The organism is Variovorax sp. 01N429 (assembly GCF_056399425.1).
The window spans coordinates 171,071-227,662 of sequence record NZ_JBFTRG010000004.1 but is presented as its reverse complement, the minus strand read 5'-3'; the positions used below and the strand labels follow the sequence as shown (position 1 = coordinate 227,662).

At 64.6% G+C, this 56,592-nt stretch carries 51 protein-coding genes (2 of these 51 only partly in view); 21 read left to right on the top strand and 30 right to left on the bottom strand.

Annotated features, from left to right (window positions below):
* The 7 genes from AC1DSF_RS09340 to AC1DSF_RS09310 form a co-directional block, all read right to left on the bottom strand.
* A protein-coding gene (locus AC1DSF_RS09340) for an FAD binding domain-containing protein (protein WP_478124465.1) crosses the window boundary here: on the bottom strand, window positions 1-295 show its 5' end (the start). The gene continues 683 nt to the left of window position 1, outside the view; only the first 295 of its 978 coding nucleotides appear in the window; it begins with the start codon at window positions 293-295; the stop codon falls past the left edge of the window.
* Window positions 292-942, bottom strand: coding sequence for a 2Fe-2S iron-sulfur cluster-binding protein (locus AC1DSF_RS09335; RefSeq protein ID WP_478124464.1), 651 nt, complete (start codon window positions 940-942; stop codon window positions 292-294). The genes AC1DSF_RS09340 and AC1DSF_RS09335 overlap by 4 nt, the downstream gene beginning before the upstream one ends.
* A 100-nt stretch (window positions 943-1,042) precedes the next feature.
* Window positions 1,043-5,173 (bottom strand): CheR family methyltransferase, encoded by a 4,131-nt coding sequence (locus AC1DSF_RS09330; protein WP_478182725.1) that lies wholly within the window; start codon window positions 5,171-5,173, stop codon window positions 1,043-1,045.
* Between the two features lie 378 nt (window positions 5,174-5,551).
* Window positions 5,552-6,358 carry an oxidoreductase gene (locus tag AC1DSF_RS09325; protein WP_478124462.1) on the bottom strand — a complete coding sequence of 269 codons (807 nt, stop codon included), beginning with the start codon at window positions 6,356-6,358 and terminating at the stop codon, window positions 5,552-5,554.
* A 41-nt stretch (window positions 6,359-6,399) separates the two neighbouring features.
* Window positions 6,400-9,561 carry an efflux RND transporter permease subunit gene (locus AC1DSF_RS09320; protein ID WP_478124461.1) on the bottom strand — a complete coding sequence of 1,054 codons (3,162 nt, stop codon included), beginning with the start codon at window positions 9,559-9,561 and terminating at the stop codon, window positions 6,400-6,402.
* A complete protein-coding gene (locus AC1DSF_RS09315) occupies window positions 9,558-10,673 on the bottom strand; it encodes an efflux RND transporter periplasmic adaptor subunit (RefSeq protein ID WP_478124460.1) in 1,116 nt (371 codons plus the stop codon). Before AC1DSF_RS09315 ends, AC1DSF_RS09320 begins: the two co-directional genes overlap by 4 nt.
* A 76-nt stretch (window positions 10,674-10,749) precedes the next feature.
* Window positions 10,750-11,367, bottom strand: coding sequence for a TetR/AcrR family transcriptional regulator (locus AC1DSF_RS09310; RefSeq protein ID WP_478124459.1), 618 nt, complete (start codon window positions 11,365-11,367; stop codon window positions 10,750-10,752).
* Window positions 11,368-11,467: 100 nt separating this feature from the next.
* On the opposite strand from AC1DSF_RS09310, the gene AC1DSF_RS09305 reads away from it, so the two are divergent.
* From AC1DSF_RS09305 to AC1DSF_RS09290, 4 genes are all read left to right on the top strand, one after another.
* Entirely contained in the window at window positions 11,468-12,925 is a 1,458-nt protein-coding gene (locus AC1DSF_RS09305) for an efflux transporter outer membrane subunit (RefSeq protein WP_478124458.1), read from the top strand.
* Between the two features lie 175 nt (window positions 12,926-13,100).
* Window positions 13,101-13,547, top strand: coding sequence for a MarR family winged helix-turn-helix transcriptional regulator (locus AC1DSF_RS09300; RefSeq protein ID WP_478124457.1), 447 nt, complete (start codon window positions 13,101-13,103; stop codon window positions 13,545-13,547).
* 31 nt (window positions 13,548-13,578) lie between these two features.
* A complete protein-coding gene (locus AC1DSF_RS09295; RefSeq protein WP_478124456.1) occupies window positions 13,579-14,136 on the top strand; it encodes an isochorismatase family protein in 558 nt (185 codons plus the stop codon).
* Window positions 14,133-15,425, top strand: a complete 1,293-nt coding sequence (locus AC1DSF_RS09290) for an MFS transporter (protein WP_478124455.1) — start codon at window positions 14,133-14,135, stop codon at window positions 15,423-15,425. Before AC1DSF_RS09295 ends, AC1DSF_RS09290 begins: the two co-directional genes overlap by 4 nt.
* Window positions 15,426-15,489: 64 nt before the next feature.
* Here the strand turns inward: AC1DSF_RS09290 and AC1DSF_RS09285 are convergent, their stop codons facing one another.
* The 7 genes from AC1DSF_RS09285 to AC1DSF_RS09255 form a co-directional block, all read right to left on the bottom strand.
* Window positions 15,490-16,236 carry an ATPase gene (locus AC1DSF_RS09285; RefSeq protein ID WP_478124454.1) on the bottom strand — a complete coding sequence of 249 codons (747 nt, stop codon included), beginning with the start codon at window positions 16,234-16,236 and terminating at the stop codon, window positions 15,490-15,492.
* A 61-nt stretch (window positions 16,237-16,297) separates the two neighbouring features.
* Window positions 16,298-16,510, bottom strand: coding sequence for a hypothetical protein (locus AC1DSF_RS09280; RefSeq protein ID WP_478124453.1), 213 nt, complete (start codon window positions 16,508-16,510; stop codon window positions 16,298-16,300).
* Between the two features lie 126 nt (window positions 16,511-16,636).
* Window positions 16,637-17,275: an ABC transporter ATP-binding protein gene (locus tag AC1DSF_RS09275; RefSeq protein ID WP_478124452.1), complete on the bottom strand. Its 639-nt coding sequence runs from the start codon at window positions 17,273-17,275 to the stop codon at window positions 16,637-16,639.
* A gap of 17 nt (window positions 17,276-17,292) precedes the next feature.
* Entirely contained in the window at window positions 17,293-17,598 is a 306-nt protein-coding gene (locus tag AC1DSF_RS09270) for an NIPSNAP family protein (RefSeq protein WP_478124702.1), read from the bottom strand.
* Window positions 17,599-17,706: 108 nt separating this feature from the next.
* Window positions 17,707-18,042 carry a hypothetical protein gene (locus AC1DSF_RS09265; RefSeq protein WP_478124451.1) on the bottom strand — a complete coding sequence of 112 codons (336 nt, stop codon included), beginning with the start codon at window positions 18,040-18,042 and terminating at the stop codon, window positions 17,707-17,709.
* Between the two features lie 217 nt (window positions 18,043-18,259).
* Window positions 18,260-20,044 (bottom strand): thiamine pyrophosphate-requiring protein, encoded by a 1,785-nt coding sequence (locus AC1DSF_RS09260; RefSeq protein WP_478182724.1) that lies wholly within the window; start codon window positions 20,042-20,044, stop codon window positions 18,260-18,262.
* Window positions 20,045-20,126: 82 nt separating this feature from the next.
* Window positions 20,127-20,639 carry a DUF421 domain-containing protein gene (locus AC1DSF_RS09255; RefSeq protein WP_478124449.1) on the bottom strand — a complete coding sequence of 171 codons (513 nt, stop codon included), beginning with the start codon at window positions 20,637-20,639 and terminating at the stop codon, window positions 20,127-20,129.
* 68 nt (window positions 20,640-20,707) lie between these two features.
* Between AC1DSF_RS09255 and AC1DSF_RS09250 the strand changes: the two genes are divergently transcribed.
* Window positions 20,708-21,319 carry a ParB-like protein gene (locus tag AC1DSF_RS09250; protein ID WP_478124448.1) on the top strand — a complete coding sequence of 204 codons (612 nt, stop codon included), beginning with the start codon at window positions 20,708-20,710 and terminating at the stop codon, window positions 21,317-21,319.
* A 32-nt stretch (window positions 21,320-21,351) separates the two neighbouring features.
* Here the strand turns inward: AC1DSF_RS09250 and AC1DSF_RS09245 are convergent, their stop codons facing one another.
* Both AC1DSF_RS09245 and AC1DSF_RS09240 read right to left on the bottom strand, forming a co-directional pair.
* Complete coding sequence (locus AC1DSF_RS09245; RefSeq protein ID WP_478143749.1) at window positions 21,352-22,521, bottom strand: YihY/virulence factor BrkB family protein; 1,170 nt, start codon at window positions 22,519-22,521, stop codon at window positions 21,352-21,354.
* A 169-nt stretch (window positions 22,522-22,690) separates the two neighbouring features.
* Window positions 22,691-24,928, bottom strand: coding sequence for an NADP-dependent isocitrate dehydrogenase (locus AC1DSF_RS09240; RefSeq protein WP_478182723.1), 2,238 nt, complete (start codon window positions 24,926-24,928; stop codon window positions 22,691-22,693).
* A gap of 207 nt (window positions 24,929-25,135) precedes the next feature.
* On the opposite strand from AC1DSF_RS09240, the gene AC1DSF_RS09235 reads away from it, so the two are divergent.
* The 7 genes from AC1DSF_RS09235 to AC1DSF_RS09205 all read left to right on the top strand — a co-directional run bounded on the left by AC1DSF_RS09235 (window position 25,136) and on the right by AC1DSF_RS09205 (window position 33,345).
* On the top strand, window positions 25,136-26,329 hold the full coding sequence (locus AC1DSF_RS09235; RefSeq protein WP_478124445.1) for an MFS transporter: 1,194 nt from the start codon (window positions 25,136-25,138) through the stop codon (window positions 26,327-26,329).
* A 114-nt stretch (window positions 26,330-26,443) separates the two neighbouring features.
* Window positions 26,444-27,478: a LacI family DNA-binding transcriptional regulator gene (locus AC1DSF_RS09230; protein WP_478182722.1), complete on the top strand. Its 1,035-nt coding sequence runs from the start codon at window positions 26,444-26,446 to the stop codon at window positions 27,476-27,478.
* A 36-nt stretch (window positions 27,479-27,514) separates the two neighbouring features.
* Window positions 27,515-29,116, top strand: a complete 1,602-nt coding sequence (locus tag AC1DSF_RS09225) for an FAD-dependent oxidoreductase (protein WP_478182721.1) — start codon at window positions 27,515-27,517, stop codon at window positions 29,114-29,116.
* A 35-nt stretch (window positions 29,117-29,151) separates the two neighbouring features.
* Window positions 29,152-30,420: an ABC transporter substrate-binding protein gene (locus AC1DSF_RS09220; protein WP_478182720.1), complete on the top strand. Its 1,269-nt coding sequence runs from the start codon at window positions 29,152-29,154 to the stop codon at window positions 30,418-30,420.
* Between the two features lie 13 nt (window positions 30,421-30,433).
* Window positions 30,434-31,366 (top strand): carbohydrate ABC transporter permease, encoded by a 933-nt coding sequence (locus AC1DSF_RS09215; protein WP_478143744.1) that lies wholly within the window; start codon window positions 30,434-30,436, stop codon window positions 31,364-31,366.
* Window positions 31,356-32,207: a carbohydrate ABC transporter permease gene (locus AC1DSF_RS09210; protein WP_478182719.1), complete on the top strand. Its 852-nt coding sequence runs from the start codon at window positions 31,356-31,358 to the stop codon at window positions 32,205-32,207. Before AC1DSF_RS09215 ends, AC1DSF_RS09210 begins: the two co-directional genes overlap by 11 nt.
* Before the next feature lie 22 nt (window positions 32,208-32,229).
* Entirely contained in the window at window positions 32,230-33,345 is a 1,116-nt protein-coding gene (locus AC1DSF_RS09205; RefSeq protein WP_478182718.1) for an ABC transporter ATP-binding protein, read from the top strand.
* Between the two features lie 10 nt (window positions 33,346-33,355).
* Here AC1DSF_RS09205 and AC1DSF_RS09200 read toward each other — a convergent pair whose 3' ends face one another.
* The 3 genes from AC1DSF_RS09200 to AC1DSF_RS09190 all read right to left on the bottom strand — a co-directional run bounded on the left by AC1DSF_RS09200 (window position 33,356) and on the right by AC1DSF_RS09190 (window position 36,247).
* Window positions 33,356-33,904: a hypothetical protein gene (locus tag AC1DSF_RS09200; RefSeq protein WP_478182717.1), complete on the bottom strand. Its 549-nt coding sequence runs from the start codon at window positions 33,902-33,904 to the stop codon at window positions 33,356-33,358.
* Complete coding sequence (locus AC1DSF_RS09195) at window positions 33,901-34,485, bottom strand: hypothetical protein (protein WP_478182716.1); 585 nt, start codon at window positions 34,483-34,485, stop codon at window positions 33,901-33,903. Before AC1DSF_RS09195 ends, AC1DSF_RS09200 begins: the two co-directional genes overlap by 4 nt.
* 205 nt (window positions 34,486-34,690) lie before the next feature.
* A complete protein-coding gene (locus AC1DSF_RS09190) occupies window positions 34,691-36,247 on the bottom strand; it encodes a long-chain-fatty-acid--CoA ligase (RefSeq protein WP_478182715.1) in 1,557 nt (518 codons plus the stop codon).
* 98 nt (window positions 36,248-36,345) lie between these two features.
* Here AC1DSF_RS09190 and AC1DSF_RS09185 point away from each other — a divergent pair, with 98 nt between their 5' ends.
* Complete coding sequence (locus AC1DSF_RS09185) at window positions 36,346-38,079, top strand: OPT/YSL family transporter (protein ID WP_478182714.1); 1,734 nt, start codon at window positions 36,346-36,348, stop codon at window positions 38,077-38,079.
* Window positions 38,080-38,127: 48 nt separating this feature from the next.
* Here the strand turns inward: AC1DSF_RS09185 and AC1DSF_RS09180 are convergent, their stop codons facing one another.
* Entirely contained in the window at window positions 38,128-39,060 is a 933-nt protein-coding gene (locus AC1DSF_RS09180) for a hypothetical protein (RefSeq protein WP_478182713.1), read from the bottom strand.
* Window positions 39,061-39,312: 252 nt separating this feature from the next.
* Here AC1DSF_RS09180 and AC1DSF_RS09175 point away from each other — a divergent pair, with 252 nt between their 5' ends.
* The 3 genes from AC1DSF_RS09175 to ligD are packed head-to-tail and all read left to right on the top strand — an operon-like array spanning window position 39,313 to window position 42,769.
* Window positions 39,313-39,942, top strand: a complete 630-nt coding sequence (locus tag AC1DSF_RS09175) for a uracil-DNA glycosylase family protein (protein WP_478143738.1) — start codon at window positions 39,313-39,315, stop codon at window positions 39,940-39,942.
* Between the two features lie 37 nt (window positions 39,943-39,979).
* A complete protein-coding gene (locus AC1DSF_RS09170; RefSeq protein WP_478182712.1) occupies window positions 39,980-40,204 on the top strand; it encodes a hypothetical protein in 225 nt (74 codons plus the stop codon).
* A gap of 27 nt (window positions 40,205-40,231) precedes the next feature.
* Window positions 40,232-42,769, top strand: coding sequence for a DNA ligase D (gene ligD, locus AC1DSF_RS09165; protein ID WP_478182711.1), 2,538 nt, complete (start codon window positions 40,232-40,234; stop codon window positions 42,767-42,769).
* Between the two features lie 28 nt (window positions 42,770-42,797).
* Here ligD and AC1DSF_RS09160 read toward each other — a convergent pair whose 3' ends face one another.
* Entirely contained in the window at window positions 42,798-43,124 is a 327-nt protein-coding gene (locus AC1DSF_RS09160) for a Rieske (2Fe-2S) protein (protein ID WP_478182710.1), read from the bottom strand.
* A gap of 430 nt (window positions 43,125-43,554) precedes the next feature.
* Between AC1DSF_RS09160 and AC1DSF_RS09155 the strand changes: the two genes are divergently transcribed.
* The 4 genes from AC1DSF_RS09155 to AC1DSF_RS09140 are packed head-to-tail and all read left to right on the top strand — an operon-like array spanning window position 43,555 to window position 47,432.
* The gene (locus AC1DSF_RS09155; RefSeq protein WP_478124429.1) at window positions 43,555-44,064 is read left to right on the top strand and encodes a ferritin-like domain-containing protein; all 510 of its coding nucleotides are present in this window, start codon (window positions 43,555-43,557) and stop codon (window positions 44,062-44,064) included.
* 18 nt (window positions 44,065-44,082) lie between these two features.
* A complete protein-coding gene (locus AC1DSF_RS09150; protein ID WP_478182805.1) occupies window positions 44,083-44,988 on the top strand; it encodes an MBL fold metallo-hydrolase in 906 nt (301 codons plus the stop codon).
* Window positions 44,989-45,031: 43 nt separating this feature from the next.
* The gene (locus tag AC1DSF_RS09145) at window positions 45,032-46,237 is read left to right on the top strand and encodes a glycosyltransferase family protein (RefSeq protein ID WP_478124428.1); all 1,206 of its coding nucleotides are present in this window, start codon (window positions 45,032-45,034) and stop codon (window positions 46,235-46,237) included.
* A 28-nt stretch (window positions 46,238-46,265) separates the two neighbouring features.
* Window positions 46,266-47,432 carry a hypothetical protein gene (locus AC1DSF_RS09140; RefSeq protein WP_478182709.1) on the top strand — a complete coding sequence of 389 codons (1,167 nt, stop codon included), beginning with the start codon at window positions 46,266-46,268 and terminating at the stop codon, window positions 47,430-47,432.
* On the opposite strand, the gene AC1DSF_RS09135 is transcribed toward AC1DSF_RS09140, so the two are convergent.
* The 6 genes from AC1DSF_RS09135 to AC1DSF_RS09110 form a co-directional block, all read right to left on the bottom strand.
* Window positions 47,417-49,072: an ABC transporter ATP-binding protein gene (locus AC1DSF_RS09135; protein WP_478182708.1), complete on the bottom strand. Its 1,656-nt coding sequence runs from the start codon at window positions 49,070-49,072 to the stop codon at window positions 47,417-47,419. The two genes, AC1DSF_RS09140 and AC1DSF_RS09135, sit on opposite strands and share 16 nt — an antisense overlap.
* Window positions 49,073-49,381: 309 nt before the next feature.
* Entirely contained in the window at window positions 49,382-49,621 is a 240-nt protein-coding gene (locus AC1DSF_RS09130; protein WP_478182707.1) for a hypothetical protein, read from the bottom strand.
* Window positions 49,618-49,947, bottom strand: a complete 330-nt coding sequence (locus AC1DSF_RS09125) for a hypothetical protein (RefSeq protein WP_478182706.1) — start codon at window positions 49,945-49,947, stop codon at window positions 49,618-49,620. Before AC1DSF_RS09125 ends, AC1DSF_RS09130 begins: the two co-directional genes overlap by 4 nt.
* Window positions 49,948-50,083: 136 nt before the next feature.
* Window positions 50,084-50,572, bottom strand: coding sequence for a hypothetical protein (locus AC1DSF_RS09120; RefSeq protein ID WP_478124423.1), 489 nt, complete (start codon window positions 50,570-50,572; stop codon window positions 50,084-50,086).
* Window positions 50,573-50,593: 21 nt separating this feature from the next.
* A complete protein-coding gene (locus AC1DSF_RS09115) occupies window positions 50,594-51,748 on the bottom strand; it encodes a zinc-dependent alcohol dehydrogenase (RefSeq protein ID WP_478124422.1) in 1,155 nt (384 codons plus the stop codon).
* A gap of 121 nt (window positions 51,749-51,869) precedes the next feature.
* On the bottom strand, window positions 51,870-52,775 hold the full coding sequence (locus AC1DSF_RS09110) for a 1-acyl-sn-glycerol-3-phosphate acyltransferase (protein WP_478143731.1): 906 nt from the start codon (window positions 52,773-52,775) through the stop codon (window positions 51,870-51,872).
* A 64-nt stretch (window positions 52,776-52,839) separates the two neighbouring features.
* Between AC1DSF_RS09110 and AC1DSF_RS09105 the strand changes: the two genes are divergently transcribed.
* Entirely contained in the window at window positions 52,840-53,781 is a 942-nt protein-coding gene (locus AC1DSF_RS09105; RefSeq protein WP_478182705.1) for a LysR family transcriptional regulator, read from the top strand.
* 6 nt (window positions 53,782-53,787) lie between these two features.
* On the opposite strand, the gene AC1DSF_RS09100 is transcribed toward AC1DSF_RS09105, so the two are convergent.
* The 3 genes in view from AC1DSF_RS09100 to AC1DSF_RS09090 are tightly spaced (at most 2 nt apart) and all read right to left on the bottom strand, a layout consistent with a single transcriptional unit that may run on beyond the window.
* Window positions 53,788-54,765 carry a Bug family tripartite tricarboxylate transporter substrate binding protein gene (locus AC1DSF_RS09100; protein ID WP_478143729.1) on the bottom strand — a complete coding sequence of 326 codons (978 nt, stop codon included), beginning with the start codon at window positions 54,763-54,765 and terminating at the stop codon, window positions 53,788-53,790.
* A complete protein-coding gene (locus tag AC1DSF_RS09095; RefSeq protein WP_478182704.1) occupies window positions 54,762-56,354 on the bottom strand; it encodes a bifunctional 3-(3-hydroxy-phenyl)propionate/3-hydroxycinnamic acid hydroxylase in 1,593 nt (530 codons plus the stop codon). Before AC1DSF_RS09095 ends, AC1DSF_RS09100 begins: the two co-directional genes overlap by 4 nt.
* A 2-nt stretch (window positions 56,355-56,356) precedes the next feature.
* Window positions 56,357-56,592: the end of a fumarylacetoacetate hydrolase family protein gene (locus AC1DSF_RS09090; protein WP_478182703.1), read on the bottom strand. Its footprint extends 628 nt past the window's final position; only the last 236 of its 864 coding nucleotides appear in the window; its start codon lies off the right edge, out of view — the gene reads right to left on this strand; its stop codon occupies window positions 56,357-56,359.

The following is a 56,592-nucleotide window of genomic DNA, read 5'->3' as shown; positions in this document are numbered from 1 at the left end:
ATGCGCCCGCCAGCAGCGCACGACTCAAGACCGCATAGTCGCGCCGCACGCGCGGATCGGCCGCCAAGTCGGCATTGCGCACCATCGCTCCGATGCGCAACCCGCCGTCGGGGGTCGTATCGACCGTCTCAAGCCCGAGTCTGTTGATGTCGACCAGATGCACCGGCGTCTCGATCTGTAGCTTCATCAAGTCGAGAAGATTGGTGCCGCCGGCAATGAACTTCGCGCCCGGCTTCGCAGCAGCCGCGGCGGCGGCAGCGGGCGACGCGGCGCGTTCATAGGTGAACGCCTTCACGAGCGGCTCCTTGCAACTTCCTTGATCGCCGCGACGATGTTCGGATAGGCGCTGCATCGGCAAAGATTTCCGCTCATGCGCTCACGGATCTCTTCGTCGGCCAACGTGACCGGCGCGCCGAGATCGCGCGTGACATGACTGGGCATGCCCCGGTCGGCTTCCCCGAGCATGCCGATGGCCGAACAGATCTGACCCGGCGTGCAGTAGCCGCACTGGAAGCCGTCGTGCGCCAGAAAGGCTTGCTGCACCGGGTGAAGCCGGTCGCCATCGGCAAGCCCTTCGACGGTGGTGATGCGCTGGCCGTCGTGCATGACCACGAGCGAGAGGCACGAATTGATGCGGCGCCCTTCGACAAGCACGGTGCAAGCACCGCACTGGCCGTGGTCACAGCCCTTCTTGGTGCCGGTCATGCCGAGGTTTTCGCGCAAGGCGTCCAGCAGCGTCTTGCGCGTGTCGACTTCGAGGCGATGCGCAGTCCCATTGACTTCCACTTGGACGGCGGCGTGTTGCGGTGCAAGATCGACTTGCTCGCCGCGATCGATGGTGGCCGGCTGGGCGCTTGCATGATTGCCCGCGCGCAACGCCACCAGGGCCGCGCCGGTCTGGAACAGCGAGCGGCGCGACATTGCCCAGGCGGGATCGTCCATATTGGCTCCTGACAGCTAGAGCGCAGGTATGCCGCCGCACGAAGTCCGCGTTGATCAGGCTCCATGCCGACGGCATGTAGTCCGCGACTGTCCTCCCGCGCTAGACCTTCTGGAGTGCGGTCTTGATGTCTTCGATGCTCGCGGGCTTGGCCACATGAGCGTTGAAGCCCGCCTCCAGCGCGCGTCGGGCATCCGCGCGGCGTCCGAAGCCGGACATTGCGATGGCGATCATCCGGCTGGTTTCCGGCCGCCGCCGAACCTCCGCGACGAACTGATAGCCATCCATTTCGGGCATGCCCAGGTCCGAGATGAGCACGTCGTAGCTGTTCGCCGAGAGCAGGTCCAGCCCCGCCCTGGCGCTGTCGGCGACGTCCACGTAGGCGCCTTCGAGGCGAAGCACTTCGGCGAACGGAAGCAGGCTTTCGGCGTGGTCGTCGACCGCAAGCACCCGAAGCTTCCTGAAATCGACCTCGGCAGACTCCACCGCCGGTGCGGGCGCCACGACCGACCCATGCATCGGCAGCCACACACTGAACCGCGCGCCCTGCCCGATGCCCTCCGAGGTCACTTCGACGCGTCCGCCGTGGGCGCGCGCAAGCTCCTCGACCAGCGCCAGGCCGATGCCCAGACCGCCGTTGCGGGCATTCGCGTCGACGTCGGCCTGGTTGAACATGCCGAACACGCGCGGCAGGTCCTCCTTGGCGATCCCGCAGCCGCTATCGGCCACGGTGATCCTGACCTGCTCGTTCTCTTCTTCGGCGGACACCGAGATGCGGCCGCCATCGGGCGTGAACTTGACCGCGTTGCTCAGCAGGTTCCAGACGATCTGCTCGATGCGCACGCGATCGCCCACGCATGCGATGCTCGGCGCACATTTCACGTCGAGCACGAAGCGCTTGCTCGGCACTTCCCGCGTCGCGGCGGTTGCCAGCGTCTGGATCAATTCGCTCAGATCCACCGCCACGCGCTTGAGCCGCAGCTTGCCGGTCCTGATGCGCGAGAGGTCCAGCAAGTCGTTGATGATTCGCGTCTGGCTCGACACCGCCCGCTTGATGGTGTCGCCGATCGACTTGACCTTGGGGTGCTCTTCCGCCGCCGGCAGGCGCGTCAACAGCTCGACGTTCATCTGGATGAGGTTCAGCGGCTGCTTCAGCTCGTGCGACATCACGGCCAGGAACCTGTCCTTGAGCTCGTTGGCCATCTGCGCCGTCAGGCTCGCCTTCTTTTCCTTGAAGATGCGCTGCTCCTGGGCGAGCTCCTGCCGCTTGGAGCCGGTCATGTCGCGCGCGATCTTGGCAAAGCCGCCGCCGGAGGCGCTGTCGAGCGGGGTCATCACGCCGCTGCAGAAGAAGCGGCTGCCGTCCTTGCGGCGGTGCCAGCGCTCGTCCTCCGACCGCCCTGTTTCGGCGGCGATGCGCATTTCGCGCTCGGGCACGCCGCTGGCCTGGTCCTCGGGTGTGAAGATGCGGCCGATGGGCTGGCCCAGCATCTCCTGTTCCTCATAGCCGAAAGTGCGCTCGGCGCCGGCATTCCACGTTGCGATGATTCCTTGCGAGTCGGTGGTGATGATCGCGAAATCGCGCGTGGTCGCCGCCACCACTTTCAGGCGTTCTTCGCCTTCTCTTGCGCGTTCCTCGGCCCTTCGCAGTTCGGTGACGTCGAAGAAATTGAGGATCGCGCCTTCGATCCGGTCTTCTGCCGTGCGGTACGGCAGGATCTTCGCCAGGTAGTGGTGCCCTTCCGCGCCCGTCACATACCGTTCGGTGATTCGCAGATCCCTGAAGGCGGACGCGGTGTCCTCGGCCAGTTGCGGGTAGTCCAGCTGGCTGGTGATGTCGAACAGCGAGCGCCCCAGATCGGTAGGGATCAGGTTGAACAGCTTGCTCGCATGAGGCGTGTAGCGCTTTACCCGCATGCCGCGGTCGACGAACACAGTGGCAATCTCCGACGAGGCGATGAGATTCTGCAAGTCGTCATTGATATGCCCGCGTTCCTCGACCTTGACCTTGAGCTCGTAGTTGACGGTGACGAGCTCCTCGTTCATTGACTGCAGTTCTTCCTTGCTCGTTTCGAGTTCTTCGGTGGCGGAACGCAGCTCCTCGTTGATGGCCTGCAGCTCCTCGTTCGAAGCCTTCAGTTCTTCCGTCGATGTTTCGGAGCCTTCGATGGTGTCCTGCAAATCCAACTTGAGCTGCTGGATCTCCTCTTCGAGCTGCTTGATCAACTGCGCGCGCGCGAGGTCCGGCGGCTCTCCATCCGCGGGCCGCATGCTTTCCTCGACCTCGTCGAAGACCACCAAGGTCAGCGGAGCCCCGCTCCAGTCGGGCGGCAACGGGCGGACGATGATGTTCAGGTAGACCTGCCGACCGTCCTGCTTGCGTTGTGCAACGCGCGTCTCGACGCTGCGGTTGGCCTGCGCGGCCTTGAACAAGGCCGTGCGCAATTCGAGCCGAAGATCCTCGCGGACATTGACCAGCAGGTTGTCGGAGGGCTCACCGCTCGGACGTTCCAGGTAGCGCCCCACGCCGTTGGAGAGGTGCAAGACCATGTGGTCCTTGTCGATCAACACGCTAGGTGGTGCGTATTGCTCCAGCGCACGCTGGTGAAGCGCCGTGAAACTGGGGCGCTCGGCGTTGCGCACGGCCTGCTTCGCCGTCGATGCGCTTGGCAGTCCGCTGTCCGCTGGCGAATCGCCGATCAGTGCCACCTGGCGCCGCGGCGCAGCGCCGGGATTGCCGCGAAAGATGCGGTTTTTCTTGTCGATCGAAACAAAGAGTTCGCCCGCCGCCTCGGTCGACTCCGACGAGCCAAGGAAGAGAACACCCTCCGGGTTGAGCGATGCCCGAAAAAGCTCGAGCACGCGCGCTTGGGCGCTGCGATCGAGATAGATGAGCAGGTTGCGGCAGCAGATCAGATCCAATCGCGAAAACGGCGGGTCGCGCAACAGGTTATGGACCGCGAAGAGCACCGGCTCTCGAACCGCCTTGGCGACGCGGTATTGGTCCTGTTCCTTGGTAAAGAACTGCCTCAGACGCGCCGCGGACATGTCTTCGACGATGCCCTCCGCATAGAGGCCCTTGCGCGCGACATTGATTGCCCGCTCGTCGATGTCGGTGGCAAAGATCTGGGTGTCGAGCTGCTTCGATTGCGCGTCGAGTTGTTCGTGCAGCAAGATGCTGAGCGAATAGGCCTCCTCGCCGGTCGCGCACCCGGCCACCCACACGCGCAATTGTTCGCCCGCCGCCTTCCGCTCTATGAGCTGCGGGATCACCTCTTGCTGCAACGCCTCGAAAGGCTCGCGGTCGCGGAAGAAGTTGGTCACGCTGATCAACATGTCCTGAAGCAGGGGACCGGCTTCCTCGGCGTGTTCCTGCAGATAGTGCTGGTAAGCGGGCAGGGTGGACAGCCGATTCACCTGCATTCGCCGCTCGATGCGCCGCAGTACGGTCGCGCGCTTGTAGTGCCGGAAATCGTGCCGGGTGTAGGTCCGCAGCAGGCCCATGATTTCGCGCAGGGCGGCCCCCGCCCTTCGGTTCGTTTCGTCGTCGGAGGGCTCGTTGATGTTCGGCGAGACCCATCGCACGTCGGGCAGCTGGATCTTGCGGGCATTGCTCCACAGCTCCATCAGCCGCTCGCCCATGTTCCCCGCCGGCAAGACGAAATCCACCATGCCCGTTGCGATGGCGGCGCGCGGCATGCCGTCGTGCAGCGCGTCTTCAGGCAACTGCGCGACGGTGATGCCTCCCATTTCCTTGACGCGCGTGAGGCCGACGGCACCATCGCTTCCGGTTCCCGACATGACGATGCAGATCGCCCTTTCCCGGTGAACCTGCGCCAAGGTGCGAAAGAAGATATCGATTGCCACGTGCGGCCCGGCGGCCCGTTGGCGATGCGCCACGCGAAGATGGCCGTCGTCCATCGTGAGGTCCACGCCCGGCGGGATGACATAGACGTGATTGGCCTCGATCCGCATCGGCTGCTTGACCTGCACGACCTTCATCTGCGTTGCGCGCTGAAGAATTTCCGCAGCACTGCTTTCGTGCTCCGGCGACAGGTGAAAAATCGTAACGAAAGCCATGCCGGAGTCGGCGGGGACATGCTCTAAAAAGCTGAGAAGCGCTTCCAGCCCGCCCGCCGAGGCGCCGATGCCGATCACGGGAAAGCTGAGCGAACTCGGCGTGAGCTCGTCGGCCTCCGGCGCAAGGGCGGAATCAAGGAGAGGCTTGGTCATGGATGTTTCGGCTCGAACTCAGCGTGAACCATGATGATGGCCCAATTCCAGACGCTTGGCGACATGCCGGAGCGGGGGTCTAGAAAGAGAATAAGGTCTGGCGATGTCCCGCGTCATCGAGAACTCTGCGCAGTGATGTGCGTCGACTATCACCTCCCATGAGATCAGCTTGCTTCTTCGGCCACGCGCGCGTTCGCAAGCGTGGTCTGCCAGGGGTTGCCCGGCACAGTGGGCGTCGCGCGTGGACTGCACCATGCGCTAGGCGCTAGCGGCGCACGCGTTGGGCGGCTATCGCGTGCAGGGCAAGAGCATTGAACAAGAACGGAGACGCTCAGACATTCACGAAGTTATGAATCTTCCTGGTGGCTGCATGCAATCTCAGGCGAGCCCGAGCGTTTTTCTGAGGCTGGAATCGACGGGACCGGCAGGCATGAAGCGGCGCAGCTTGCTCAACAGGGACGCCTGTCCGGGCGGAGTGCAACGCATACGCCACGGGCCAAGCGCCGCTTCGACGATCGTGCTTGCCACGCCATCGGGTTCGGGAGCACCGCTGACCGTGTCGGCGAAAGAGCGCGATACGAGCTCGCGCTCGCGTTCGTAGTCAGAGATCCTTGACTTTGCGCGGGGCGAATTGGCTTCCAGATTGGTCCTCGTGTAAGCGGGTTGGACCAGCGTGACGCGGATGCCGAACTGGCGTACCTCATGATCCAGAGTTTCGGACAGTCCCTCCACGGCATGCTTCGAAGCCGAATAGAGTCCCATGTACGGGGCCGGAAGAAAGCCGAGCACCGAACTGACATTGACGATCCTCCCGCGACGCTGTGCGCGCATGTGGGGGAGCACTCCCTGTGTCGTTCGCAGGATGCCGAGCACGTTTGTGTCAAACAACGTTGCCGCCTCGGTGATCGCAGTTTCCTCCACCGCGCCGATCATGGTCACTCCCGCGTTGTTGACGAGCACGTCGATGCGCGTAGTCTGGCCGATGATTGATCGGATGCCCGATTGAACGGAAGCTTCGTCGCGAACATCCATCTCGACAAGATGGAGGCCGGCAACTCGGGGAGCTTTCGTGATGTCGCGCACGGTGCCGAATACCTGGCAACCGCGCTTGACGAACTTCTCTGCAGCGACGCGTCCGATACCTGATGACACGCCGGTAACCACGACAACTGTCGAATTCGACATTGCAGTCCTTTCGATGGAGGTGAATGGGAATGAGGAGCGGATCAGCGGCGGGACGAGCCCTGCGGATAGGCTTTTCTTGCGCCCGCCATAACAAGCGCCCAGATGGACGCCTTGCTTGCCGGCTTCTCGTCCACAGAACGGCCACCGTGGTCGGGCCTGATCTTGAACCAGATGGAATACATGGCCGGCAGGAACACCAGAGTCAGGACCGTTCCCGCCAGAGTGCCACCGATCAGCGTGTAAGCGAGCGCTCCCCAGAACACCGAATGGGTCAACGGAATGAACGCCAGGATCGCCGCCAACGCGGTCAGGATCACCGGTCGGGCACGCTGCACGGTGGCTTCGACGACCGCACGATGGGGATCCAGCCCAGCCTGTTGGTTCTGGTGGATCTGCCCGATCAGAATCAGCGTATTGCGCATCAGGATGCCCGACAGTGCAATCAGGCCGACCAGTGCGTTGATGCCGAAAGGCTGCTGAAACAGAATCAGCGTTGGCACGACGCCGATCAGCCCGAGCGGGCTGGTCAGGAAGACCATGACCATTGCGGAGATCGAGCGCACCTGAAAGATGATGACGAGCAGAGTCAAAGCCAGCATGATCGGGAACAGCGGCAGCATGGCTTTGGTCGCCTTCGCTGATTCCTCAATGGAGCCCGCCTGCTCGATGCGATAGCCGCCTGGCAGCGTGTCGATCATCGGCTGGAGTTGCTGCGTGATGGCTGTCGAAACGTCCGGCGGCTGCAAACCATCGGCGATGTCGCCGTGCACGGTGATCGTCGGCATTCGATCGCGCCGGCGCATCATGGGCTCCTCCATGACTACATTGATGTCGCCCACCTGCGACAGAGGGATGCGTTGGCCATTGCCGCCGGAGAGCGTGAAGTCCGCGATCCTCGCTGGGTCGAGACGGATGGCGCCTGCCGAACGGGCCACGACCTGCACAGTGCGAATGTCCTCACGCACGGCGGTGACAGGCACTCCGTTCAAAAAGAACTGCAGTTGCTGCGCCACGGCACTAGAGCTCAGCCCGAAGGCCTGCAATCGGTCTTGGTGCAAGGTGAAGTGCAAGGTGGGCGTGCGCGTGCCCCAGTCCGTGTTGACAGTACGCATCATCGGGCTGGCATCCATGACCTGCTGCACCTCGGCCGCAATCTTGCGCAGCTTGTCCGGGTCCGGCCCGCTGATCCGGTAGGCGACCGGAAACGGCGAGTACGGCCCGAACACGAGTTGCGTGACACGCACGCGCGCCTCAGAGGCCAGGCCATCGGCGATCGCCTGGCGCAGTCGGTGTTTCAACGCCTCGCGCTCATCCTGGCTGCCCGTACGGACCACGATCTTGGCAAATGAGGGGTCCGGCAGCTCGGGTCCCATCGCGAAGTAGAAGCGTGGTGCGCCTTGCCCGACGTAAGCCGTGACGATCTGTGCTTCCTTCTGTGTGGCCAGCCACGCTTCCACCTTCGCCGTGGCGCTGCTGGTCTGCGCGATCGAAGTGCCATAGGGCATCTGCACCTCGACCAGGACTTCGGGTCTGTCGGAAATCGGGAAGAACTGCTTCTTGACGATGCCCATGCCGAATATGGCCATGACGAAAAGGCTCACAACAGCGCCGGCGACCAGCCACTTGCGAGCGATGACGCGACCCAGCACTTGACGCAAGCGGTTGTAGCGCGGCGTGTCGTAGATCGCGGCGTGGCCGCCTTCGACCACCTTGAAATGAGGCAGCAGCTTGACGCCCAGGTAGGGTGTGAAAACCACCGCGACCAGCCAGGAGGCGATCAGTGCGATGCCGACGATCCAGAACATGTTGCTCGTGTATTCGCCCGCGGTGGACGGGGCGAAGCCGTTGGGCATGAAGCCGACTGCGGTCACCAGCGTGCCCGCGAGCATGGGCGCTGCGGTATGGCTCCATGCATACGCGGAGGCGGCGACGCGGCTGTAGCCCTCTTCCATCTTCACGACCATCATTTCGATGGCGATGATGGCGTCGTCCACCAGCAGTCCCAATGCCAGGATCAGGGAGCCCAGGGTGATGCGGTCGAAGTTCTTGCCGGTGGCGGCCATCACGATGAAGACCACCGCCAAGGTCAGCGGCACCGCTGCGGCGACCACGAGACCCGCGCGCCAACCCATGCTCACGAAGCTCACCAGCATGACCACCAGCAGCGCGGCAAAGAACTTGACCATGAATTCGTCGACCGAGGCGCTGATGTTGACGGCCTGGTCCGTGACCTTGGTCAAGCTCATGCCCATAGGCAGCTCGGCGTTGACCGCACCGACCTCCTTGTCCAAGGCCTTGCCCAGGTCGAGCCCGTTCCAGCCTTCTCGCATGACGACGCCCAGCAGCAGGGCCGGCTCGCCGCCGCTGCGGATCATGAAGGTCGCCGGATCTTCATAGCCACGCTCGACGGTGGCGACGTCTGAAAGCTTCAGTGTTCGACCCTGCGCTACGACCGGCGTATCGCGAATCTTCTGCAATTCGTTGAAAGGGCCTTCGAGCCGAATGAACACCTGTGGCCCCTGAGCGTCGACGGAGCCAGCCGGCGTCAGTGCATTCTGGCCATTGAGCGCAGCGAAGACGTCCTGCGGGCTGATGCCCAACGTGGCCAGGCGCTCATGTGAGAACTCGACGTAGATCCGCTCGGATTGCTCGCCGGCGATGTTGACCTTCTTCACACCGGGCACATGCAAAAGCCGCTGGCGCAGCGTCTCGGCGTCGCGCACCAGCAGGCGCTGCGGTTCGCCCTTTGCCTTGAGCGCGAACAGAGCAAAGGTGACATCAGCGTATTCGTCGTTGACCATCGGTCCGATCACACCAGGCGGAAGGTTGCCTGCCTCGTCGCCGACTTTCTTGCGGGCTTGGTAGAACTGCTCCTGCACTTGCGAAGGCGGTGTGCTGTCGAGCAAGGTCAAGGTCGTGAAGGCCAAGCCAGGTCTTGTGTAGGTCTCCGTCCGGTCGTACCAGCGCAGCTCCTGCATGCGCTTTTCGATCTTCTCGGCGACTTGGTCCTGCATTTCCTGCGCGGTGGCGCCGGGCCAGGCCGTGATGATGGTCATCACCTTGACTGTGAAAGCCGGGTCTTCCGCTCGGCCCAGCTTGAAGAACGAAACGAGACCCGCCAGCGACACCAGGCAGATCAGAAAGAGTGTGATGGAGCGCTCGCGCACGGCGAGCGCGGACAGGTTGAAACGGCCTTCGCTCACGGGCGGACTCCCTCCGTCGCAGCGGCGGCAGCTTGGCCGGCCACGCGAACCCGCTCGCCTTCGCGCAACAGGTGCGCGCCGAGCGCGACGATCCGGTCGCCTTGTTTGAGCTGGCCGGCGACGAGTGCGCCATCGTCATCCAGGCGCTGAACCGCAACCGGTTGCCAGTGAACCTTCGCCGGCTCGCCGCTGATGACCCACACCCCCGGCCCCTTGCCTGCATCGAACAGGGAGCCAATCGGCACCTGCAAGCCATCTTGCGCAGAGGAATCTCTATCCGGAATCCGAACGGTGACCGTGGCACCCAGTGGTGCATTGGCGAGATCTCCGTTCAGCACGTACCGCGCCTCGAAGGTGCGGGTCAGCCGATCCGCAGCATTCGAGAGTTGCCGGAGGGTGGTCGGCACGCTGACGCCCTCTTTGCCGAACAGCGTGGCCTGTCCGGCGGAGCCTATCGCCGGGCGCAGGGTTTCAGGCAACTGGACGATTGCCTCGCGAGCTCCGGCGCGGGCTAGGCGGACCACGGCCTGTCCGGCATTGACCACCTGGCCGGGTTCGGCCAGAGTTTCCACGACCACACCATCGCCGTCGGCTACCAGCTCCGCATAGCGGCTCGCATTGCGAGCCACGTCGGCCTGGGCCTCGGCCGCGCTGAGTTGGGCCTTGGCGGCATCCGCCGCGGCCTTGATCTGGTCGTAGGCCGAAGCCGATACCGCGCCGGTTCCACGAAGATCGTGGTAGCGGACTTCGTCCTCCGCCGTCTGCCGCGCCCGCGCTCGCGCAGCGGCGACCCCCTCCTGCTGCGCACGCGCCGCGAGCTTCAGATCGACCGGGTCGATGCGCATGAGCAACTGGCCGCGCTTGACGACCTGCCCCGCATCTACGAGCCGCTCGAGCACTTTGCCGGAGACGCGAAACCCCAGGTCGCTCTGGACCCGCGCCGCTACGGTCCCGGTGAAGGAGCGCGATACGGCGCTTGCCCCCTGAAGAGTGGCGGCACGCACCAGCGGCGCTTCCGTGCGCGGATCGGATTGCGCCTTCTCACCGCAAGCGACCAACCCACATGGCAATGCGCAGATGACTGTAGAGATAACGAGGAGGCGCCGAAGCATGAGAGGCCCAGGAGTGAGTTGATCGGGGCCTTCATTTTGATGCTTGTGACTATTTCAGTCAATAGTCACAACGACGTCAGGGTGACAAGCTGCGCAGCACCAGGCCAGACAGTTGAGCCGGCGCCTCGGCCGTGTAGGCGAAGCTATGCTGCAGGAGCAGCGGATTGACGTAGGGGTGCATGACCAGGTAGACGGCGATCGCGGTCTCGTCCAGGGGCGTTTTGCGCTCGAACTCGCCCGTCTCTCGCCCTTCCCGCAAGATGTCCTGAAGCAATTGCCGTATCCACGCTTCATGGTCGAGTGCCGCCTGCCAGCGCTCAGTGGCTGCAGAAGCTGCAATCTCATAGAGCTTGCGATCCTGGGAGAACAAGCGCAGGCTTGCCTCGACCACTGCCTTGAACATCCGCCGCAGCTTCTCGGCCGGCCGGTCGGCGCCGTCCACGGCCGTCCTGATCTCGACTTGGATCTCGCGCAGGCAGTTCGCACAGATCATCTCGCCGATGGCTTGCTTGGATTCGAAGAACTTGTAGATGTAGGCCTTGGAAAAGCCGATGGCCTTGGCGAGATCGGAGACGGTCGTCTTCTCGTAGCCATAGCGGCTGAAGTGCTCGGTCGCCGCAGCAACGATCTGGTCGCGCACTTCGTGATCGGCCGGGCCTCGAGCCGGAACGGGAGAACTGGTTGCTTTGTTCATGTCTCACAGCTTACTGCGACGGTCGGAAATCACCAACCAGTGACCAACTTGGACTATAGTCACGTCCCGACCACGTTTTCTGCTGCTCCGGAAGAAGCCCATGCCCAAACGCACCCTCGTCGCGCTCATCGCAGCCAGCCTCCTGGCAGGCTGCGCAGTCGGCCCCGACTACGTCCGGCCCGAAACGCCCATGCCCGAACAGTACCTGGGCCAGGCCGCAGTGGATCGACGTCCTGCCGCTGCCAGCGCCGACCTCCTTGTATGGTGGACGGGGTTCGGCGACCCGCAACTGACTCGATTCGTGGCGCTTGCGCTGGAGCAGAACCTCGATCTGGCGCAAGCTTCCGCCCGCGTCGCTCAAGCGCGCGCGGGACTCGGGGCAGCGAATGCAGCGTTACTGCCTTCCGGAAACATCGGAGGTCAAGCAGCCAGGGCCTACCAGTCGGTCGAAACGCCGCTAGGACGCGTCCTGAGCTCGACGCCCAGCTTCGATCGCTATGGCAACGTCTACGAAGCCAATCTTGGTGCGAGCTGGGAACTGGACGTGTTCGGCGGTCTGCGCCGTGGGTGGGAAGCGGCGCTTGCCGACTACCGGGCTTCGGAAGCAGGCGCGGCCGCCACCCGATTGACCGTGGCGGCACAGACTGCCGACATCTACATCAGTATCCGGGGATTGCAGACCCGGCTTGAGATTGCGCGGCACCAAGTGAGGACGCAGCAGGAGTTGCTCTCCACCGTCAACCTCCTCTATGGCAAAGGGCTGGCAGCCGAACTTCAGGTGCAACAGGCCGAAGGCCAGTTGGCCCAGGTCCGGGCGTCCGTACCCGTCCTGGAAGCAGGCCTGGATGCGGCCATGAACGCGATGGATGTGATGCTCGGGTCGTCGCCAGGCACGCATCGGGCGGAAGTGGCCGATGGCGGCATCATCCCCGCCGCCCCGCAGATCGCGGGCGCGGGTTCGCCAGGTGAGTTGCTCAGGCGCCGGCCCGATCTCATCGCAGCCGAACGCCGCCTTGCCGCATCGAACGCTCGTATCGGCGTTGCGATCGCCGAGTACTACCCCAAGCTCTCCCTGAGTGGACTGATCGGCAGCGCCACTTCGGTGTCCGCCGACAACCTGTTCACGAGCGGTGCAAGCCAGGCCGCCGGCCTGCTGGGCCTGCGCTGGCGCCTGTTCGATTTCGGCCGCATCAACGCGCAGATCGAGCTCGCCAAGGGCCAGGACGCCGAGATGCTCGCTGCCTATCGACTGGCCGTGCTGCGTGCAACCGAGGACGTCGAAAACGCCTTCTCGGCCCTGGTCAAGCGAGAGGAGCAGGCCAGCGTGCTCGCGCAGGGGGTGGACTCGCTCGACCGCGCGCAGCGCGCGTCGTTCGCGGCATACCGAAGCGGCGTCGTCAGCCTGATCGAAGTCCTGCAAGCCGACGAAAGCTTGCTGCGTGCCTCCGATGCGCGAGCACAGGCGCAGACCGATTCAGCACGCGCTGCGGTGACTGCCTTCAAGGCACTGGGCGGGGGCTGGCAGCCCAACGAATCCCACGTAGCGGGAATCAGATAGCCATCCTCGACTGTCCGCTGGTTAGATGGGGTTGTGTGAAAAGGCTCTCTTGACTGTCACACCAAAAAACTAGATCTGCCAACCCTCAAAGCGAAGTGGCTATGAAGCGTTCGTCCGCACGGTTCCAGATAGGAAGCTAGACTTCGCAGTTCGCCTTTGCACCGGTCCGTCCGACATGTCCTCCCTCGCCGAAACCGACGCCGAAACCACGCACACGGTCGCGGTCGAACTCCGCTTGGTGGCCTCCCAACTGCGCCGCCGTCTGCGGCAGCAGGCATCCGCCGCCGATTGGACCGAATCGCAACGGGCTGTCTTGCTGCGGCTGGAGCGCCACGACCGCGCGACGGTGACCGAACTCGCGCTTGCCGAGGGCGTGCGCTCGCAGTCGATGGGCGCCACGGTGGCGTCGCTGATCGAAGCCGGCTACGTCGAGGGTGCGCCCGACCCGGCAGACGGCAGACGCACGCTGCTTTCGCTCACGCCGCACGCGCGCAAGGTGTTTCGCCAAGTGCGTGCGGCGCGCGAGGACTGGCTGCAACATGCCATCGCGGCGCGCTTTTCCCCATCCGAACTGAAGCAATTGCAGGGCGCCGTGCGGCTGCTCCAGCGCTTGCTGGACTGACCCACCTCTCCCTAACTGCAGATTCATTCAAATGCCCATCACACAACTCGACCCCCACACGGCCCTGGTTCTGATCGACCTGCAAAAAGGCATCGTCGGCATGCCCACCGCGCATCCGTCAAGCGACGTTATTGCCCGCGCCGCGGAGCTGGCCGCCGCTTTCCGCCGCCACCAGTTGCCGGTGGTGCTGGTGAACGTGATCGGCGGCGCTCCCGGGCGAACCGATCCGCAACCGGCCAGAGCCGCTCCGGGCGCGGACTGGGCCGACCTCGTGCCAGAACTCGGTGCGCAGCCGCAAGACATCCGCATCAGCAAAAAGACCTGGGGCGCCTTCACCGGCACCGATCTGGCGGCCACCCTGCGCGGGCGCGGTGTGACGCAGGTCGTGCTGGCCGGCATCGCCACCAGCATCGGCGTCGAATCGACCGCGCGACAAGCCCACGAGCTCGGCTTCAACGTCACATTGGCCATCGACGCCATGACCGATCGCAACGAGCAGGCGCATGCCAACAGCGTCGAGCGCATCTTTCCGCGCCTGGGCGAAACCGGCAGCAGCTCGGACATCGTCTCGAAGTTGGAGGTGCGGTGAGCGGCACCTTCCGATCACTGCGAATTCGCAATTACCGGCTGTGGGCGGCCGGGGCGGTGGTGTCGAACATCGGCACGTGGATGCAGCGCACCGCGCAGGACTGGCTTGTCCTGACGCACCTGACCAAGCACAACGCCACGGCTGTCGGCATCGTGATGGCGCTGCAGTTCGGGCCGCAACTCGTGCTGCTGCCTTTCACCGGACTGGCGGCCGATCGGCTGGACCGGCGCAAGGTGCTGATGGCGACACAGGCCACCATGGGCCTGCTGGCGCTCGGACTGGGCCTGCTCACCATGAGCGGAATGGTCCAGCTCTGGCACGTGTACGTGTTTGCGCTTGTGCTGGGCTGCGTCGCGGCCTTCGATGCCCCGGCCCGGCAAACCTTCGTCTCGGAGCTGGTCCCGGAGACCGAGCTGGCCAATGCGGTGGGGCTCAATTCCACATCCTTCAACGCCGCGCGCATGGTGGGCCCGGCGGTGGCGGGGCTGGTGATCGCCGCGACCGGACCCGGCGAGGCATTCCTGCTGAACGCGCTGTCATACGTGGCGGTGCTGGCTTCACTGTTCAGCCTGCGCCGGTCTGAACTGTTTCCGCGGCTGGGCACGACCGGACGCGCCAAAGGCAGCCTGATGGAGGGCTTCCGCTATGTCTGGCGGCGGCCCGACCTTCGCGCCTTGCTCGCGATGCTGCTCCTTGTGGCCACCTTCGGGCTCAATTTTCCGATCTTCATTTCGACCATGTCCGTGAGCGCTTTCCATGGCGGGCCGGGGCAGTACGGTCTGTTGTCGTCGACCATGGCCATCGGCTCCGTCACCGGCGCGTTGCTCGCGGCGCGCAGGGCGAGGCCGCGTTTCGAGCTACTGATGTTCGGCTCGGCGGCTTTCGGGTTCGGCTGCCTCGCGGCCGCATCGATGCCGAACGTCATCGGCTTCGGGATCGCGCTCGTCGTGACCGGCATTGCGGCGCAGACGATCACGACGTCCACCAACAGCCTCGTGCAGTTGTCGACCGAGCCCGCGCTGCGAGGCCGCGTCATCGCGATCCTGCTTGCCACGCTGCTGGGCAGCACGCCGATCGGCGCACCCGTGGTGGGCTGGGTGGCCGACACATTCGGTCCGCGCTGGGCGATGGGTGTGGCTGCGGCCGCAGGGTTGGGGTCTGCGCTGATCGGACTGCGCTATTTGGTCAAGGCGCACGGTTTCCGGCTGCGGCGCGAAGGGATGTGGCTGCGGTTCAGCGCGCCGACGCCCTCCAGCGTGGCGACGGAGCCGGGTGCGAGCGCGTCTTGAATGGAGAAACTCGCACACGCGCTCGCGGCGAGTTCCCATCGTTCTCTTGGTCGTCGTCCTAGGCTCAGGCGAAGGCATTCCAAAGGTCGGTGCCGAGAAACCAAGGGTTGATGCGGCTGGACGCGAGCTCGATGGTCTCGAAGTCAGTGACCTCGGCGAGGAGCTTGTGCTTGGAACCCGAGTTGTCGAAGATGTAGGCACGGTGGGCGACCTCGCACGCCTGAGTCATCAGGGCGATCGACTTGTGATATCGCTCGACAACCTTCTCGGCAGCGACAGGATGTCCGCCCAGCAGCACGCGCCGCTGCACGCGGTCGATGTTGATGTCCGGGTCGTCCGTGGCCACGAAATAGAGGTAGACGCGATAGCCGCGGGCTCGGGCCTTCCTCATGAACTCGATCTTTGAGGGATGAGACATCACCGTCTCGAAGGTGAAGGTCCGTTCCTCCTCTAGAAGCTCCTGACGTACGGCATCTGCCAACGCCGCGGCGAGGTAAGAGTTGTATGGGCCGGGCACCCACAGCATCATGGCGTCGTTGAGCGTGATGCCCGAAAGCAGCGCCGGCAAGTCGAAGCTCTTTTTCAGTTCCGATGACTTGAGGCTCCGCTTGATCCGTTTTAACGCCGCGACCGGCTCGCCGCCGATCCCAAGATTGCGCAAGCTCAGGAAGCCCTGGCTGGCCTTGAGATCGCGCTCCATCTCGTCAGCATTGACGAAAACGCCTAACCAGCGGGGTTCCAGTTCAGGCTTGATCGTGCTTTTTCCAGAACCATTGGGTCCGGCCAGAACACGAAGGCGCGGCCGGGCCATTTGGGCCGCCCCCCGCAGGGGTGGCTTGGCAGTCTTGGTCCCAGGTTCGTCGTCGGCCGCGTTACCTGACACGCTTGAGGACCGTGCCCGGCTTGACGCGTTTGCCGATCGGCAGATCCTTGATGACGGTGATGCTGCCGTCGCGCTTGCGTTCGACCATTTGGCCGGTGCTCGTCTTCACAATGACGGCGCCGGTCTGTTTCAGAGTCGCCCAATAGGCGTCATGCCCAGCCTTTGCCGCGAGTTGAGGGATGCGTCGCTCGACGATTCGCATTCCTCTTTCGGTGAGGGAATTCAGGCTTGAACGGGTAGACATTTGAGTCCGATTGAAGGCAATGCGCGCAGTCTAGCAGCGGCTGACCGGAAGGCTGTCCGAAGGGCTATCGGGCCAAGCCAGCGTTCACCGCAACGGTAGCTCCATCAAACCGGCAAGCGGAACCGAATCCATCCGCTCGGCGCTTGCGACAACGATGGCGCGGTCGGGCCGCTCGGCCAATTCAGCGAGCGAGCGCCACAGGAAGCGGACCGATGCTGCGTCGAGTGCGGCTGCAGGTTCGTCGAGCAACGTGAGTGCGCGTTCCGATGCGAGCGCCGCGGCCAGCCACACCTTGCGCTTCGAGCCGGTCGAGAGCATGTACATCGGTTTGTCCAGGTGCGGAGTCAGGCCAAATCCCTCGACGAGTCCCTGCCACTTCGCCTCATCGAAGCGCGCATCGCCAGCCTTGAGAGATGCCGTGCACTGCACTGCCGTGACCTGATCAAACGTGTCGGTCGTCGGATCGCAAAAGAACACGTGGCGTCGATAGGCTTCCGGTTCGCTCTCGAGGCGTGCGCCTGAGAGGATCAGTCGGCCTTTGCCGGGCATGGTGCCCGCAAGCAGCCGAAGAAGGGTCGATTTGCCGCTGCCTGTGTCGCCGTACAACAGCGTGACTCCACCGCCAATGCAAGCGCTCCATCCAGCCGCGAGTGCCGGCTGCCCTGGGTACGCGAATCTCAAGTCCTCGATCTCGAGGATGGGGGCAAGTGCCGTGGCGTTCATGCCGCAACCCGGGCTCGTCACTCGAACACCGGCCTGAAGAAGCTGCGTTCATAGCTGACGATGCAGCGCGTGTCTTCTGCATACTTGAATGCCGCCTGGCACTCGGAATCATCGGCGGACGCAATGCGGTAGATCTCGTAGGCCGCAAGACTTGGAAAGGTGAACATCGCAAGAGCGATGTTGTTCGCTCCTTCGGACGGCAGAAAGTAGCCGTGATGCTGTCCCCCGAACTTCTCGACAAGCGGGATCCAGAGCTTGCCGTAGTGTTCGAATTCCTTCAGCTTGAAGGGGTCGATGACATATCGGAGATAGCAGGTGACCATTTTGAATTGCGAAGGGTTGGAGGTGGCGAGGACCATCGAACCGTGAGTATGCATGCCGGCTGCACGCCAAATGCGCGATGAAATAGGCCGGACCCCCAAATGACGAAGTCACCATGGCGGCGCAAGGTGTGCGCCAGAATTTCCTTCGACGCGAAGTCGGCCGTGGCCGAACTCGATCCGGAATTCACTACTTGGGCTCACCAGGATCGACATCGTCCGGCCATCGCTCAATGGCTTCGATTCACCGTTTGGATTTCCAGCTGGATGAGAAAACCACTTGACGCACAGCCCGGCCGCAAGTTCTTCGGCGGGCATGTGGCGCAAGTGGGCCGGCGGCGTCCTGGTCCAGTCGCTGAAGCCGACAAACCAGCCGGTTCCGCTGGTGTCCAAATCGCCGGCGTTGCCGAATTCGACTTTCTGCGCGAGAAGCTGCTTCGATTGCATGCTCGATCCGGCGTCAGGAATCTTCCTTCTTGCGGCTCTCGCGCACTGCCAAAGCAACCATGATGACCACTGCGGCGATTGCGAGGGCAATGAGGATGAGCGTTCCGGACATGACGATGGGCTTTCTGTTCAGTGATGCGGGGTCATCCTACGCTGATGAGCCCTGCTGACCGCACCCACCCGACGGGAGTCCCAAGACCCTGATGACTGGTTCGCCTCAGTGCCGCGATCCCGGCAACACCTTCGCCATGACTTGCCTGACCGTATTCGACAGCACGCTGCCAAGCTCCGGCTCGGAGACCGTCATCTTCATGAAGTTCTTCGCGTCCTCGGCGGTGATGTGCGGCGGCAGCGGCGGCACGTTCGGGTCGGTCACGCAGTTGAAGATCACCGGCCTGTCGGCGGCGAGCGCCTCGTCCCAAGCCGCGCCCAACTGCTCCGGGTCGTCGACGTAGATGCCCTTGAGCCCCAGCAGCTCCGCATAGCGGTGGTACGGAAAATCCGGAATGCTCTGGGTCGACTCGGTCTTGCCAGCGCCCATCTGAACGCGCTCTTCCCATGTCACCTGCGAGAGATCGCGGTTGTTCAGCACCAGGACGATCAATCTCGGATCCGACCACTGCCGCCAGTATTTGCCGACGGTGATCATGACGTTCAATCCGTTCATCTGCATGGCGCCGTCGCCAATGAAAGCGATGACGACGCGGTCAGGAAACGCCATCTTCGCGGCCACCGCGTAGGGCGTTGCGGAGCCGAGCGATGCCAGGCTGCCGGACAGCGAGCCCATCATTCCGCGGCGCATGGAGATATCGCGCGCATACCAGTTGGCGACCGTGCCGGCGTCGCCGGTGAAGATGCAGTTGTCCGGCGCGCGTGGCGACAGCTCCCGGAACACGCGCTGCGGGTTGATCGGCTTGGCCGGTTGCATCGCGCGCTCTTCGAGCGTGTTCCACCATTTGGCAACGCCTGATTCAATGCCTTCGCGCCACGCGCCGGCCGGCTTCGGGTCCAGCAGCGGCAACAGGGCGCGGAGCGTCACGGCGCTGTCGCCGACGATGTTGACCTCCATCGGATAACGCAAGCTGAGCGACGCGCCGTTGATGTCGATCTGCACGCCTCGCGCACTTCCGGGCTTGGGCAGGAACTCGCTGTAAGGAAACGACGAGCCCACCATCAGGAAGGTGTCGCACTTCTGCATGAGGTCCCAACTCGGCTCGGTGCCCAGCAGGCCGATCTGTCCGGTCACCCACGGCAGGTCGTCCGGCAACACGGCCTTGCCGAGCAAAGCCTTGGCGACGCCCGCCTGGAGCCGTTCCGCGACGGCGATCACCTCATCCGTGGCGCCAAGCGCACCCGCGCCGACGAGCATCGCCACCTTCTCGCCCGCGTTCAGCACGTTGGCTGCCGCTTGCAGGAGGTCGGGCGCCGGAAGCTGCGCAGGCCCCGCATAGCCGACCCCGGTGTGGGTCGACCCGTGCGCCATGGGCGGTTCTTCATAGTCCAGTTGCTGAAGGTCGTTCGGCAAAATGACGCAGGTCACGGTCCGGTTCGTCGCCGCAATGCGCACGGCGCGGTCGACGAGGTGGCGCACCTGGCTCGGCACCGCGGCCGTGGCGACGAAATCGCCCGCCACGTCCTTGAACAACGATTGAAGGTCGACCTCCTGCTGGTAGCTGGCGCCGATCGCGGTTCGTGCCTGCTGACCGACGATCGCCACGACAGGCACATGGTCCATCTTCGCGTCATACAAGCCATTCAAGAGATGAATAGCGCCCGGGCCGGACGTCGCATAACAGAGGCCGACCTCGCCGGTGAACTTGGCGTGCGCCGAAGCCATGAACGCGGCCATTTCTTCGTGTCGCACCTGCACGTAGTGCAGGCCCTTGGCCTTCTCCAGAGCGACATCCAGACCGCCGATGCCATCACCCGGATAGCCGTAGATGCGATGAAGACCCCATTCCTGCAATCTCTGGCAGACAAACTCGCTGACGTTCATGCGCATGGCCGGCTCCTTTACAGGGACCCAGCCTGGGCCTTTGCATCAGGGCCGTTTGTGGGACAAAAGAGAAGCCGGTTGCGCGCATTCAGCCCGCATGGTCCTCCCTGCCGACGACGGTGACCTTTCCGTCGGTTTCGAGCAGGGCCAGCGCGACATCCGAGATCGCCTTGTTCCCGATCGACTGCCGGATGGCCTCGTGCAGATTCCTGTCCGTCAGGAGGGCCCGCCGCATGGCGGCCGGGTCGATCTGTCCGTCACGGACGAGTTCGATCTCCGGCCCGTTGACCAGGTGATCCAACCAGGCCCAGCGCGTGCTGGCCAGCGCCACTGCACGATGGATGACAACAAGCACCGCAGCCGCGGCAACGATGCCCCAGAACGGCGACACACCCACCACCGCACGGCTCAGTACGGCGCCGAGAAGAACCGTGATGCATGCGTCGAACGGGCTGTGCTGGCCGAACGAACGCCGACCCGAAGCGCGAATGAGCACGAGCGCGATGACAAACACCACTGCACCGCGCATCGCCATTTGCCAGACCTCCAGATCCGGGCCTTCTCCGAACAGCGTGCTGACGAGGCTTGTGAGTTCATTCACGGCGTTCTCCTACTGCACGGCGCCGAGGGACTGCGCGAAGATCCTTCATCATTGCCTGGGGGCTTTCGATGTACAGCATTGGCTCGCAGCTCAAGGACGTGAAGCTCCGAGAGCTTCGTCCAACGCAGATCACTGTCGGGTTCAAGGAAGTCGACAAAAAGCGTAAGTCGTGGTCTAAGCTTGCGCCCAAGGAAAGGCGTGAGGCCATGCGGCGCGAGTTGTTCCCGGCCATCCAGGGGCCGGGCAAGACCTTCTACATCGTCGACCACCATCACACCGCCGCCGCACTCGTGCGCGAAAAATCCGAATCCGTCACGGTCGGTGTGGTGAAGGACCTGTCCAAACTCGAGCCCCGGAGCTTCTGGATCTTCATGGACCACTACAGCTGGGTCCACCCCTACGACGAATCAGGCGACCGGCGGGAATTCGACGACATTCCCAAGGCGTTCGAGGACCTGCGCGACGATCCGTATCGCAGCCTGGCCGGCGAGGTTCGGGATGCCGGCGGCTTTGCCAAGTCCGATGCGCCGTTTCTCGAGTTCCTTTGGGCGAATCACTTTCGGCGCGCCATTCAGAAAAACCTTCTCGACGAAGATCCGAAGGAGGCCCTGGCCCAGGCGCTGGAAGTGGCTCGATCGAAGAAATGCGCGTACCTGCCCGGCTGGCCGGGACACAGCTGAAAGCCCCTGAAGGCCTGCGAAGCCAGATGCGCTCAAGCCGCAGTGCGCATCCTGCGCTGGCGCCTTGATTTTTCCTTGCGCTTGGTCCAGCGGGCCGCCACTGCGTTGGCGGTCACCAGAACGCCCAGCACCACCAGGCGCTTGATGAGTTGCTGCGCTGCCGAGTCGACGCGACGGTCGACCTCGACTTGCATCCTGGCAGTCTGGCCAAGGCCGGAGTAGTCCGGCATCGGCGGCGGCGGTGCCGCACCGGCCGAAGCCTTGGTCGGCCCTGCGCTGTCCGCGCTGCTGCGCGTCGCGTCCGCCGCCCGGCGAGCGGAGCGTGAGCCGTGCCGGTCTGCGTAGGCTTTGGTGAACTCGGCGCCGAGCAGAAATATCTGCGAGGCGTAGTAGACCCAGGCCACCAGCACGACCAGCGACCCGGCGGCCGCAAACGACTGCTGGAATCCACTTTTGCCCAAGTAGAGCCCGATCAGCAACTTGCCGAGTTCGAACAGCAGCGCCGTGACGAAGGCGCCGGTCGCCACGTCCTTCCAGGCAATCGGCACGGTCGGCATCAACTTGAAAATCATCGCGAAGAGAAGCGTGAAGATCCCGATCGAGAACAGCTCGTTGATGCCCTGCAGAATGACCTCCCAGCCGGGGAGCAGGCTTCCGAACCACGTGTCGAACACCGCCAGCATTGCACTCACGACAAGCGAGACGATCAGCAGGAAAGCGAGCCCCAGGATCAGGCCAAACGACAGGATCCGCGCACGCAGCACGGCCCACACGCCCGAGGGCTTTTCCTTTTCGGGGACATGCCAGATGCGGTCGAGCGCGCTCTGGAGCTCAGCGAAGACCGACGTCGCGCCGATGAGCAGCACCACGACGCTGATCGATCCTGCAATGAGGCCGCGCTGCGGCTCGTTCGCGCTGCGCAGCAGTCCTTCGACCGCGGTCGCTCCGTCCTGGCCGACCAGCCCTGAAATCTGCGCCACGATCTGCCCTTGGGCGGCTTCACGGCCGAACAAGGCGCCGGCGATGGCGATCACGATCACGAGCAGCGGCGCCATCGAGAAGATCGTGTAGTACGAGATGGCTGCGCCCATGCTGGGCGCGTAGTCGTCGGACCACGCCACGACCGAAGTTCGACAAAGATCGATGAACTGCTTGGGCTTCATGGCTGGCTCCGTCTGCTGGAACAGCTCGGGAGCCGGCATGATCAGACTTCCGCACTCCCGGGCGGCTGGTTCTACCAAGCTATTTCGCGCGGGTGGGGCGCGACGTCAGGCGGAGCGCGCGATTGGCTGTAGGCAGCCAACTGACCGGCTCGATCGGAGGCCGTCGGAAGGCCGTTGAAAGCGGCGCTTCCGAAGGAGGCTTCCGCGGTCAGGCGCTCGCGGCGGCGAGCGTCGAGTTCAACGTTGCGCTGGGGCGCATCACGGCATCGGTCTTCGCCGGGTCCGGCAGGTAGTAGCCGCCGATCTCGGCCGGCTTGCCCTGCACGGCAGCGAGTTCGTCGACGATCTTCTTCTCGTTGGCGGCCAAGGCGTCTGCGAGCGGCTTGAAGTGCGCGGCCAGTTCCTTGTCGTCGGACTGTTCGGCCAAAGCCTGCGCCCAGTAGAGCGCGAGATAGAAATGACTGCCGCGGTTGTCGAGCTGACCGGTCTTGGGCGACGGACCCTTGTTGTTGTCCAGCAGCTTGCCGGTGGCGGCGTCGAGCGTCTTCGCCAGGACCTTGGCCTTGGCGTTGTTGTTCTTGATGCCCAGGTCTTCCAGGCTCACGGCCAACGCCAGGTACTCACCCAGCGAATCCCAGCGCAAGTGGTTCTCTTCCACCAGTTGCTGTACGTGCTTGGGCGCCGAGCCGCCGGCGCCCGTTTCGTACATGCCGCCGCCGGCCATCAGCGGCACGATCGACAGCATCTTGGCCGACGTGCCGAGTTCCATGATGGGGAACAGGTCGGTGAGGTAGTCGCGCAGGATGTTGCCGGTCGCGCTGATGGTGTCCAGACCGCGAACGACACGCTCCAGCGTGTAGCGCATGGCACGCACCTGGCTCATGATCTGGATGTCGAGCCCCGTCGTGTCGTGCTCGTGCAGGTACATCTTGACCTTGGTGATCAGCTGCGCTTCATGCGGACGATAGGCGTCCAGCCAGAACACCACCGGCATGCCCGAGTTGCGCGCACGCGTGACGGCCAGCTTGACCCAGTCGCGGATGGCGGCGTCCTTGACCTGGCACATGCGCCAGATGTCGCCGGCTTCCACGTTCTGGCTGAGCAGCACTTCGCCGGTGTTGAGGTCGGTGATGTTGGCCATGCCGTCTTCGGTGATCTCGAAGGTCTTGTCGTGCGAGCCGTATTCCTCGGCCTGCTGGGCCATGAGGCCGACGTTGGGCACCGTGCCCATGGTCTTCGGGTCGAACGCGCCGTGCCATTTGCAGAAGTTGATCATCTCCTGGTAGATGCGGGCGAAGGTGCTTTCAGGCATGACGGCCTTCACGTCCTTCAGGCGACCGTCGGCGCCGTACATCTTGCCGCCGTTGCGGATCATCGCGGGCATCGAGGCGTCCACGATGATGTCGTTGGGCGAATGGAAGTTGGTGATGCCCTTGGCGGAATCCACCATGGCCAGTTCGGGGCGGTGCTCATGGCACGCATGCAGGTCGCGCCGGATCTCGTCCTGCGTGCTCTGTGGCAGCGCGGCGATCTTGTTGTAGAGATCGACCATGCCGTTGTTGACGTTCACGCCCAGTTCTTCGAAGAGCTTGGCGTGCTTCTCGAAAGCCTCGCGGTAGAAGATCTTGACGCAATGGCCGAACACGATCGGGTGCGACACCTTCATCATGGTCGCCTTCACGTGCAGCGAGAACATCACGCCGGTGTTGTGGGCGTCCTGGATCTGCTGCTCATAGAAGTCGACCAGCGCCTTCTTACTCATGAACATCGAGTCGACCACCTCGCGCTCCAGCAGCGAGACCTTCGGCTTGAGCACGATCGCCTTGCCGCTCTTGGTGATCAGTTCCATCTTCACGTCGCGGGCCTTGTCAAGCGTCATCGACTTTTCGCCGTGATAGAAGTCGCCGTGATGCATGTGCGACACGTGCGAGCGCGACGCCTGGCTCCACTCGGCCATGCTGTGCGGATGCTTGCGTGCGAATTCCTTCACTGCCCTGGGCGCGCGGCGGTCGGAATTGCCTTCGCGAAGGACCGGGTTCACCGCGCTGCCGATGCACTTGTTGTAGCGGGCGCGGATGTCCTTTTCCTCGTCCGTCTTCGGGTTCTCGGGGTAATCCGGAATCTTGTAGCCCTTGTCCTGCAGTTCCTTGATGGCGGCTTTCAGCTGGGCCACGGACGCGCTGATGTTGGGCAGCTTGACGATGTTGGCTTCAGGGCGAAGCGTCAGCTTGCCGAGTTCGGCCAGGTTGTCCGGCACGCGCTGCGCTTCGGTCAACAGCTCTGAAAACTGCCCCAGGATGCGGCTGGCCACCGAGATGTCGCTGGTGGTGACGTCGATGCCGGCCGGCGCGGCGAAGGTCTTGATGATGGGCAGCAGCGAAGCGGTTGCCAGGCGAGGCGCCTCGTCGGTGAGGGTGTAGATGATCTGGGATTTTCCGGCAGTCATGGCAGGCTTTGGATAGGTTGAACAAGGGCGCAGCGGCACTCGCCAGCAGGGCAAATGGTTTGCGAACTGACGCGAACTTTAGCAAGTTGAAGCAGGGTTTATCCGGCGAGGCGCATTATCGGCGCCCGTACCAGAAAAGCCCGGCGAGGCGGCCGGTGCCGGCGTCCTGCCCAGGGGAAACATAAACGACAAACGACGGGTCGACCAATGAAGCGTCACACCTGGAGCCGACACCCGGTCGCGACCATCGTCATCGCGCAACTGTTCGGCACCTCGCTCTGGTTCAGCCCCAACAGCGCGGCGGACGACCTGGTGCGCGTCTGGTCGCTTTCTCCGGCGCAACTGGGGCAGCTCACGAGTGCGGTGCAGATCGGGTTCATCCTCGGAACGCTGCTCCTCGCCATATCGGGTCTGGCGGATCGCTTTTCCGCGAGCCGGATATTCGCGGTGTCGTGCGTGGCGGGCGCTGCATTCAACGCGGCTTTTGCGCTCGCGCCCGTCGACCTGCACCAAGCGCTCGTGCTGCGATTGATCGTCGGCGTGTGCCTGGCCGGGATCTACCCGCTGGGCATGAAGATGGTCATCTCGTGGAGCGAAGGCAGCACCGGTGCATCGCTGGGGCTGCTGGTGGCGATGCTGACGCTCGGAACCGCCCTGCCCCACGCCATACGTGCGGCGGGCGGCGACCTGTCGTGGCAGGGCGTCATCCTGACGTCATCCGTGCTGGCGCTGCTCGCGGCTGCCGCGGTGTTCTCGCTGGGCGATGGGCCCTACTTGAAGCGACAACCCGGAAGAAGCGCGCGCTGGGGCGAAGCACTCACCATGTTCAGGAACCCCGCATTCAGGGCGGGTGCGCTCGGCTACTTCGGTCACATGTGGGAGCTCTATGCCTTCTGGACCGTGGTGCCGTTCCTGGTCGCCCATGCGGTGCGGCAGTCAGGAATCGCCGCAGCGATCCAGCCGCGCTGGATCTCGTCACTGTCCTTCTTCGTGATCGCTGTCGGTGCAGTCGGCTGCGTGCTCGGCGGCTCCATGAGCAAGCGATTCGGCAGCCCCAGGGTCGCCGCCGCAGCCCTGGCAGCGTCGGGGACGATGTGTCTTGTCTATCCCTGGGTGAGCACCGCGGGACTCGGCCTGTGCATGGCGGCGCTGGTGCTCTGGGGCGTCGCGGTCATTGCGGACTCCGCGCAGTTCTCGGCCATCGCGGCCAAGGCCTGCCCGCCCACCGCCGTCGGCAGTGCACTGGCAATCCAGAACAGCCTGGGCTTCTTCGTGACAGTGTTGTCGATCACCTGGGTCACTTCGAGCGTGGACCGGATGGGAACCTCGATCGCCTGGCTTTTGCTGCCCGGACCTCTGTTGGGTTTGCTGTTTTTGCGGCCGCTGCTTTTGCGTCCCTAAAGCAGATAAAGCAGATAAAGCAGGGAAATCCCTGCCCTCTTTCCACCGCGAAGTTGCGGATTCTTTGCTGATAATACGCATTACTAAATTGCTAATGCGCATCAGCAGCCACAAATGCCCGCCGCCCGCCGCGTCACCCAGCTCGACATCGCCAAGCTCGCGGGCGTGAGTCAGGCGACCGTGTCCCTGGTGCTCAACGGGGCCGAAAACGCGCTCGCCCGCATTCCGCCTGAAACCCGCGAGCGAGTGCAGAAGATCATTCGCGACACCGGCTATGTGCCCGATCCGATTGCGCGCCGGATGGCGAAGGGCTCGAACCGCATCCTCGGCGTGTTCACCTACGAACCCGCTTTTCCGAACGCGCACGCCGACTTCTTCCTGCCCTTTCTCTTCGGAATCGAGGAGGAAGCGCAGGCGCGGGGCTACGACCTTCTGCTTTTGACCGGCGCCAGCAGTGACGCACAGCGAAAGATATTTGCCGAGGAAAGCCGGCTGCGCATCGCCGATGGCTGCATCGTGCTGGGCAAGACCTTCGACCGGACGGAACTCGCGCGGCTGGTGGCCGGCGACTTTCCCTTCGTTGCGATCGGCCGGCGCGAGGATGCCGGCGGGCGAGTGCCTTTCGTGGGCGGCGACTATGCCGCGGCCACGGGCGCTCTCGTGCGGCAGGCCCACGACCTCGGGCATCGCCGCCTGGCCTATCTGGGGTCCATCGGTCCGGCGGAGTCGCAGTTCGATCGCTGGACAGGCTTCTCCGCGGCCCTCGGCGCCGACATGGAACTGGTCCTGCAAATGCCGGACACGCCAGCCGACGACGTTGAACTGCTCGACGCCCTGCTCGGCAGCGGCGCGACGGTCGCTTTCTGCGTCGAGCTTGCCGACGTCGTTCGAATGGAGCGCGCGGCCAAGGCGCGCGGCCTGGCGCTGCCGGAAGACTTGTCCGTCGTCGCCCTGGGCTCTCACGTTCGCACCGAAGGCAGTGGCACGCGTTTCGCCTCGTTCGTGGTTCCACGCGAAGAGATGGGCCGCCAGGCGACCGCGATGCTGGTCCGTCGGGTTGAAGGCGGCATGTCGCAAGCCGTGCAACAAGTGCTGCTGCCTTGCGAGCCGATCCGCGGCGAAACCCTCGGGCCTGCCAACGCTCACTGACACCTCAACCGACTGAAACGACACAGCATGCGAGAAATGAAGACGGACATCCTGGTGGTAGGCGGCGGCCTCGGCGGCGTGGCCGCTGCGCTGGGCGCGCTGGAGGCCGGCCGTTCGGTGGTGATGAGCGAGGAGTACGACTGGCTCGGCGGACAGCTCACCAGCCAGGCGGTGCCGCCGGACGAGCACAGCTGGGTAGAGCAGTTCGGCGTCACGCGCCGTTATCGCGCGCTGCGCAATGGCATCCGGCGCTATTACCGCGATCACTATCCGCTCACCGCGGCCAGCCGCGCATGGGACGAACTCAACCCCGGCGCCGGCTGGGTCAGCCGCCTCTGCGCCGAACCGCGCGTCGGGCTCGCGGTAATCGAAGCCATGCTGGCGCCTCATCGCGGCGCAGGTCGCCTGACAGTGCTGCAACCGTACCGCCCGGTGGCGGCCGACACCGACGGCGACAAAGTGCGTTCGGTCACGCTGCGCCATCGCGACACGCAGGAAGAGATCACGGTCGCGGCCGCGTTCGTCATCGACGCCACCGAGCTGGGCGACGTGCTGCCCCTGACTGGCTGCGAATACGCGATCGGCTTCGAAAGCCAGGCCGACACCGGCGAGCCGAGCGCCCCGCCGACCGCACAGCCGGACAACGTGCAGGCCGTTTCGATCTGCTTTGCGATCGACCACGTCGACGGCGACCACACCATCGACAAACCCCGCAACTACGACTTCTGGCGCGAATATCAACCGCACTTCTGGGGCGGCCCGCTGCTCGGCTTCAAGGCGCCGAACCCGCGCACGTTGGAGATCGCCGAGCGATCGTTCACGCCCAATCCGGATGACGATCCGTTGCTCGTAGATGCAGACCAACGCAAGAGCGGAGGCGACCAGAACCTGTGGACCTTCAGGCGCATCGCGGCGCGGCGCAACTTCAGGCCGGGCGCTTATGCGTCCGACATCTGCCTCGTGAACTGGCCCATGATCGACTACATGGAGGGGTCGATCCTCGATGTCTCCGAAGATGAGAAGGCGCGCCATCTGCAGTCCGCGGCGGAGTTGTCGCACTCGGTCTTCTACTGGCTGCAGACCGAAGCACCACGCGCCGATGGCGGAACGGGTTTTCCGGGGCTGCGCCTGCGCGGCGACGTCACGGGCACGACGCACGGCCTGGCCATGGCGCCCTATGTGCGAGAGAGCCGGCGCATCATCGGCATGACACGCATCGTCGAGCAGCATCTGTCGCATGCCGTGCGCGGCGACCAGGGCGCAGTGCACTACCGCGACAGCGTGGGCGTCGGCATGTACCGCATCGACCTGCACCCCTCGACGGGCGGCGACAACTACATCGACGTGCCGTCCTGCCCCTTCGAAATCCCGCTGGGCGCCTTGCTGCCGCGCCGCATGACGAACCTGCTGGCCGGCGGCAAGAACATCGCCACGACGCACATCACCAACGGCTGCTACCGGCTGCACCCGGTCGAATGGAACGTAGGCGAAGTGGCCGGCATGCTGGCGGCGCATTGCCTCGAAGGCAAGGTGACGCCGCACCAGGTGCAGGCGGACGACACGCGGCTCGCGAGCTTCCAGGCGCTGCTGGCCCGCGCGGGCGTGGAGACGCGCTGGCCCGACGTGCGCGCCTACTGAGCCCGCTCACCGAGAAGACACCGAGGAGACCACCCATGTTTCAAAGCAAGAAGTCCGTCACCCTGCGCGCCATTGCCGGCGGCCTGGCCCTGTCGCTCGCGCTCGCGGCCGGCGCATCGGCAGAGACTAGGCTTCGCATGACCATCTGGAGCGCCAACGAAGCCCACTTGAAGCTCTTCAACGGCATTGCCGATGGCTTCAAGAAGGAGCATCCCGACGTCACTGTCACCTTCGAGTCGCTGCCTTTCGAGAACTACACCACGGCGCTCACCACGCAGATCGCCGGCGGCAACGCGCCGGACATGGCGTGGATCTTCGAGACCAGCGCCTATGACTTCGTCAACTCGGGCGCGCTCGTGCCGCTCAGCAAGCCGCTCGCCGCCACCCCGGGCTACAACCTGGGCGAGATCAGCCCTTCCGCCACAGAGCGCTGGTCGAAGGACGGCGTGCTCTACGCCTATCCCTTCTCGACCTCGCCTTTTGCGGTGTTCGTCAACAACGACCTCATCCGCAAGGCCGGCGCCAAGACCCCGGCGGAACTGATCGCCGCCGGCGAATGGACCTGGCCCAATGCCATCGCAACCGCTCAGGCCGTGGCGCAAGGCGGCAAGGGCGGCCTCGTGGTGCGCGACTTCAACTACCAGGCCTGGCAATACCTGTCGTCGGTATGGAACGCATGGGGCGCCGCGCCCTGGAGTGCCGACGGCAAGCGTTGCACCTTCGCAGACAGGCCGATGGTCGATGCGCTTGGCTTCATCCACGAGGCGATCTTCGTGAAGAAGGCAATCCCCGGGCCGGGGCAGAACGTCGACTTCTTCGCCGGCGACGCCGCAATGACGATCACGCAGATCAGCCGTGCCTCGCTGCTTCCCAAGGACAAGCGCTTCGACTGGGATCTCGTGCCGCTGCCCAAGGGTCCGGCCGGCGATTACGCGATCGTCGGACAGGCAGGCATCGGCGTGCTGAAGGCAGGCAAGGACGCGGCGATGGCGACCGCTTTCGTCGGCTACATGACCAATCCGGAGAACTCGGCCAAGCTCGCGCAGTTCTTCCCTTCGGCGCGCAAGTCCTTGCTCAATGCCGAAGTGCTCGGCAAGACGAATGCCCTGCTCTCGCCGGTGCAGCTCGACAAGGTCGTCGTCTCGGGCATCTCCACCGGCAAGGTCATGCCGGCACACACGGACTTCGCGCGCCTGCAGCAGATGGTGCGCTCCGGTCTCGATGCCGTGTGGCAGCCGAAGGCCGACATCCCTGCGGCGACGCGCTCGATCTGCGCGCAGATCGGCCCGCTGCTCGCGCAATAAGGCCTGAGGCGCCATGGCACGCGTACTCGATCGCACGCCCGAGCCGCTCCCGGCGCCGCGGCCGTTCTGGACCATTGCGCGGCGCGACAGCGTGGCGGGCTTGCTGTTCGCCGCACCACAACTGGCGGGGACGCTCGTCTTCGTGCTCGTGCCGCTGCTGCTGGTGTTCTGGTATTCGCTGCACGAATGGAACGTGCTGGCCAACACCTTCAACTACACAGGCACCGCCAACTACCAGCAGTTGCTGAACGACCCTCTGCTGCCTTCTGTGCTGATCGCTTCCGCCTTGTTCTCGGGCGGACTGGTGATCCTGAACATGTCGCTGGCGCTCTTGCTGGCGGTGTTGCTGAACCAGAAGCTTCCCGGCATCACGGTGTTTCGCACGCTGTTCTTTTCCCCGGTGGTGGTTTCGCTGGTTGCCTGGACCATCGTCTGGGGCTTTCTGTTGCAGAACAACGGCGGCATCAACGGCATGCTCGCGCTGTTGGGCATCGAAGGACCGAACTGGCTGCGCACACCCACCACGGCGATGCTTTCGGTGATCGTGGTGCAGGTGTTCAAGAACGTCGGGCTCAACATGGTGCTGTTTCTCGCGGCTTTGCAAGGCGTCCCGCGCGAACTCTACGAGGCTGCGCGCATCGACGGAGCGCCGCGCTTCAAGCAGTTTCGCCGCATCACGCTGCCGCTCATCAGTCCGACGATCCTGCTGACGTCCATCATCACGATCGTCGGTTCGCTGCAGGTGTTCGCGCAGATCGCGGTGCTGACGCAAGGCGGCCCCGGAGTGTCGACCACCGTGCTGGTGTACTACCTGTACCAGCAGACTTTTCAGTTCCATCGGTTCGGCTATGGATCGACGCTGGCGATCGTGCTGTTCGCGATCGTCGCACTGCTGACGCTCGCGCAATGGCAAATGCGCAAGAAGTTCGTCTTCCATGAACAGTGAAATCAACCAGACCTCCGGACGCATGAAAGTCGTGCTGTACGGCTTGCTGTGCGTGTTGCTGATTCCGTTCGTGTTCCCGACCTGGTGGATGGTGACTTCGTCGTTCAAGCCGATCAGCGACATCTTCGTTTTTCCGCCGCAGCTTTTTCCGTCGCATCCCGACTGGAGCACTTACAAGCAGGTGTTCACGGTGCAGCCCTTCGCGCAGCAGTACTGGAACTCGGCATGGATTGCCGCAGTGGTCACGGCTGCCACGCTCGCGATCTCATCGATGGCCGGATATGCGTTCGCGCGCATTCGCTTTCCTGGCGCCAATGCGTTGTTCATCGTGGTGCTGACGGGCTTGCTGATCCCCTCCGAAGTCACCATCGTGCCGCTGTTCCAGATGTTTCTGAAGCTGGGCTGGGTCAACACGCATTGGCCGCTGGTGCTGATTCCGGTCTTCGGCGCACCGAGCGTTTTTGCGACATTCGTGATGCGCCAGTTCTTCATCGCACTGCCGCCGGAGCTGGAAGAAGCCGCGCGCGTGGACGGTCTCGGCCGCTTCAGGATTTTCCGCACCATCGCACTTCCGCTGGCGCGTCCGGCGCTGGCATCGGTGGCGATCTTCACCTTTCTGCATAGCTGGAATCTCTACCTGGAGCCGATCGTCTTCCTGTCGACGCCATCGAAGTTCACGCTTCCGCAGGCGCTCACGCAATACACCGACGCCTACGGCGGGCCGATGTGGAACATCCAGCTTGCCGCGGCCACGCTCACGGCACTGCCGGTGCTGATCGTCTTCGTGCTCGCGCAAAAGCAGTTCGTCGAAGGCCTGGCGCATACGGGACTCAAAGGCTGAGCCTCTTCACTCCAATCCATTCATGGCAGAAGTCCTTCTCTCCCGAATCCAGAAACGCTTTGGCGGCGTGCAGGTCATCCACGGGCTCGACCTGCATATTCATGACGGCGAATTCGTCGCGCTCGTCGGGCCTTCGGGCTGCGGCAAGTCGACCTTGCTGCGAATGATCGCCGGACTGGAGGCGGTCACGCAGGGGCGCATCCACATCGGCGGACGCGATGTGACGGACCTCGATCCGAAGGACCGCGACATCGCGATGGTGTTCCAGAACTACGCGCTCTATCCGCACATGACGGTGGCGGCGAACATGGGCTTCTCGCTGGAGCATCGCGGCAGTGCTCGCGCCGAGATCGCCCAGCGCGTGCAATGGGCGGCCGACATCCTCGGGCTGGCGCAACTGCTCGATCGCTATCCGCGCCAACTCTCCGGCGGGCAGCGCCAGCGCGTCGCCATGGGGCGCGCGATCGTGCGCAATCCGCAGGTGTTCCTCTTCGACGAGCCGCTGTCCAACCTCGATGCCAAGCTGCGCATCGTGATGCGAGGCGAGATCAAGGGCCTGCACCAGCGCCTCAAGACCACCACCGTGTATGTCACGCACGACCAGGTCGAAGCGATGACCATGGCCGACCGCATCGTGGTGCTCAACGCAGGCCGTGTCGAGCAGGTCGGATCGCCGCTCGAACTCTTCGACCGGCCTGCCAATCAGTTCGTTGCCGGCTTCATCGGCTCGCCCGCGATGAACTTCATCCGAGGCCGCTGCACGCCGAAAGGATTTGAAGCGGCAGGCGTCTCTTTGCCGCTGTCGCAGACGGCTTCTCTCATCCATGCGGGACGCGACGTCATTTGCGGGATCAGGCCCGAGCACTTCGAGATCTGTACGCCGGCTGAGGGTGCGGCAAGTCAGGTCCTGGTGGTCGAACCGCTCGGGTCCGACACGCAACTCAGCGTCCGCATGGGCGATACCCAGGTGATTGCACTCTTCCACGAGCGCCTGTCCGTCGCGCCCGGCGACACCGTGCATCTGCGCCCGAAGCCGGGCGGCGTGCATCTGTTCGATCCCGCAAGCGGCGCACGCATCGACATCGATGCCGACATCGAAGACGGCAGCGCCACCGGCGTGCCGTTTCTCTCGACCTGAGCGCCTGGAGCTAAAGCGACAGCAGTCGGTGCAGGAAGGAGCGATAGCGCCGCAGGGCCACTCGCAAGTCTTCCGTCGATGTCGAATCCGCTTGCGCAACCTGCGCTTCGACGCGACCGCGCTCTCCGCCGAAGGTCTCCGTGAGGCTTTGCAGCACTTGCTTCACCAACTCGTCGGCGTTGCGCACCGCCTGCCGCGGGTCATCGACAAAGCCGATCTGCACTGCGTCCCAGCCGTGGCGGAATTGCTTCGCCAGGTCTGGCGGAAAGAGCGGTTCCAGTTCTTCGCGCTCGCTCTCCGATGTACCGCCAGTACCGTGCGCATGCCCAGCGTCGGCGCCCTGCCGCTCCACGGCTCGGTTCGCGGGGGCATGGGCGTCCATTCCAACTCCACCGCCGGAAATCGGTTGCTCGGCTCTGGCGTCGGCCGTGGCGTGCGCCACGGGCGGGGCGTCTTCATGTCCGCCGCTTCGCTCGTCGGGACGGTGCTCGCGGTCCGCGACCGTCGCCACTTCCGATTCGGCCTCTGGCGGCCGACGGCGCTTGGAATCGAAAATCATGATCGAACCTCCATCGGCCGGCCCGGCCGCATTGACTGCACGGGTTTGGCGCCCGGCCGCTGTTCACGCACTTCCAGCAATTCGTCGAACAGCGCCCGGTAGTGAACCACCGCCTTGCGCAGCTCTTCCGTCTCCACGTCGCCCTGGAGAACGCGGTGCCGGATCTCCTGCGCTGCGCGGTAGTTGTTCACCACGACAGGGTGATCGACGGAAACGTCGGCCGCGCGGTTCTCGAAGTCGGCCAGCGGATAGCCGCGCTTGGCGAGCAGTTCGCGCACCAGTGCATCCGCCTGGTCGACCACACCTCGCGGGTTGTCGACGAACTGGGCTTGCAGCGCGGTCCAGGCTTCGCTGAAGCGTGCGCCGTCCGCCGGGGTGAGTGGAACGATGGTCAGATGTTCGACGCGCTCCTCGCGGCGCCTCAACTCGGCTTCGGCCTCGGCGCGGCTGGCGTGCGTCGCGACCGCATGTTCATACTCGGGACCGAAGCGCTCCCGCAATCGACGAGACTGTCTGCCGCGATAAACGGCATAGGCAATGAGGGCGATCAGCACGACCGCCGCGACGATGGCGATCAGCATCCATGTCTCAGGTGTCATCTTGTCCACGATCTTGTCCATGGGATCTCCTGGAGTGATGCGTCGCGCCGCAAAGCTGCAATCACACGGCGACGCGGCGACGGCAGACGAATTCATGCTGCGTCGCGGTCGCGCGGAGCCACCGCAGCCCACGAGACTTTCGGGCGTGGGAGACTGCCTACAGGAGTGCCGTCGGTTCGCCCTCGGTCTACACGACCTGGCGGTTGCGCCCCTCCCAGTAGGGCTTGCGAAGATCCTTCTTCAAGACCTTGCCGGTCGGGTTCCGCGGCAACTCCAGGATGACATCGAAGGACTTGGGACACTTGAACGAAGCCAGGCGTTCGCGGCAATAGGCCAACACCTCTTCGACATCGACGCTGGCCCCTGGCGCGGCAACGACCACCGCCTTGGGGACCTCTCCCCACTGATCGTCCGGAATACCGATCACTGCAACATCGGCGATGCACGGATGCTCGATCAGCACCCGCTCGATTTCCGCCGGATAGATGTTCTCGCCGCCGCTGATGATCATGTCCTTGATGCGGTCGGTGACATAGATATAGCCATCGGCATCCATGTGGCCCCCATCGCCCGAGCGCAGCCAGCCGTCCTTGGTGATCGCCGCCGCAGTGGCCTCCGGCTTGCCCCAATAGCCGCTCATCACCTGCTCGCTGCGCACCCAGATCTCTCCGGGCTCGCCTGTCGCAACCGCCTCGCCGGTCGCCGGGTCGCAGATCTTTATTTCGACGCCGCGAATCGGCGTGCCCGCCGACACCAGCCTGTGAGCCACTGCCGGGTCGGCATGGTCCGCTGCGCCGAGGATGGTCACGACGCCGCTTTCCTCGGTCATGCCATAGACCTGCTGCATCACTCCGGGAAACAGCTCAAGCGAAGCGCGCATCACCGGAAGCGGCATCGGAGAGGCACCGTAGGACAGCGTTTTCAATGCGGAGAAGTCGCGTTGCGCCGCACCGGGGACCCTGGTCATCATTGCCAGCAGCGCCGGCACCAGGAAGGTGTGCGTGATCTTCTCGCGCTCCAGCATTTCCAGCACCGCCGCCGGGTCGGGCATGCGCAGCATGAAAATCCGTGCGCCTTGGCTGATCACCGCGAGCGAGTAGCTGGTCCCGCCGACATGAAACAACGGCATTGCGACCTGGACGCGTGCGTCGACATCCATGCCCTGGTCGACTGCCACGTTGTATGAATGCGCGACCATGCCGCGGTGGGTGAGCATCGCGCCCTTGGGAAAGCCCGTGGTGCCCGACGTGTACAGCTGCAGAAAGCAATCGTCCGGCTTTGCAGGATGAATCTCGCCATCGGGCTCATGCGCCGCGAGCCAGGCTTCGTACTCGTCTTCGGGCCCGCCGATGCGGATCACCCGCTCCACGGCGGGCAGCTTGTCGCGCAGGTTTTCGACGGCCCCGGCGAACTCCGGTCCGACGAAAAGCAGCCGGGCGCGCGCGTCGTTGATCACATAGGCGATCTCGGGCGGGGCGAGTCTGAAGTTGACCACGGCATTGGCCGTACCGACCTGCGCGCACGCGAGCGTGAGTTCGAGGCAAGACGGATGGTTGAGATCGAGAACGGCAATCCGGTCGCCGGGTTGGAGCCCCGCCGCCCGCTGCGCTGCAGCATTGCGGCGCACCCGCCGGGCCAGCTCGGCCCAACTCAGGCTTGATTCGCCAAAGGTCAGCGCCACGGCATCGGGCTGCCGGGCTTCCCAGTGGGCAAGGATCTCGGTGAAGGTGGCTGGAACCGTCATGCTGTCTCCTCTTGTTTGGCGTGATTGTGTCGAGGAAAGTCATCTGACGGTGAACTGAATGGCCAATGCGGGGCACGAGTGCGAGATCATCGCCGTCCATGGATTCCCACCAAAGCCAAAGCCCCCGATGGCGCTGGTTGCCCACCGAGGGCAGTTGGCAATATCACCTGCTCCTGGCGTGCACGGGCATGTTCATCCTGGGGCCATTGGCCGGCGTGACGGCCGCCTACATGAACTTCTCGCTCGGCTTCTTCGTCGGCGGACAAGTGCTGGCAGGGCTGCTCGGCTCTGCCGTCACCGCAGGCTACGGCGCGGCCGGGCGCCACGGCGCCAACTACATCCAGACGGCGGCTTCGTCCGTCGCCAGCATGAGCGGGCTTGGCGTGCTGCTGCAGGCCATGGCGTGGATGGGCATGCCGCAGCCGCCAGCGTGGCAGATGGCGCTCTACCTTGCCTGCGTGGGCATGTTCGGTGTGGGGGTCGGCATGCTCTACACGCCCGTGCTGGTCGACCGCATGCGGCTCGCCTTTCCTTCGGGGCTGGCGGTCGCCAACATCCTTCGGGCATTGACCGATCCCGCACTGCTGCGGCGCTCCGTGGGACAGCTCGGCGGTGGGATAGGCATCGGGTTGTTGTCAGGGCTGGCGTCGACCCGAGTTCCGCTGCTGGGCGCCATCGGCTTGTCTGCTTCGACTTTCGGTGCGGGCCTCGTCGTCGGCGCCCGCATCGGCATCCCCGCCGTGACGGGCGGCCTGATCGGCATTGCGCTGCAACCGTACTTCGTCTCGATCGGATGGCTGCAGACCGGCGATCCGCCGCGCAAGATCATGTTCCTGATTGCCCTGGGAACGATCATGGGCGCCGCGCTGGTCGACATGACGCTCCTCTTCGTGCGGGCCCTTCCGCAAGAACGCTTGAGGGCCACGCAAGATGCATCGCCAGGCAAAGACGATTGGCGGCGCGTCAACAGCGTGCGGCTGATCGCATGGGTGCTCTTCTGGGCCGCCGCCACGCTGGCATGCGGGCATTGGCTGCTGGGGCAGCCCCTCTTCTTTCTCGCGGTGGCCGTCGCGCTGGTCCTCGTGTTTGCCCTGGTGAACGGCATCTCGGTGGGGGTCAGCGACTCCAATCCGATCTCGTCCGCCTTCGTCGTGACGGTCGTCATCCTCGCCGCCATCGGCTTGCGCGATCCTGGCGTGGGCCTGATGGCCGGCGCTGTGTTGCTGGTGGCGACGAGTGTCGCCTGCGACATGCAGCAGGACCGCTCCACGGGCTGGCGGCTCGGCACGCCGCGCGTCGTGCAGTTCCGCTATCAGGTGATGGGCGTCGTCGTGGGTGCCGTGCTGGCGGTGGTCTTCGCGCGGTTGTTCATGGCGGCCTATCCGGTGCTGCTCCAGGACCAGACCGTGCTGAAGGCCGATCAGCAGCCGGCCGAATGGAGTTCGGCCATGACTTACAAGTTCGTCGGCGTGCTGCGCGGCCTGACGGAGGACCTGCCGTTTCAGCGCACTGCGATGGCCGTCGGCATCGCCGCGGGCCTCGTGATCGAGCTGCTGCGCAAGTGGTTGCGTCCACGCAGCTTCGTGCTCGATGCCATTGTGTTGCCGTCGCCCTATGCGCTGTCTTTCGGAGGCTTCGTCAACTTGCCGACTTCGCTGTGGTTCGGCGCTGGCGGTGTCGCAGGAAGCCTCTGGACGGCGCGCACGCCTGCGAAAAGCGACGTGCCGGAAGACATGAGCAGCGCATCGCTGTTCGGCGGCGGGTTGATCGCAGGCGATGCGCTGGCCGCCGTGGCGATCGGCATCGTCAGCCTGCTGGCGGTTCTGGACTAGCCCCGGCAAGCGCGAGAAGCGCTCGACCTTGCTCGACCTCGCTCGACATCACTTCAGGAACCGGAAGGGCGAGTCGCTGGCAATCTGGCCCGGCGGCAGATGCACGAGGGTGAGCGCAGTCCAGCCGATCAGACCTTCAGTCAACTGAAGCAGCCGCAGCCATTGCAGTGGACGCAGAAGCTCATGAAAGCGGTCTTCAAGTGAGATCCGGGAAACGTCGCTCTCTTGGGCCAACGCTTCGCCAAGCTCTTCGGCAAAACCCAGCCTCAGCCGGAGCAGCGCTTCGGGTGCAGAAGCCTGGCGGCCTGAATCCGTCGCAAAGTAGAACTCGACCAGTAACTGCGAGTGCTTGCGGTTCAGCGTGTCCCTTTCAGCGCCGAGTGCCGTCGACAGCGCGGCCGTGAAAGCCGCGAGCGGAATTTCCCGGTGATCGGGCGCAGCGCCCAACGCGTCGAGCAAGGTGCCGACGAGCGCCCAGCTCGGCAAGTCCAACCGCCTCGGCCCGGAATCAACAGGGACGTCCAATGCGGCTACGCGCACTGCCGACGCGAGGTTCGCCGTGAGGTATTCGGCCACGCCCTGGACCGAGGGCCACTGATAAATCTCGTTGCAAAAGTCCGTGAGTTCGCCGGAGCGCTCGCGGCCCGTCGCCAGCGCTTCGAGCATGGCGCGAAAGGCCAGTTGCTCGTGCTCGGTCGGCGCGGGTCGCCAGGTCTGCGGCAGGACGTCCTCGGCCTTCGGGGCAAGGTCGTCGAGAACGCCTCGGCGCAGCACCCAAAGCAACCGCCTTCCGCTGGACGGCAGGAAGGTCTCGGGATGAAAAGCGTTCCAGAGATCCACCTGCCTGGAAGGAGGCAACTCGGCCATCGCCGCATCGAACGCCGCCTGGCACGATGCAACCAGCCCGATGTATTCAGGAACGGTGAGGCGGCGCTCTCCACGCAAGAACGCCTGCCCGACCACATCGGCTTCGTTATCCATTGATATCCCGATTTGTGCGAGTGACCAGAGTTTCGCATTACCGGGACCCAAATAGGAACTTTGGTTTTCAAGGATTCGGCGGCAATCACCTGTGCGCGTAACGGATTGCTAATGGCGCCGCAGCAGCCCCAGCACGTCAGCGAGAGCGATGGGCTTGAGAAGGTGATGGTCGATCGAATGGCCGTAGCGCAGCGACTACGATTGTTGCCGTTTTCCTTTTCAGTGGACCGCAACGCACGCTCTGCCCGACTTATGAGGAGCCCCGTTCAAATCGTAGACAGTGGCCGATCCCTCGACTCTCTTCTGGAGTCGGTGCGAGCCTGCCGCGTGTGCGAAGCCCACCTCCCGTTGGGTGCGCGACCCGTGTTGCAAGCGGGAGCAGCCGCGCGGATCCTCATCGTCGGCCAGGCGCCCGGCGCCAAGGTGCACGCGAGTGGCGTGCCGTGGGACGATCGCAGCGGTGAGCGGCTGCGCAGCTGGATGGGCGTCTCGCCCGATGCCTTCTACGACCGAGATCGCGTCGCGATCATTCCGATGGGCTTTTGCTATCCCGGGCGCGCCACGAGCGGCGACTTGCCGCCGCGCCGCGAATGCGCGCCGCTGTGGCTCGATGCCCTGCTCGCCCGAATGCCCCGGATCGAGCTCACGTTGCTGATCGGCCAATACGCGCAGACTCACTTTCTTCGCGACAAGGGCCACGCATCGGTGACTGCCACCACGAAAGAGTGGCGGGCACATGCGCCCGGCGTGATCCCCCTGCCCCACCCGTCGCCGCGCAACGTGGCATGGTTCAAGTCGAATCCCTGGTTCGATGACGAGCTGGTGCCCGTATTGCAAGAAAGAGTGCGCGAGATCATGAGCCGGGGTGCGCGCAAAGCCTGATGCATGCGCCCTCGAAATCGCGGACACTGCGCGATCCATGACACACAAAGCCGCTCGTCGTGAATACCTCCAGGCGCTGGCGGAGTTCGAGCGTTCGTGCCGGGAGTTTTCAGAGGGGATGCGCCAGGTCCTCGATCCGCCGGTAACGCGCAACGAAAACGTCGAGCCGCTTCTGCAACTGGGGCCGCGCAAGCCCGCCAAGCGCACCCCGCGCACGGATGCCGGCGTCCTGACCGGCTCGCCCGCCAGCGGCAGGCGCTGACGGGCTCCCCGCCCGCTACTTTCGACCATGCCGGCCAAGGATGCGAGAGCGGACCCGCTGGAGCGGTATTGGGCCAAGCGGGATTTCGAGGTCACCTCCGAGCCGCGCGGTAGCCGCGCTCCCGCCAAGCCCAAGGCGCAGAAAAAGCAGAAGGCGCTGTCGTTCGTCATCCAGAAGCACGCGGCGAGCCGGCTGCACTACGACTTCCGCCTCGAGCTGGACGGCGTGCTGCTGTCCTGGGCCGTGCCCAAAGGCCCCAGCTTCGATCCGAACGACAAGCGCATGGCGATCCACGTGGAAGACCATCCGCTTTCGTATGGCTCCTTCGAAGGGACGATTCCCCCCAGGCAGTACGGCGCCGGCACGGTGATCGTTTGGGACAACGGGACTTGGGAGCCCGTCGGCGACCCGCGAGAAGGTCTGGCAAAGGGAAAGCTGGTCTTCCATCTGAACGGCCAGAAGCTCGCGGGCTTGTGGGAACTCGTGAAGATCGCCAAGGGCGGCGAGAAGCAGGAGCCCTGGATCCTCTTCAAGAAGCGCGATGCATTCGCGCGCTCCAGGGAGGAGTACGACGTCGTCACGGCGCTGCCCGACAGCGTCGTTGCCAAGCCGCTGAAGGAACGAAAACCCGCGCGCAGGGAAGAGTCCGACAAGGGAATGCCGGGCGCGGCCAAGGCACCGATGCCAGCACGGATGACGCCGCAGCTCGCCACACTCTCGACCGGCGTGCCAGCCAGCGGCGACTGGGTGTACGAGATCAAGTTCGACGGCTACCGGCTGATGACTCGCATCCGCGACGGCAAGGCAACCCTCGTCACGCGCGGCGGGCACGATTGGTCGGCCAAGATGCCGAGCCTCGTCGGCGAGCTGGAAGGCCTCGGGCTGCAGTCGGCCTGGCTCGACGGCGAGATCGTCGTGTTCGGCGACAAGGGCCTGCCGGACTTCAACGCACTCCAGAGTGCTTTCGAACGCGGGTCAGGCACTGACCAGATCGTCTACTTCCTTTTCGACGTGCCCTACTTCGAGGGCTATGACCTGCGTGAATCGCCTCTCGGCGCGCGCCGGCAATTGCTCGAGGGGCTCTTGAAGGAGCGCGGCAGCGAGCGGGTCCGGTTCAGCGCGGCTTTCGATGCCGATCCTTCGTCGATCCTGACTTCCGCGTGCCGGATGAACCTGGAAGGCGTGATCGCCAAGCGCACCGATGCGCCCTACTTGTCACGCCGCACCGAGACGTGGCTCAAGCTCAAGTGCCAGCTGCGGCAGGAGTTCGTGATCGCAGGCTACACCGACCGCCTCGGATCGCCGTCGCAGGTAGGCAGCCTGCTGCTCGGGGTGCATGCGCCCAACGGCGAGTTGATTTCAGTAGGGAGCGTGGGCACCGGGTGGGATGCCAAGGAAGCCGCGGAACTCAAGAAGAAGCTGTCGAAGATCGAAACGAACAAGCCGCCGTTTTCCGCAGGTGCCGCCAAGCCAGGACGATGGTCGCGGCGCGAGGCGGGCAGTGAACGATGGGTCAAGCCCGATCTCGTCGCCGAAGTGGCCTTCGGGGAATGGACACCCGATGGCCAGATCCGCCATGCGTCGTACGTCGCGCTGCGAGCCGACAAGCAGGCAACAGCCGTCGTGCGTGAGACCGCCAGGCAGATCGGCAATGGGCCGGTGAGGACGGCGGGCAAATCCGCGGTGGGTGGGATCAAGGTCAGCAATGCCAATCGAGTGATCGATCCTTCTTCGGGACTGACGAAACTCGATCTGGTCCGCTATTACGAGTCGATCGCGCCATGGATGCTGCCGCATCTCAAGGGAAGGCCCTGTTCACTGGTGCGTGGACCGTCGGGCATCCACGGGGAACTGTTCTTCCAGAAGCACGACGAGAAGGTCAGCATCCCGGGCATCAAGGAACTCGATCCCTCCCTTTGGCCGGGACATGGCGCCCTGCTGGAGATCGGGTCGGCCCTCGCGCTCGCGAATGCCGCACAGATGAACGTCATTGAATTTCACACGTGGAATTCGACAGCGAAGAACATCGACAAACCCGATCGCATCGTCTTCGATCTCGACCCCGGCGAAGGCACGCCATGGCAGCACGTGCAGGACGCCGCCTCGCTGGTGCGGACGCTCTTGTCTGAACTCGGCCTGGAGGCGTGGCTGAAGACCAGCGGCGGCAAGGGCTTGCACGTCGTCGTGCCGATCGTTCCCCGGCTCGACTACGAGACGGTCAAGGGTTTTTCGCAGAGGGTCGTCGAGCACCTTGCGCGCACCATACCGTCTCGCTTCGTCGCCAAGAGCGGGCCGTCGAACCGGAAGGGAAAGCTGTTCGTCGACTATCTGCGCAATGGGCACGGCGCAACCACCGCGGCTGCGTTTTCCGCGCGTGCGCGTCCGGGGCTGGGCGTATCGATGCCAGTGCCATGGGACGACCTTGCCAAGCTCAAGAGCGGTGCGCAGTGGACGATCGCCACCGCGCGGGAGCACTTGTCTTTCCAGACCGAAGACCCTTGGGCGGGCTATTGGAAGAAGAAGCAGACGCTGAGCGGCGCAATGAAGATGCTCCACCGGGGGTAATCGTCGGTCGCGCCGCTTCCGCGGCAGGTCAGTCCGCAACCGGGTAGATCCGGCATCGCAGCACCATATGCGTGTTGTCCAGCATTCGGGACCACTGTGCCTTCAGGCTCACGGCGTCCTCTCCCAGCGAGGCCGGGGTTCGGCGATGCAGTCGCTGCTCCGCGCTTCGCAGAAAGACGGGCCCGCCTCGCAGTTCGACAGTCAGGGCCCCTTCCTCCAATGACAGCAAGGTGATCTCCGAGAAGCCGGGCATTTGCTGGATCGGCGGGATCTGCAACTGTTGAACGCTGCGCTGGCCACTCGAGTCCGTGGGCCCGGCGGGACTCGGCGACTGCTTCTTCGGACTGGTGCTCATTGCGGGCTGTTCCAAGCAAGTCAAATGCCCATGGGGTCTCTCGCGGGGAGTCAAGGGCAGCGGACTTTCGCCAACCACCCGCTGCAAAGATTGCCGCAAAAACGGCCCGCCGATTTCCCAAAGAAACGAAGCCCCACCAAAGCGAGGGGACGAATGCTTACAGCGGGCATCGCGCGCCGACGACAAGGAGCGAGGGTTCGTTTCCGATCATGGAATGAGCACCAAGGTCACGGAACGCTCTTCGACACGCTGGCGTTGACGGACAGCGAAGAGCGGCAGCCCTTGGCCATGCCCAACCATGGGCCCACCCAGGGCCTCGACGTCAACGAGAGGCCGACACGGATTCGACGACATCATGCCCATTTACACCAACTTCCCAGCCATGCCATCTTCGATGCCTTCTTCGATGCCTTCCTCAAAGCCCTCCTCCATGGCTTCGTCGTCGGCTGCGCAGGGGACAGCCAGCGGCGTCACACCTTCGGCCAGCGATCTCGACGACGTGAGAGAGGTGCTCGAAGACCTGCTCGAGACCACGCGAGACGGCGAGTATGGATTCCGCACCTGCGCGGAAGAAGTCGATGCACCCGACCTGAAGCAGGTCTTCACCGAACGCGCCGCCGAGTGTGCACGAAGCGCATCGGAGCTGACCCAACTCATCCGCCAATGCGGCGGCACTGCGGACGATACGAGCGGCAGCGTGAGCGGCGCTCTGCATCGCGGATGGGTCCACGTGAAAAGCGCCGTGGGCGCGAACAGTGCCCTGTCGATTCTCGAGGAATGCGAGCGCGGCGAAGATGCAGCCGTGGCCCGCTATCGCAAGGCGATGAAGGCCAACCTGCCGGCGGACGTGCGCACCGTGGTCGAACGCCAGGCGCGGGGTGCGCAGCGCAACCATGATCAGATCAAGGCGCTGCGCGACCAGATGCGCGCCCGGGGCTGATGTCGCGGCGCCGCGATGATTGCCGTCCACCATCTCAACTGCGTTTCCGCTTGCCCGCTCGGTGGCCGGCTCATGGATGGACGCAGTCCTTCCACATTCCAGCGTGGCACCCTGTGCTGCCATTGCCTTTTGCTGGAAACCGATGACGGGCTCGTGTTGGCCGACACGGGCTATGGCCTGCGCGACGTGCGTGATCCGCGCAGCCGGCTCAGCGGCTTCTTTCTCAAGCTGATGTCGCCGGATTTCCGCGAGGAAATGACCGCCGTGCGCCAGGTGGAGAGCCTGGGCTTCAGCGCGCGTGACGCGCGGCACATTGTTCTGACCCATCTGGACTTCGACCACGCCGGCGGCCTCGACGACTTTCCGGAAGCCAGGATCCACATGCTGCGCACCGAGCGTGACGACGCGCTGCGCCAGCGCTCATGGCTCGACCGGCAGCGCTACAGGCCCCAGCAATGGTCGAGTCGAGACCGCTGGCAGGCGTATGGCCTTGGAGTGGGCGAACCTTGGTTCGGCTTCGACGGCGTGCGCGAGCTGCAAGGCATTGCGCCCGACATCCTCATGGTGCCCCTTCCGGGGCATACGCTGGGCCATGCAGGCATCGCAGTGCGCTCGGGCGCGGGCGCGCGGTGGATCATGCTGGCGGGCGATGCCTACTTTCATCACTGCGAGATGGACCTGGAGCCCTGGTGTACGCCGGGCCTTCGCATGTACCAGACGCTGATGGAGAAGGATCGCCGCGCGCGCTTGGACAACCAGCGGCGGCTGCGCTCGCTCAAGCAGTCGCTTGACGGGGAATTGGAATCCTTTTGCGCACATGACCCGGCCGAGTTCGAAAGGCTGGCCCAGCGCAATGCCGGAGACCCCCTGCAGGCGCCGCACGCACTGCGGCCCGGCCAGGCGGTGCATGCAACAGCGACTTGAGTCAGACCAACGCCATCTCTTCAACAACCCATCAGAGAATTCCATGACACGGCTCATCGCCTTTTCGCACCTTCGCTGGGATTTCGTCTACCAGCGCCCGCAACACCTTCTCTCCAGACTGGCAAGAACATATCCGGTGGTCTTCATCGAAGAGCCGGTGCGGGATGACGTGCCGCGGCTCGAGCGGCTTCACCCGGCACCGGGCGTCGAAATCCTTCGACCCCACTTGCCGGGTGCTGCGATGGGCTTTCACGACGATCATTTGCCGGGGTTGCGCTCGCTCCTCATGGAATACCTTCGAACCGAGCAGCCGGAGCCGTACTGGCTCTGGCTCTATACGCCCATGGCGCTCCCGCTGGCTGCCGAGTTCGATCCGATCGGCATCGTGTATGACTGCATGGATGAGCTGTCGGCTTTCCTGAAGGCGCCGCGCCAGTTGCTCCAGCGAGAGAACGCCTTGTTGAAAACGGCGGACGTCGTCTTCACGGGAGGCACCAGCCTGTACCAGGCCAAGCGGCTGCGCCATCCGAACGTCTATTGCTTTCCGAGCAGTGTCGATGCGGTGCACTTCAGCGGCTCGGCAAGCGACCCTGGGGAGCATCCGGCACAAGCCGATGTGCCTCACCCCCGGCTCGGTTTTTATGGAGTCATCGACGAGCGCCTGAACCTGGATCTCGTCGCTGCCATTGCGGACAGGCGCCCTGATTGGCAGATTGTCATGGTGGGGCCTGTCGTCAAGATCGACCCGTCGACACTGCCGCGCAGGCCCAACATCCAATGGCTGGGACAGCGCAGCTACGAGGAACTTCCCGCGCTGGTGGCGGGCTGGGACGTGTGTCTGCTGCCCTTTGCGCTCAACCAGGCGACGCGCTACATCAGCCCCACCAAGACGCTCGAATACCTGGCGGCCGATCGCCCGGTCGTCAGTACGCCCATCAAGGACGTCGTCGACTGCTTCGGCAGCGTGGTGGGCATTGCCTCCACACCGCTCGAGTTCGTCGCGCGATGCGAAGCGGTGCTGGCCATGGACGAAGCCGCACGCGCCAAAGCCGCCCGTGCGCGCGCGGCCGTGGTCGCCAGCACGTCGTGGGACAAGACGGCGGCGAGCATGTTGGCGCTGCTGGAGGCTGCGAGGTTCAATCAGCAGCAGGACGCGCAGCCCCCGGGAACTGAATTGCTCCCGGCGCCGCTGCTGGCGGACGCCGGCGCCAAGGTCGACACTCGAATGGTCGTTCCGCTGGACCGCTGAACCGCACGGAAACATGTTCGGAGAGTGCATGAACGGGCGCGAGGCTGCTCTGTTCAAGAGCTTCTGGATAGCGGGATTCGAAGGCGCCGACCACGTGAACAGCCTCGGGCAGACGCTGTCGATGAACCGCGCGAACGCGCACTGGGACCTGATCGAGGACGACTACAGGCGGCTCGCGGACTTCGGCATCGCCACCGTGCGAGAGAGCGTCGGCTGGCGTGAGTTCGACACAGGCAGCGCCGGTCCGCGGCGGCTCACGCACCACGCGGAAGTGGCTCGGCGGTGCGGCGTGCAAGTGATCTGGACGCTTCATCACTACGGTGTGCCGCCGGGAGTCGATTTCTTTGCGGCGGACTTCGGGGCACGCTTTGCCGACTTTTGCGAACGCGCGGCACGTTGTCTCGTGCCGCTGACGGAGGGTGTACCGATCTTCCAGCCGATCAACGAAATCTCTTACCTGAGTTGGGCGGCGAGCGCCGGTGCATTGATAAAGACCGGTCAAGCGCCCGGCCCGGCCGCCGGCGATGCGATGAAGCGGCAGCTGGTGCGAGCCACCCTCATGGGATGCGACGCGCTCTGGTCGGTCGCACCGCAAGCGCGCATGGTGCACACGGATCCGATGATCCACGTGATCGGCCCCGCGGACGGCACGGAGGCGCAGCAGTGCGAAGCACAGTCGGTCGCCGAGTCGCAGTTCCAGGCATGGGACATGATCTCGGGAAGAACAGAGCCGCAACTCGGCGGCGCGCCTCGCTACCTCGACGTGATCGGCGTCAACTACTACCACCCCAACCAGTGGGAGCACCCGAGCAACGAGCGACTGCATTGGCATCTGGACGACCCGCGACGGCGGGACGCCGCGGACATGCTGCGCGAAGTCAGCCAGCGCTATGGCCGCCCGGTGTTCATCGCGGAGACCGGCCACATGGGGCATGGCCGGGCGGACTGGCTCGACTATATTGCATCGGCGGTGCGCCGCTCCGTCGCCGCAGGGGTGCCGATCCGGGGAATCTGCCTCTATCCGATCGTGGACCGCCCCGACTGGCTGGACCCGGCGCACTGGCATCGAAGCGGCCTCTGGGACTTGCCCGACCCTCTGGAGCAACCGGAGCGCCGCGTCATCGATCGACCGCTCGCGCGGCGCCTGCGCTATTGGCAGGAGCTGCTGCCCCGGCACGCTCAGGCCACGTTCTGACCCTTGGCCTGCGCGTTCCAAAGCCGCTGGTAGAGCCCACCGGCACGACGCAGCTGCTCGGGATGGCCGTCCTCGACGACCCGGCCCTGGCAGAGGACGACGATGCGGTCGAAGCTCGCCACGGTCGAAAGCCGGTGCGCAACGGCAACCACGGTGCGTCCTTCCATGGCGCGATGCAGCGCGGCGTGGATCTGGCGCTCGGCAGCGGTGTCGAGCGCCGAGGTCGCCTCGTCCAGCAGAAAAATGGAGGTGTCCTTGAGCATCGCGCGTGCAATGCCGACGCGCTGGCGCTGCCCTCCGGAAAGCCTGACACCGCGTTCACCGACGAGTGTCTCGTAGCCTTGCGGAAAATCCCGCACGAACTCATCGACGTGAGCCGCCTCGGCGACCGCTTTCAGTTCCGCGTCGGTGGCATCCGGCCGCCCATAACGCAGGTTCTGGCTGATGCTGCGATGCAGGAGCGAGATCTCCTGCGGCACCACGGCGATGGCTGCGCGCAGGCTCTCCTGGCTCACCGTGCGCACGTCCTGTCCGTCCACGATCACTGCCCCGGCCTGCACGTCGTGCAGCCGCTGGATCAGCCCCAGCAGCGTGCTCTTGCCCGAGCCGGAAGGGCCCACGATGCCCACGCGCTGGCCGGCTGGAATGTCCAGCGAGAAGTTCTTCAGCACCGGTGAACCATCCCGGTATGCAAAGTCGACGTCCTGCAGCCGGATGCTCCCCGCGCCCGGCTGGAAGGCCTTCGCTCCCGGCGCGTCCTGCGGGTCATGCGGAATGGCGATCACGCCCAGCATCTCCCGAAGCACACCGACGTGCTGCGTGGCCTCGACGAACGCGAGTGCGAGTTCGCGCGAGCCGTGCAAGATGCGGAAGCTCAGGGCGCTGACCAGGACCACGTCGCCTGCGGTGCTGGTGCCTTCGAGCCAGCGGTGGATGGACCACGTCATCATCGTTCCGGTCATGATCCAGACGCACACGTCGTGCAGCACTCGCGCCTGCTCGAGAAACAGCCAGCTGGTGCGGTGCGCCTGCCCTTCGCTGCCCGTCACTTCCGCGACGCGGCGGATCTCGCGCTCGCGCGCCGAGAAGGACTTGATGGTCCAGAGATTGCTGACGAGGTCGACCAGTTCGCCGGTGACCTTCGAGTTCGCCGCCGCATAGGCCTGGTGCAAAGGCCGCCCGCGCCGACCGAACAGCGCGAGAGCCGCGGCCATCAGCAGAACGAAGCAAACCAGTGCGACGGCCATCCAGGGCTGGATGGTCATCAGCAGGACGACCGCGCCGAGAAAGTCCACGCATGGCGGCGCGATCCGCCAGGTGAGCGTGGCGATGAGCGCGCCCGTAGAGCCGGCCGTCGCAGTGATGCGGCCGCCCAGCGCCCCGGAACTGTTGCGCGTGACGAAATCGACCGAATGGGCGCTGAGGTAGGCGAAGAGCCGCGTTCGCACGTCGATGCCGACGTCGACCACTGTGTTGCAGCCGATCCATCCACTGAGCCGCCAGAAGACGCTCTCTGCCATGACGAGGCCGATGAAGAGCGTCAGGAAGGCCCAGACGCTCTCCGCTGGCCTCTGCAAGGACATCGCGTCGACGATGAGCTTCATTCCGTACTGGGCCGCCACACCCAGCGACGCGGCCATGATGATAGACAGCCAGAGTGCCGAGAACTGCCACCATCTCCGGCGCACCAGCCAGGCAATGAGCTGTCCCGGCTGCTGCGACAGCGGCTCTTCCCGGTGTTCTTCACGGACTCGCGGCCGGCCTTGCGTCCGCGGCAGGTGCGCTGGAGCTGTCTGTTCGTGATCTATGCGCATCGGAGCGGCATGTTGATGAATCTCGAATCTGGCGAGCGCGAACGCGGACCGGATCGGTGGTTGGCCCGACGCTGTGTAGGCGACGCCTCGCATCGCGCACCGCGCACGGGCCAGGCACGGGCCAGGCTTCACGCCTCAGTGGACGGCCTCTGATCCGGCGATCGCCCACACGTCCACTTTCGACTTCGCAAGACATCGGAGCCGATCGCGCAGGTCCTCGGGGCGAGACTTCGCGCTTCCGACCGAGAGGCGAGCCTTGAATTCATTGTTCGCAAAGAGATCGGCATGGCCGAAGACGCGCTTGCCCGCCTGGTTCACCTTGATGTCGATCTGCACGCCGCGGTATACGAGCGGACTCGCCATCGCCGCTTTCATGGCCGGTCTCCCCACGTCGGACGACGCGAACGGACGACGGCGTCCAGCCTCGATTTCCACCCCTTGGGTGGGCTGTGAGACTTGACGTGGGACATCGGCACGTCTCCCGGATACCCGTAGCGGGCGAGTTCTTCGCGTCCCTTCTCGGTGATCGCGAGCACCTGGGCGGCGTCGGAGGGCCCCGAAAGCGTGAGTGGATCGGATGGCGCCGGTGTGAGCGCGATCACGAGTCCCGCAGCGCGCAGCAGTTTGATCTGATCGATCTCGGCCCGCGTGCGAAACGTAGCCGGCAGCGGCGAGCCGGCGAGTTGCCTGAGCATGTCCATGGCCATTTTCTGGTCCTCCTTTTCTCTCTGACCAAAGTGGAACGCCGGAAAAATAAGGGCCGCGGCGACCCTCTTCAAGCCGGCGGAGCGGGCGACAAAGTAACGAATTTTTTCGAACCCGCGAAGTGAGCGCACCTCAGTAGCGCGTGCGCCTGCGCGGCTTCAGCCAGAGATAGAGCAGGCCGCTGACCGCCACGACCGTCAGCGCCTTGCGGGCGGCGCCCATGGGGTTGTGCTTCAACTCGGCACGTCCGCCCATCTCGGCGTAGATCCTCGGCACATGGCCGTGCGACAGGTCTTCGATGAGCCCTTCACCCACGTTGATCCGGTCGGCCAGGAGCAACAGCATCCAGTGGCGAACGTCGTTCTCGCTGTAGCGGAAGGCGATGCGCCTCAGGCTTCCGCTCATGCCCCGCGGCGGTTGGGGCGTGCCAAAGACGGGCGTGATGCCCGGCCGCTCGATGGAGCAGAGGATCTCGACGTTCCTCGGCTGCTGCTCCGGCTTGTCCCAGTGAACGCCCTCGAGGCGCGGCGGAGTCCGCTCTCTCGGATATGCAGGCCGATTGGCATGGTCCAGGTCACTGCCCCAGCCCTTGATGTGGCTGTGCTTGAGAGGTGCTTCCATACGGTTCTCCTTGCGGGGTGTTCAGAGCGTGGCGCCCGGCGGAATCAGCACAGGCTTGATGCAGCCGTCGAGCTTGCTCGAGAAGATGTGATACGCATCGGACACTTCTTCGAGAGGGATCCGGTGCGTGATGATCTTGTGCGGCTCGATGTGGCCGGCCTGGATGTGTTCGATGAGCCGAGGCAGATGGCGCTTCACGCTGGCCTGGTTCATTCGCAGCGTCAACCCCTTGTTCAGCGCATTGCCGATCGGCACGGCATTGAACGTGGTCCCGTAGACGCCGACGATCGACACCACCCCGCCCTTGCGCACCGAGTTGATGGCCCAGTGCAGCACCGTCGACGCGCCCGCCTGCAGCTTGAGCTTGATGCCTGTCAGCCGCTGCAACGCACTGCCGGCCGCTTCGCATCCGACGCAGTCGATGCAGACGTCGGCGCCCATCCAGTCCGTCATCTTCTTGATGTGAATGGCCATGTCGTCCACATACTTGAAGTCGATGGTCTCGCACTGCGCATAGTTCTTGACGAACTCCAGCCGGTACTCGAGGTGGTCGACCACGATGACGCGCGAGGCGCCGAGCAGCCATGCGGACTTGGCCGCGAAGATGCCGATCGGGCCGGCGCCGAAAATGACCACCGTGTCGCCCTCCTCGATCTCGCCCATCTCGGCGGCTTGGTAGCCAGTGGGGAGCGCATCGGTGAGCATCAACGCGTCTTCCAGCAACAGCTCGTCCGGAATCTTTGTCGGGCCGATGTCGGCAAAGGGCACGCGCACGAATTGCGCCTGGCCGCCGTCGTAGCCACCCGCCGTGTGCGAGTAGCCATAGATGCCGCCGACCGCCGTCGCTTCGGGATTGGTGTTGTGGCAGTTGCCGTACAGCTCGCGCTGGCAGAAGTAGCAGGTGCCGCAGAAGACATTGAACGGCACCAGGACACGGTCGCCGACCTTCAGGTTCTGCACCGAGCTGCCCACTTCCTTCACCGTGCCGACGAATTCGTGGCCGAAGGTGGTCCCCACGCGGGTGTCCGGCACCAGCCCATGGTAGAGGTGCAGGTCCGACCCGCAGATGCAGGACCGCTCGACCTGCACGATGGCGTCATTGGGGTGCTCGATCACCGGATCGGGCTTCTGTGCGGCTCGTACGCGATACGGGCCCCGGTAGTTCATTGCAAGCATGCGCGCTCCTTGATCGTTGGACCGACCAAGCTAGGAGCCGACGCAGGCGGCCCTCCGTGGGGCATCGGGCGTAAGGGCTGTAGGCGGCATCCTGCGATCGGCCCGCGGGTGGACGCAGGTGCTAGGCGATGGCGTGTGAAGACGATCCGTTCGCAAGGATGAGTTTGTGCATCTGCGCGGCGATCAAGACATCGAGCGCCTGCACTCCGTCAGATCCAGCTTGCGGCGGGTTGCCGCATGTGACCCCGAAGGTGACCCGCGCCACCAGATCGCGATAGCGCGGAAAGGCCACCTGCAATGCGGCAGCGAACTTTTCCTTGTCGCGCGCAGTGCGGCGAAGCAGGGTCAGCGGATGCCTTTGCGCATGCGGCGAAATGACATGGCTCACCAGCGCGGGCACGAACCGGGTCCGCGGCGCCAGCCGGGCGAACAGGGTGTAGCTGCTCGACCAGTTCAACAAGGACGCTGCGGCCCGCTGCACGCCGAAGGCTGCGGGATCGGGCTCGATCTCACCCGCCGGAAAGGTCAACAACGCACCCCCTTCCTGCAAGTGCCTGGCGGCCGTCCTGAGCACGGCCATGCGTCCGCCTTCGTGGCGCCCGCCTTCCTCATCAGGCAGGAAGATCAGTTGGCGCGCCACGTTAGGCAAGGCGCGAAGGAACGGGCGATCCAGGGCGATCACCCGGAGGTCGGGGCGGGATGCCAAGCTGGTGAAAAGTGCGACCGTGTCGGTCATGCCCGGATGATTCGCGAGGATGACCACCGGCCCTTGTGGTGGAACGTGCTCCAGTCCCGATGTGACGATGCCCGCGGTCATTCGCTTCATCAGCCAGGCGCTGCCCTGCGCGAGACCGTGCTCGCCCACACGGGTATCGAACTCGTGCGCGGTCCGGGCGAATCGGTGGGCGGCGGGCCGGAACAAGCGACGCAACGGCGTGCGGTGCAGGCGCGACAGGCCCGTCGAATCGAGCAGATCGACGACGTTGAGCTCGGTCAGTGTCTCTACCAATGGCGAGGCGGCGGTCATCCCTGGATCTTCATGGTGTGCGCAATGATGCCGCATGATCTCCTGGCTTCCTAGAATCCACGGCATGAATATCACCGACGTGGACCTCAACCTGCTGGTTGCCTTTTCGGCGATGTCGGAGCACCAAAGCGTGACCAAGGCTGGCGAGGCGGTCGGGCTGAGCCAACCTGCGATGAGCGCGGCGGTGCGGCGGCTGCGCGTGCTGTTCGGAGACGCGCTGTTCGTCAAGACGGGCGCCGGCATGCAACCTACGCCGCGCGCCATCGAATTGAGCGAGCCGATCAGGCGCGTCGTGGAGGCGATCAAGACCGAAATCCTTCCTGCCTCTGAGTTCGACCCCGGCAGCGCTCGCAAGCAGTTCTCGATCGTCACGCCCGACATCGCGGAGGTTCACTTCCTGCCGCAGATCCTGTCGCGCCTGGCACAACTGGCGCCTGGATGCTCATTGCGCACGTTGTCGATGGCGCGTCATACGGCGGCCGATGCATTGGCGTCGGGCGCTGCCGAACTCGCGATCGGCTACCTGCCGGATTTGCAGAAGGCCGGCTTCTTCATGCAGAAGCTGTTTCGCAACGACTATGTGTGCATCGTGCGCAGCGCGCATCCTGTGGTCGGCGAGCGCATCTCGCTGAAAACCTACCTGGCCGCTTCGCACGCGGTCGTCAGCCCCGATGGCCGCGAGCATCTGCTGGAGCAGGCTTTGCAGCGCCGTGGGTTGCAGCGCCATGTGGCGGTGGGCCTGTCGCACTTCATGAGCCTGCTGCCGATCATCGAAAGCTCGGACCTCATCGCAACCGTGCCGCGCGATCTGGCGAACATCTGCGTGCGCCACGGAAACATCCGCATCGTCGATCCGCCGTTCCGGTCACCGGTGGTGGAGGTGCATCAGTTCTGGCACCGCCGCTTCCATCAGGATGCGGCCAGTGCTTGGCTGCGCTCACTCGTGCATGAACTGTTCGGCGGCGATGGCCTGCGCAGCTCGCCGGCTGCGCGCAAGCGGTCCTGATCCCGTCTATTCAGGGAGCAGCCCGATCTCGGCTGCGATCTGGCCCAAGCGCTGATGCTCGGCACGCAGATAGGCATCGAACTGCTGCGGCGAAGTGGGCGGCGCGGCGATTGGACCGATCGCCAGCAATTTCTCCGCGAAGGCCGGCTTCTCCAGCATGGCGTTGATGCCGGCATTCATTCGCGCGACGATGGGCGCTGGCGTTCCAGCCGGGGCGACGACGGCCATCCAGCCGACCATGTCGAAGCCCGGCAGAGTCTCCGCCAATGCGGGCACCTTGTCCCAACCGACGATGCGCTTGGGCGAAGTGACGCCCAACATGCGCAGCCGACCGCTGCGCACGAGTTCGGCGGTGGAAGCCACATCGGCCACCAGCGAATCCACCTGGCCGCCGATCAAGTCCTGCACACCCGTGCCGATGGAGCTGTAGGCCACCAGGTTCGCTCCCGCGCCGGTGCGCGCATTGAAAAGGCGCGCGATCATGCCGCCGAAAGTGCGCGGGCCCTCGTTGGCGAGCGACAGCTTGCCCGCATCGGCCTTGCTGCGCGAAACGAGATCGGCCACGGACTTGAAAGGCGACTGCGCATTCACAAGCAGCGCGAACGGACTGTTTGCCACGAAGGCCACCGGACTGAAGTCTTTCAAGGGGTCGTACGACAGGGACTTGAAGAGATAGCTGTTGGTCACCAGCGCCGCCGTCGTCGCGAAATAGAAGGTGTAGCCGTCGGGTGCCGCATGCTTCACGGCCTGTGCGCCAATCACGTTCTGGCCGCCCGGCTTGTTGTCGATGACGAAAGGCTGGCCGACCGACTGCGACAACCCATCGCCGAGAAGGCGGGCCACGTTGTCGGGCCCGGAGCCGGCCGGCTGGGACAACACCAGCCTGATGGGCTTTGTCGGCCAGGGCTCCTGCGCGCGCACGAGACCATAGGGCGCGAAGATGGTTGCAATGGCAAGCTGGATCTGGAAGTCTCTTCGTTTCATCTTGGGTCTCCGGGTTGTTTGTGGGTTCGGACTTCCGGCGAGCCGAGCCGGGCCGCGAGGCTGGCGAGTTGCGCCGCGAGTTCAGCCGGTGTCGCGGCTACGCCGTAGACGTAGCGGTCCGGCCGGACGATGGCAGCGCCGCAGCCGTGGCGGCGAAACCATGCAGCCGCCACGTCCTCGGTCTCGCGCAGCGCATCCAATCGAATGGTCTGCAGAGTGGGCCAGGCCGCCAGAGCAGCGGGGCCGGCTTCATCGAAAGCCGCATCGAGCACCAGCCACCATCCGTCGCCGGCCAGCGTGTCGAAGCGAATCCGCTCGCCGCCCTGCTCAAGCCATGGCTGGGGAAAGATCGTGCCGACTGCTGCGCTCGCCGTGGGCGACAGCAGTCCGCCCTGCAACCTCGGAATGACATCCTGTCGTGGCGTGTCCACCACCATCCCGCCGCCCTGCGCCAGCAGATGGGCATCGCGCTCCCGCCCCTTTGCCGGATCGCGCTCGCAGATCACGGCACCAATGTCCTTGATGCGCGTGGTCAACTGGCGCACATGCTCGCCGCGCTCGACGCCGTAGCTGTCGAGCAGCGACTCGGTGGCGTCCGCTCCCATGTTGTCGCGCAGCACCGCGCGCAGCTTCCAGCTCAGGTTGGCTGCATCGCGAATACCCTGGCACATGCCCTGTCCAAGAAACGGCGGCTGCTGGTGCGCCGCATCGCCCGCGATGAAGACGCGGCCGCGGCGCCATTGCTTTGCCACCAGCGCATGGAAGCGATAGCTCGCCTGGCGCCAGAGCTCTCCGTCGGACGGCGTCATCCAGCGCGCGAGCAGTTCCCAGGTACGCGCCGGCGTGGCGGCCACTTGCGGGTCCTCACCTTCCTTCAGCGAGATCTCCCAGCGCCGATGCCTGCCCGGCCCAATGAGGAAGCTGCTCGGACGCGCAGGGTCGCAATACTGCATGCTGGTCTTCGGCAGCTTCGCCAGGCCGCGGTCGTTCGCCAGGACGTCGATCACGAGCCAGGGCTCGTCGAAGGCCAGGTCTTCGAGTTCGAGGCCCATTGCTTCACGAATGCCGCTGGAGGCCCCATCGCAGGCAACCACATAGCGCGCGCGCACAGTCCGTATGTCGCCCTCGGCATCCTTCACATGCAATTGGACGCCGGCTTCGTCCTGCTCGATGCGGATCACCTCCGAGCCGAGCGCGGCCGTGACGCCGGGCATGCGCGAGACATGCTCGCGCAGCTTCTTCTCGATAGCCGGCTGGGTGAAGACGTTCGAGGGCGTATAGCCCAGCGGATAGGGCGGATCGACCATCGTCATGCGCTTGATCAACTGCCCGTCGACGCCAAAATATTCCGACGGAGTGAACGGCTCGACGTCCGATTCGATCTTGTCGATGACACCGATCTGCTGAAACACACGCAGGATCTCGTGGTCGATCGCAATCGCCCGCGGCTTGTCGTACACCTCGGTCGAGCGGTCGCAGACCCACGTGCGCAGCCCATAGCTCGCGAGCAGGCCGGCCGCCGCAGCACCCGACGGGCCGAAGCCGATCACCGCGACGTCCACGATGTCGCGTGTCGAGTCGTCCGTCATCGTCAAGCCTCTTCGTCGACGATCGGATTCACGAGGGTCCCGATGCCTTCGATGTCGACTTCGAAGCGGTCGCCATGCTTCATCCAGACGGGCGGCGTCCGGGCCTGCCCGACACCGGCGGGCGTGCCCATCACGATCACATCGCCGGGTTCGAGCGTCAGGCATTCGGTGAGCAGGGCGAGCGTCTCGGCCACGCCCCAGATCATGTCGGCGGTGTTGGCGTCCTGCATGACCTCGC

Bases quoted from the DNA above. Each gene is read 5' to 3' on its own strand.
- AC1DSF_RS09235 (WP_478124445.1), top strand. From the start codon at position 25,136: ATGAAGCGTCACACCTGGAGCCGACACCCGGTCGCGACCATCGTCATC.
- AC1DSF_RS09280 (WP_478124453.1), bottom strand. From the start codon at position 16,510: ATGCGAATCGTCGAGCGACGCATCCCTCAACTCGCGGCAAAGGCTGGG.
- AC1DSF_RS09300 (WP_478124457.1), top strand. From the start codon at position 13,101: ATGTCCTCCCTCGCCGAAACCGACGCCGAAACCACGCACACGGTCGCG.
- AC1DSF_RS09285 (WP_478124454.1), bottom strand. From the start codon at position 16,236: ATGGCCCGGCCGCGCCTTCGTGTTCTGGCCGGACCCAATGGTTCTGGA.
- AC1DSF_RS09135 (WP_478182708.1), bottom strand. From the start codon at position 49,072: ATGGCCGCGTCGCTGGGTGTGGCGGCCCAGTACGGAATGAAGCTCATC.
- AC1DSF_RS09170 (WP_478182712.1), top strand. From the start codon at position 39,980: ATGACACACAAAGCCGCTCGTCGTGAATACCTCCAGGCGCTGGCGGAG.
- AC1DSF_RS09265 (WP_478124451.1), bottom strand. From the start codon at position 18,042: ATGCAATCGAAGCAGCTTCTCGCGCAGAAAGTCGAATTCGGCAACGCC.
- ligD (WP_478182711.1), top strand. From the start codon at position 40,232: ATGCCGGCCAAGGATGCGAGAGCGGACCCGCTGGAGCGGTATTGGGCC.
- AC1DSF_RS09220 (WP_478182720.1), top strand. From the start codon at position 29,152: ATGTTTCAAAGCAAGAAGTCCGTCACCCTGCGCGCCATTGCCGGCGGC.
- AC1DSF_RS09110 (WP_478143731.1), bottom strand. From the start codon at position 52,775: ATGACCGCCGCCTCGCCATTGGTAGAGACACTGACCGAGCTCAACGTC.
- AC1DSF_RS09230 (WP_478182722.1), top strand. From the start codon at position 26,444: ATGCCCGCCGCCCGCCGCGTCACCCAGCTCGACATCGCCAAGCTCGCG.
- AC1DSF_RS09205 (WP_478182718.1), top strand. From the start codon at position 32,230: ATGGCAGAAGTCCTTCTCTCCCGAATCCAGAAACGCTTTGGCGGCGTG.
- AC1DSF_RS09295 (WP_478124456.1), top strand. From the start codon at position 13,579: ATGCCCATCACACAACTCGACCCCCACACGGCCCTGGTTCTGATCGAC.
- AC1DSF_RS09190 (WP_478182715.1), bottom strand. From the start codon at position 36,247: ATGACGGTTCCAGCCACCTTCACCGAGATCCTTGCCCACTGGGAAGCC.
- AC1DSF_RS09215 (WP_478143744.1), top strand. From the start codon at position 30,434: ATGGCACGCGTACTCGATCGCACGCCCGAGCCGCTCCCGGCGCCGCGG.
- AC1DSF_RS09130 (WP_478182707.1), bottom strand. From the start codon at position 49,621: ATGAAAGCGGCGATGGCGAGTCCGCTCGTATACCGCGGCGTGCAGATC.
- AC1DSF_RS09325 (WP_478124462.1), bottom strand. From the start codon at position 6,358: ATGTCGAATTCGACAGTTGTCGTGGTTACCGGCGTGTCATCAGGTATC.
- AC1DSF_RS09100 (WP_478143729.1), bottom strand. From the start codon at position 54,765: ATGAAACGAAGAGACTTCCAGATCCAGCTTGCCATTGCAACCATCTTC.
- AC1DSF_RS09145 (WP_478124428.1), top strand. From the start codon at position 45,032: ATGACACGGCTCATCGCCTTTTCGCACCTTCGCTGGGATTTCGTCTAC.
- AC1DSF_RS09175 (WP_478143738.1), top strand. From the start codon at position 39,313: ATGAGGAGCCCCGTTCAAATCGTAGACAGTGGCCGATCCCTCGACTCT.
- AC1DSF_RS09140 (WP_478182709.1), top strand. From the start codon at position 46,266: ATGAACGGGCGCGAGGCTGCTCTGTTCAAGAGCTTCTGGATAGCGGGA.
- AC1DSF_RS09260 (WP_478182724.1), bottom strand. From the start codon at position 20,044: ATGCGCATGAACGTCAGCGAGTTTGTCTGCCAGAGATTGCAGGAATGG.
- AC1DSF_RS09125 (WP_478182706.1), bottom strand. From the start codon at position 49,947: ATGGACATGCTCAGGCAACTCGCCGGCTCGCCGCTGCCGGCTACGTTT.
- AC1DSF_RS09195 (WP_478182716.1), bottom strand. From the start codon at position 34,485: ATGCTGATCGCCATCGTCGCGGCGGTCGTGCTGATCGCCCTCATTGCC.
- AC1DSF_RS09160 (WP_478182710.1), bottom strand. From the start codon at position 43,124: ATGAGCACCAGTCCGAAGAAGCAGTCGCCGAGTCCCGCCGGGCCCACG.
- AC1DSF_RS09315 (WP_478124460.1), bottom strand. From the start codon at position 10,673: ATGCTTCGGCGCCTCCTCGTTATCTCTACAGTCATCTGCGCATTGCCA.
- AC1DSF_RS09120 (WP_478124423.1), bottom strand. From the start codon at position 50,572: ATGGAAGCACCTCTCAAGCACAGCCACATCAAGGGCTGGGGCAGTGAC.
- AC1DSF_RS09310 (WP_478124459.1), bottom strand. From the start codon at position 11,367: ATGAACAAAGCAACCAGTTCTCCCGTTCCGGCTCGAGGCCCGGCCGAT.
- AC1DSF_RS09275 (WP_478124452.1), bottom strand. From the start codon at position 17,275: ATGAACGCCACGGCACTTGCCCCCATCCTCGAGATCGAGGACTTGAGA.
- AC1DSF_RS09185 (WP_478182714.1), top strand. From the start codon at position 36,346: ATGGATTCCCACCAAAGCCAAAGCCCCCGATGGCGCTGGTTGCCCACC.
- AC1DSF_RS09225 (WP_478182721.1), top strand. From the start codon at position 27,515: ATGAAGACGGACATCCTGGTGGTAGGCGGCGGCCTCGGCGGCGTGGCC.
- AC1DSF_RS09240 (WP_478182723.1), bottom strand. From the start codon at position 24,928: ATGACTGCCGGAAAATCCCAGATCATCTACACCCTCACCGACGAGGCG.
- AC1DSF_RS09250 (WP_478124448.1), top strand. From the start codon at position 20,708: ATGTACAGCATTGGCTCGCAGCTCAAGGACGTGAAGCTCCGAGAGCTT.
- AC1DSF_RS09105 (WP_478182705.1), top strand. From the start codon at position 52,840: ATGAATATCACCGACGTGGACCTCAACCTGCTGGTTGCCTTTTCGGCG.
- AC1DSF_RS09200 (WP_478182717.1), bottom strand. From the start codon at position 33,904: ATGATTTTCGATTCCAAGCGCCGTCGGCCGCCAGAGGCCGAATCGGAA.
- AC1DSF_RS09155 (WP_478124429.1), top strand. From the start codon at position 43,555: ATGGCTTCGTCGTCGGCTGCGCAGGGGACAGCCAGCGGCGTCACACCT.
- AC1DSF_RS09115 (WP_478124422.1), bottom strand. From the start codon at position 51,748: ATGCTTGCAATGAACTACCGGGGCCCGTATCGCGTACGAGCCGCACAG.
- AC1DSF_RS09335 (WP_478124464.1), bottom strand. From the start codon at position 942: ATGGACGATCCCGCCTGGGCAATGTCGCGCCGCTCGCTGTTCCAGACC.
- AC1DSF_RS09180 (WP_478182713.1), bottom strand. From the start codon at position 39,060: ATGGATAACGAAGCCGATGTGGTCGGGCAGGCGTTCTTGCGTGGAGAG.
- AC1DSF_RS09330 (WP_478182725.1), bottom strand. From the start codon at position 5,173: ATGACCAAGCCTCTCCTTGATTCCGCCCTTGCGCCGGAGGCCGACGAG.
- AC1DSF_RS09245 (WP_478143749.1), bottom strand. From the start codon at position 22,521: ATGCCGGCTCCCGAGCTGTTCCAGCAGACGGAGCCAGCCATGAAGCCC.
- AC1DSF_RS09270 (WP_478124702.1), bottom strand. From the start codon at position 17,598: ATGGTCACCTGCTATCTCCGATATGTCATCGACCCCTTCAAGCTGAAG.
- AC1DSF_RS09305 (WP_478124458.1), top strand. From the start codon at position 11,468: ATGCCCAAACGCACCCTCGTCGCGCTCATCGCAGCCAGCCTCCTGGCA.
- AC1DSF_RS09210 (WP_478182719.1), top strand. From the start codon at position 31,356: ATGAACAGTGAAATCAACCAGACCTCCGGACGCATGAAAGTCGTGCTG.
- AC1DSF_RS09095 (WP_478182704.1), bottom strand. From the start codon at position 56,354: ATGACGGACGACTCGACACGCGACATCGTGGACGTCGCGGTGATCGGC.